At 33.1% G+C, this 57671-nt stretch carries 45 protein-coding genes (2 of these 45 only partly in view); 21 read left to right on the forward strand and 24 right to left on the reverse strand.

The window, feature by feature from the left end; all coding sequences use genetic code 11:
• Positions 1-614, forward strand: partial view of a cysteine desulfurase family protein gene (locus EDB96_RS11805; protein WP_134140952.1) — the 3' portion only. 511 nt of this gene lie to the left of the window's left edge; 614 of the gene's 1125 nt are visible here — the last part of the coding sequence; its start codon lies off the left edge, out of view; it ends in the stop codon at positions 612-614.
• A gap of 55 nt (positions 615-669) precedes the next feature.
• Here EDB96_RS11805 and EDB96_RS11810 read toward each other — a convergent pair whose 3' ends face one another.
• The 4 genes from EDB96_RS11810 to EDB96_RS11825 form a co-directional block, all read right to left on the reverse strand.
• Positions 670-1230, reverse strand: a complete 561-nt coding sequence (locus EDB96_RS11810; protein WP_134140954.1) for an L-threonylcarbamoyladenylate synthase — start codon at positions 1228-1230, stop codon at positions 670-672.
• A gap of 104 nt (positions 1231-1334) precedes the next feature.
• Entirely contained in the window at positions 1335-2012 is a 678-nt protein-coding gene (locus EDB96_RS11815) for an acyltransferase family protein (protein WP_134140956.1), read from the reverse strand.
• A gap of 188 nt (positions 2013-2200) precedes the next feature.
• Positions 2201-3172: a hypothetical protein gene (locus tag EDB96_RS11820; protein WP_134140958.1), complete on the reverse strand. Its 972-nt coding sequence runs from the start codon at positions 3170-3172 to the stop codon at positions 2201-2203.
• A 68-nt stretch (positions 3173-3240) separates the two neighbouring features.
• Positions 3241-4317 (reverse strand): glycosyltransferase family 4 protein, encoded by a 1077-nt coding sequence (locus EDB96_RS11825; RefSeq protein WP_057118648.1) that lies wholly within the window; start codon positions 4315-4317, stop codon positions 3241-3243.
• An 83-nt stretch (positions 4318-4400) separates the two neighbouring features.
• Here EDB96_RS11825 and EDB96_RS11830 point away from each other — a divergent pair, with 83 nt between their 5' ends.
• Positions 4401-5168: a hypothetical protein gene (locus tag EDB96_RS11830; RefSeq protein ID WP_057118647.1), complete on the forward strand. Its 768-nt coding sequence runs from the start codon at positions 4401-4403 to the stop codon at positions 5166-5168.
• Here the strand turns inward: EDB96_RS11830 and EDB96_RS11835 are convergent.
• The 3 genes from EDB96_RS11835 to EDB96_RS11845 all read right to left on the reverse strand — a co-directional run bounded on the left by EDB96_RS11835 (position 5165) and on the right by EDB96_RS11845 (position 7933).
• Positions 5165-5938: a glycosyltransferase family 2 protein gene (locus EDB96_RS11835; protein WP_057118646.1), complete on the reverse strand. Its 774-nt coding sequence runs from the start codon at positions 5936-5938 to the stop codon at positions 5165-5167. The two genes, EDB96_RS11830 and EDB96_RS11835, sit on opposite strands and share 4 nt — an antisense overlap.
• Positions 5935-7011, reverse strand: a complete 1077-nt coding sequence (locus EDB96_RS11840) for a glycosyltransferase family 9 protein (protein WP_057118645.1) — start codon at positions 7009-7011, stop codon at positions 5935-5937. Before EDB96_RS11840 ends, EDB96_RS11835 begins: the two co-directional genes overlap by 4 nt.
• Positions 7012-7117: 106 nt before the next feature.
• Positions 7118-7933, reverse strand: coding sequence for a 2,3,4,5-tetrahydropyridine-2,6-dicarboxylate N-succinyltransferase (locus EDB96_RS11845; RefSeq protein ID WP_057118644.1), 816 nt, complete (start codon positions 7931-7933; stop codon positions 7118-7120).
• Between the two features lie 262 nt (positions 7934-8195).
• On the opposite strand from EDB96_RS11845, the gene EDB96_RS11850 reads away from it, so the two are divergent.
• From EDB96_RS11850 to EDB96_RS11860, 3 genes are all read left to right on the forward strand, one after another.
• Complete coding sequence (locus tag EDB96_RS11850; RefSeq protein ID WP_134140960.1) at positions 8196-8825, forward strand: PAS domain-containing protein; 630 nt, start codon at positions 8196-8198, stop codon at positions 8823-8825.
• 144 nt (positions 8826-8969) lie between these two features.
• Positions 8970-9383, forward strand: a complete 414-nt coding sequence (gene ruvX / locus EDB96_RS11855; RefSeq protein ID WP_057118641.1) for a Holliday junction resolvase RuvX — start codon at positions 8970-8972, stop codon at positions 9381-9383.
• 126 nt (positions 9384-9509) lie between these two features.
• Positions 9510-11003: a malate:quinone oxidoreductase gene (locus EDB96_RS11860; RefSeq protein WP_134140963.1), complete on the forward strand. Its 1494-nt coding sequence runs from the start codon at positions 9510-9512 to the stop codon at positions 11001-11003.
• A gap of 44 nt (positions 11004-11047) precedes the next feature.
• Here the strand turns inward: EDB96_RS11860 and EDB96_RS11865 are convergent, their stop codons facing one another.
• On the reverse strand, positions 11048-13270 hold the full coding sequence (locus EDB96_RS11865) for an FUSC family protein (RefSeq protein WP_057118639.1): 2223 nt from the start codon (positions 13268-13270) through the stop codon (positions 11048-11050).
• 201 nt (positions 13271-13471) lie between these two features.
• Between EDB96_RS11865 and def the strand changes: the two genes are divergently transcribed.
• The 3 genes from def (at position 13472) to mazG (ending at position 15481) form a co-directional block, all read left to right on the forward strand.
• Entirely contained in the window at positions 13472-14062 is a 591-nt protein-coding gene (def, locus tag EDB96_RS11870; RefSeq protein WP_057118638.1) for a peptide deformylase, read from the forward strand.
• A gap of 60 nt (positions 14063-14122) precedes the next feature.
• Positions 14123-14608: a DUF5606 domain-containing protein gene (locus EDB96_RS11875; RefSeq protein ID WP_134140965.1), complete on the forward strand. Its 486-nt coding sequence runs from the start codon at positions 14123-14125 to the stop codon at positions 14606-14608.
• 102 nt (positions 14609-14710) lie between these two features.
• Complete coding sequence (gene mazG, locus EDB96_RS11880; protein ID WP_134140967.1) at positions 14711-15481, forward strand: nucleoside triphosphate pyrophosphohydrolase; 771 nt, start codon at positions 14711-14713, stop codon at positions 15479-15481.
• Here the strand turns inward: mazG and EDB96_RS11885 are convergent.
• Positions 15478-16161, reverse strand: a complete 684-nt coding sequence (locus EDB96_RS11885) for a Crp/Fnr family transcriptional regulator (protein WP_057118635.1) — start codon at positions 16159-16161, stop codon at positions 15478-15480. The genes mazG and EDB96_RS11885 overlap by 4 nt on opposite strands.
• Before the next feature lie 202 nt (positions 16162-16363).
• Between EDB96_RS11885 and EDB96_RS11890 the strand changes: the two genes are divergently transcribed.
• The 8 genes from EDB96_RS11890 (at position 16364) to EDB96_RS11925 (ending at position 25090) form a co-directional block, all read left to right on the forward strand.
• Positions 16364-18751, forward strand: coding sequence for a heavy metal translocating P-type ATPase (locus EDB96_RS11890; protein ID WP_134140970.1), 2388 nt, complete (start codon positions 16364-16366; stop codon positions 18749-18751).
• Between the two features lie 115 nt (positions 18752-18866).
• Complete coding sequence (gene ccoS, locus EDB96_RS11895; protein ID WP_057118633.1) at positions 18867-19058, forward strand: cbb3-type cytochrome oxidase assembly protein CcoS; 192 nt, start codon at positions 18867-18869, stop codon at positions 19056-19058.
• Positions 19059-19060: 2 nt separating this feature from the next.
• On the forward strand, positions 19061-21244 hold the full coding sequence (ccoN, locus tag EDB96_RS11900) for a cytochrome-c oxidase, cbb3-type subunit I (RefSeq protein WP_134140973.1): 2184 nt from the start codon (positions 19061-19063) through the stop codon (positions 21242-21244).
• 7 nt (positions 21245-21251) lie between these two features.
• Positions 21252-21446 (forward strand): cytochrome c oxidase subunit IV, encoded by a 195-nt coding sequence (locus tag EDB96_RS11905; protein ID WP_057118631.1) that lies wholly within the window; start codon positions 21252-21254, stop codon positions 21444-21446.
• A gap of 2 nt (positions 21447-21448) precedes the next feature.
• On the forward strand, positions 21449-22387 hold the full coding sequence (locus tag EDB96_RS11910; RefSeq protein ID WP_134140975.1) for a cbb3-type cytochrome c oxidase N-terminal domain-containing protein: 939 nt from the start codon (positions 21449-21451) through the stop codon (positions 22385-22387).
• 11 nt (positions 22388-22398) lie between these two features.
• The gene (gene ccoG / locus EDB96_RS11915) at positions 22399-23817 is read left to right on the forward strand and encodes a cytochrome c oxidase accessory protein CcoG (protein WP_134140977.1); all 1419 of its coding nucleotides are present in this window, start codon (positions 22399-22401) and stop codon (positions 23815-23817) included.
• 14 nt (positions 23818-23831) lie between these two features.
• Positions 23832-24281 carry a FixH family protein gene (locus tag EDB96_RS11920; protein WP_134140979.1) on the forward strand — a complete coding sequence of 150 codons (450 nt, stop codon included), beginning with the start codon at positions 23832-23834 and terminating at the stop codon, positions 24279-24281.
• A gap of 107 nt (positions 24282-24388) precedes the next feature.
• Positions 24389-25090 (forward strand): sulfite exporter TauE/SafE family protein, encoded by a 702-nt coding sequence (locus EDB96_RS11925; RefSeq protein WP_057118627.1) that lies wholly within the window; start codon positions 24389-24391, stop codon positions 25088-25090.
• Between the two features lie 134 nt (positions 25091-25224).
• On the opposite strand, the gene hemN is transcribed toward EDB96_RS11925, so the two are convergent.
• The 8 genes from hemN to prfB all read right to left on the reverse strand — a co-directional run bounded on the left by hemN (position 25225) and on the right by prfB (position 33286).
• The gene (gene hemN, locus EDB96_RS11930; RefSeq protein WP_134140982.1) at positions 25225-26589 is read right to left on the reverse strand and encodes an oxygen-independent coproporphyrinogen III oxidase; all 1365 of its coding nucleotides are present in this window, start codon (positions 26587-26589) and stop codon (positions 25225-25227) included.
• A 120-nt stretch (positions 26590-26709) separates the two neighbouring features.
• Positions 26710-27186, reverse strand: a complete 477-nt coding sequence (locus EDB96_RS11935) for a hypothetical protein (RefSeq protein WP_134140984.1) — start codon at positions 27184-27186, stop codon at positions 26710-26712.
• Between the two features lie 104 nt (positions 27187-27290).
• The gene (locus EDB96_RS11940) at positions 27291-27638 is read right to left on the reverse strand and encodes a hypothetical protein (RefSeq protein WP_134140985.1); all 348 of its coding nucleotides are present in this window, start codon (positions 27636-27638) and stop codon (positions 27291-27293) included.
• Positions 27639-27743: 105 nt separating this feature from the next.
• Positions 27744-28166 carry a DoxX family protein gene (locus tag EDB96_RS11945; RefSeq protein WP_057118623.1) on the reverse strand — a complete coding sequence of 141 codons (423 nt, stop codon included), beginning with the start codon at positions 28164-28166 and terminating at the stop codon, positions 27744-27746.
• A 121-nt stretch (positions 28167-28287) separates the two neighbouring features.
• Positions 28288-29916: an acyl-CoA carboxylase subunit beta gene (locus EDB96_RS11950; protein WP_057118622.1), complete on the reverse strand. Its 1629-nt coding sequence runs from the start codon at positions 29914-29916 to the stop codon at positions 28288-28290.
• A gap of 418 nt (positions 29917-30334) precedes the next feature.
• Complete coding sequence (gene lpxD, locus EDB96_RS11955; RefSeq protein WP_134140987.1) at positions 30335-31333, reverse strand: UDP-3-O-(3-hydroxymyristoyl)glucosamine N-acyltransferase; 999 nt, start codon at positions 31331-31333, stop codon at positions 30335-30337.
• Between the two features lie 330 nt (positions 31334-31663).
• Positions 31664-32110: a peptide-methionine (R)-S-oxide reductase MsrB gene (gene msrB, locus EDB96_RS11960; protein WP_134140989.1), complete on the reverse strand. Its 447-nt coding sequence runs from the start codon at positions 32108-32110 to the stop codon at positions 31664-31666.
• A gap of 77 nt (positions 32111-32187) precedes the next feature.
• A protein-coding gene (gene prfB, locus EDB96_RS11965) for a peptide chain release factor 2 (RefSeq protein ID WP_128414998.1) occupies positions 32188-33286 on the reverse strand; the annotation gives its coding sequence in 2 pieces (ribosomal slippage) (positions 32188-33222 and positions 33224-33286; 1098 coding nt in all).
• Between the two features lie 151 nt (positions 33287-33437).
• On the opposite strand from prfB, the gene EDB96_RS11970 reads away from it, so the two are divergent.
• Positions 33438-34457, forward strand: coding sequence for a threonine aldolase family protein (locus tag EDB96_RS11970; RefSeq protein WP_057118618.1), 1020 nt, complete (start codon positions 33438-33440; stop codon positions 34455-34457).
• Between the two features lie 87 nt (positions 34458-34544).
• On the opposite strand, the gene EDB96_RS11975 is transcribed toward EDB96_RS11970, so the two are convergent.
• The gene (locus EDB96_RS11975; protein WP_134140991.1) at positions 34545-34865 is read right to left on the reverse strand and encodes a YbaB/EbfC family nucleoid-associated protein; all 321 of its coding nucleotides are present in this window, start codon (positions 34863-34865) and stop codon (positions 34545-34547) included.
• Positions 34866-35008: 143 nt separating this feature from the next.
• Between EDB96_RS11975 and EDB96_RS11980 the strand changes: the two genes are divergently transcribed.
• From EDB96_RS11980 to EDB96_RS11990, 3 genes are all read left to right on the forward strand, one after another.
• Complete coding sequence (locus EDB96_RS11980) at positions 35009-37069, forward strand: S9 family peptidase (RefSeq protein ID WP_134140993.1); 2061 nt, start codon at positions 35009-35011, stop codon at positions 37067-37069.
• 71 nt (positions 37070-37140) lie between these two features.
• Positions 37141-38181 (forward strand): PLP-dependent cysteine synthase family protein, encoded by a 1041-nt coding sequence (locus EDB96_RS11985; protein ID WP_057118614.1) that lies wholly within the window; start codon positions 37141-37143, stop codon positions 38179-38181.
• A gap of 322 nt (positions 38182-38503) precedes the next feature.
• Positions 38504-39421 carry a LamG-like jellyroll fold domain-containing protein gene (locus tag EDB96_RS11990; RefSeq protein WP_134140996.1) on the forward strand — a complete coding sequence of 306 codons (918 nt, stop codon included), beginning with the start codon at positions 38504-38506 and terminating at the stop codon, positions 39419-39421.
• Between the two features lie 111 nt (positions 39422-39532).
• On the opposite strand, the gene EDB96_RS11995 is transcribed toward EDB96_RS11990, so the two are convergent.
• Positions 39533-39736, reverse strand: a complete 204-nt coding sequence (locus EDB96_RS11995) for a hypothetical protein (RefSeq protein ID WP_134140998.1) — start codon at positions 39734-39736, stop codon at positions 39533-39535.
• Between the two features lie 270 nt (positions 39737-40006).
• Here EDB96_RS11995 and EDB96_RS12000 point away from each other — a divergent pair, with 270 nt between their 5' ends.
• The gene (locus tag EDB96_RS12000; RefSeq protein ID WP_166669296.1) at positions 40007-40915 is read left to right on the forward strand and encodes a LamG domain-containing protein; all 909 of its coding nucleotides are present in this window, start codon (positions 40007-40009) and stop codon (positions 40913-40915) included.
• Positions 40916-41062: 147 nt separating this feature from the next.
• On the opposite strand, the gene EDB96_RS12005 is transcribed toward EDB96_RS12000, so the two are convergent.
• The 5 genes from EDB96_RS12005 to EDB96_RS12025 all read right to left on the reverse strand — a co-directional run.
• On the reverse strand, positions 41063-42088 hold the full coding sequence (locus EDB96_RS12005; protein WP_057118610.1) for a hypothetical protein: 1026 nt from the start codon (positions 42086-42088) through the stop codon (positions 41063-41065).
• A complete protein-coding gene (locus tag EDB96_RS12010; RefSeq protein WP_134141000.1) occupies positions 42089-47662 on the reverse strand; it encodes a fibronectin type III domain-containing protein in 5574 nt (1857 codons plus the stop codon). It abuts the gene before it with no gap.
• 39 nt (positions 47663-47701) lie between these two features.
• Positions 47702-50149 (reverse strand): hypothetical protein, encoded by a 2448-nt coding sequence (locus tag EDB96_RS12015; protein ID WP_134141003.1) that lies wholly within the window; start codon positions 50147-50149, stop codon positions 47702-47704.
• 93 nt (positions 50150-50242) lie between these two features.
• Positions 50243-56617 (reverse strand): T9SS type A sorting domain-containing protein, encoded by a 6375-nt coding sequence (locus EDB96_RS12020; protein ID WP_134141005.1) that lies wholly within the window; start codon positions 56615-56617, stop codon positions 50243-50245.
• Positions 56614-57671, reverse strand: the 3' portion of a protein-coding gene (locus EDB96_RS12025) for a hypothetical protein (protein ID WP_134141007.1). 193 nt of this gene lie beyond the right edge of the window; 1058 of the gene's 1251 nt are visible here — the last part of the coding sequence; its start codon lies beyond the right edge, outside the window; the stop codon is at positions 56614-56616. Before EDB96_RS12025 ends, EDB96_RS12020 begins: the two co-directional genes overlap by 4 nt.

A 57671-nucleotide genomic window follows, 5' to 3' on the forward strand; every position in this document is an offset into this window, starting at 1 on the left:
CCTTGTTTCATTCTGATACAGTCCAGTCTGTCGGAAAAACTGAAATCGACTTGCAAAAGACCCCCATTGACTTCATTTTGGCTAGTGCGCATAAATTTCACGGACCAAAAGGAATCGGATTTGCCTTTGTTAGAAAAAACTCAGGTTTGCAGCCGTTACTTTTTGGCGGAGAACAAGAAAAAGGTCTTCGCGCAGGAACCGAAGCAGTACACCAAATTGCCGGAATGGCAAAAGCTTTGTCTATTTCGTATGAAAAACTAGATGAGGAAAGAAACTATATTTTAGAATTGAAAAAATATCTTATTGATCAGCTTGAAAGTCATTTTCCTGATTTTAGAATTAATGGAAAAAAAGATGATTTTTATAATATCATTAATATCATTTTACCTTTTTCATCAGATAAAACTTCAATGCTTCTTTTTAGTTTAGATATGAAAGGAATTGCAGTTTCGAGAGGAAGTGCCTGCCAGTCTGGAAGTATTAAACCTTCGCATGTTTTAAAAGAAATGCTTTCTGAAGAAGATCTAAAATTGCCCAATCTTCGAATTTCATTTAGCCATTACAACACCAAAGAAGATGTCGATTGGCTGATTGAGAGTTTGAAAAATATTTAAGATTTTAGAATTCAGATTTTAAAATAATCTACAATCTGAATTCTAAAATCTAAATTTATTTACGGATTACTTTTACCTGAGAATCGTTTGTTAATTTGATAATTGTAGAAGATTTTCCGTTGATTTTGTCTTGGTTTAATTTTACCACATAATCAACACCATTTATAATTTCTGGACTAATGTCTTTAAAGGCAAGAGGTGTAGGCTGTCCAGAAATATTTGCAGAAGTTGAAACCAAAGGTTTTTTCATTCTCTCCAGCAATTTATAGCAGAAAGGTTCTTTTATCAAACGAACTCCTAATGATTTATCGGCTGCAATAATATTTGGTGCCACATTTCTGGCATCGTCCAGAATTAAAGTCGTTGGTTTGTCTGATAAATCCCAGATTTGCCAAGCAACTTCAGGAATGTTTTTAAACACGTTGTAAATCATCTTTTCGCCATTCATCAAAACTATCATGCTTTGTGTCTCTGCACGCTGTTTTAATTTGTAGATTTTGGCAACAGCTTCAGGATTTGTGGCGTCACAGCCAATGCCCCACACAGTATCTGTTGGATATAAAATTATACCGCCTTCTTTGATTACTTCGTATGCGTTGATTATTTCTTCGTTCATTATAAAAAATCTAGACTGGTTTTGAATGTATAATACAGCTGCAAAGTTATAAATAAAAAGATTATTTATTTGAATAGGCAGGATAATCAAGTATTTTGCTTTTTTTACTTTTTTGTCTTAGAAAATGACATCAAAGGCGATTCAATATATTTAAAAGTCAGTTGACAAATAAAAAGCAGTGGTAAAATTGAAACTGTTACAATCATCCAAAATTCAAGATCAGTTAAAGTTTTTGCTCTTTCAAGTCCCACAACAAAATGAAATAGTATAAATAGAAAAATACCATGAAGCAAGTATAAACTGTATGTTATTTGACCAAATTTACGTGAAAATGCACTCGACAGAATTCCGAAAAAGCTATTTCCAGATGCGATAATTAAAAATACAAGTGATGAAATTATAATTTGAATTGGCTTTTTTCCACCGTTAAAAAAATATACTGAAACTCCTAACAGCAGTAAGGCTAGAATTGTATATTTCTTTTGCTTAAAAATCGCTTCGGTCTTTTTCATGTTCATTATTAAGGCAACTATAATTCCACCAAGAAAAGGAGTAAAGTGTCTCAATGAAGATTTATTTAAAACCATAATTATTGCAGCAGCAAACGTAAAACTTAATACCGCTTTTAGGTCTATCTTTATTATTTTGTTTACTGTAAAAACGCTTAAAATTAAAACAACTAGAATTGGAATCAGGAATATAAAAACGGAAAAATTCATACTTAGTAATGTGACTGTGGCACTACTAAATAAATGAGTAGATGCTATTTTATTTTTTTGCAAACATACTCAAACTTATAAAATTAATGAAAGAATAGTATTGTAAAACATGTAATAATTGTAAGTAAATATTCGCTTTAATTTAAATACGAATTAAAACATAATAAATTAGATAGATAATTCGAGTTAAGTGTTGGTGAAAATTAAAAACAATGATTTCGACAAAGAGGTCTAGATTTTTTAAGATATATTTATAAGGTGCTGTTTTTGAAAATTACATTTTCAATCCAGCCCTCTACCGTGTATTTTTTATAAATTGACTCTGGAATTTTTTCATATTCATTTTCGAAAAAAGAAACAGGAATATCAGGTTTATTTTCGTCAATTACTAAAATATTGTTTGGGTTATAAAAATCGTAGTTTTTAATATCTGGATTTGTTGTGATAAGTTTCTTTTCTAATCCGAGACTTTCAAAAGTTCTAAAAGTTAGCCCTATTTGACCATTTCGATGAATATCTAGCAATACTTTAGAACGGTCTGCATATTCATGCACTTTCGACAAAGGAACATGTTTGGTGACATATGTAATACCGTCATCTCCCGATTTATGTTTGTTTTTTTTATCGTAAACAATGAATTTAAAATTTACTTTTTTAGACTTCAATTCGTTAGCTATTCGAATTAATGTTGATAGTCTTTTATCTATTGTACTAATATTGAAAACGCCATATTCTAAAGGAATTTCATTATTTGAAGAGGTCTTATTACTGTAAATCCAGTTAGGAGCGAAATTTAAATTAAAATTTACGCAGTCTTCTTTTTCGAACGAATATGCTTCATCAAAACTAGGAATAACTCGTTTGATTTTAGGACAGCGATAGATATTATCATTAAAAAATCCAATCGATTTTTTGGTGTATTTTTTGAATTTTAAAACGCTATCGGGATCAATAAAATCGCCTTTTATTGTCAAAATTACATCCTGAATTTGATTGTTTTTTTTTAATTCTTTCAGTATTTCTTTTCCGTGATGGAGTGTTTTGAGATTCTTTTTAAAAAAAGCTTTCAAAACAAAATTATATACCCTGTGAAAAACTGTAGGATATTTGTATTTATAATCTCTAAAATTAATATGATGGACATTGTGTCCTTGTTTTTCTAAAGCAGACGAAATACATTCATTCATGCCTAAATTATCTAAACTTATTAGAGTTATATTCATTATTTTATTTCTAATGCGGTTTGTAGTCTTTACTATTTAATCTTGGTTACGAGGCTTATGTATATATATTACAGTAAAATTTTGTTATAGACTTTTACGTATTCTGCAGCAGCTGTTTTCCAATTGAAACTTGCAGCTCTTTGTTTGAAAAGTAATTCATTTTCAGGTTTATTATTTTCAAAATTATTTAAACCATCAAACAATACGTTTTTCATATATTCAGGATCAAAATCAGACCAATATTTGGCGGCGTTTCCTCCTATTTCGGGCAGTGAAGTTTTATCAGACAAAAATGTAGGTTTTCCAAAACTCATTGCTTCAATTGGTGGTAAGCCAAAACCTTCCCTTATTGAAGGAAAAAGAAATGCTGTGCAATTTTTCATAAAAAACTGTTTACCTTCATCGCTCACTTTTCCAGTTAAATAAACTTGATTTGATAAGCCATTATCTTTTATTAACTGTTTTATTTTTTCTCCGTACTTTCTATCATGATTTCCAGAAATTATCAAATTGTAATCTTTTATTAATCTCATCATATTAATAATAGATTCAAAGTTTTTTCTTTCTATAAAATCGCCAATACTGTAAAAAAAAGGTTTGTCAACAAGGACATTAGGTACATATGAAGATGTATCTAGAAATTTAGTGATTGGATTTCCATTATGGATAACATATTCAGGAACGTCTGGAACATCAAAATATTGATGGGTTTGCTTTTTTGCAAACTCCGATATGTAGGTAACGGCAGTTGCTTTATTTAATTTTTCTAAAAAAAGTTTATTTCTTCTGTGATTAATATCTGAAGATATTTCCTCAGCAAAATTCACATCGTGAATTGTAAGCAAATATTTGGTTTTTATTAAAGGTTCAACTTTTATATTCTGATTTACAGAATGCCATAGGTCGTATTTTTTGCGAACTCTAAAGAATTTCATCCTTGATAAATTACTGTATTTGTTGTAATCGAATTTGTTTCCAAATTCACTTTCAAGAAGCTTTATATCTGTAGCATTTAATGTTAGCTTTAAGTTTTCAAGTTCTAGTTGAGATAATCCTTTGATTAACTCGTAATTGAAAGTTCCTAAACCAGTAGCTCTATTATTTATGTTATGAGTTTCTAAAAAAACAGTCTTTTGTTGCTGCATCTTTTATTTTTTTTACGAAAATACAATATTAATTTGAAGTGTTAGATTGTATATGTACTTTTGTACTTAATAAAAATATACTGATGAATTTTAAAGTAAATCCACTTTTCAAGAATAATACGGACTCCATAATCGGAAGTATTAAAGGTTTTAATGATATAGGAATTCTTTTTGGAAACGGCGATCGAAATAAAATTAAATTATTTGAATTAAACGGAAAAACGATTAACATAAAATCATTTAAGGTTCCGAATTTAATCAATAAAGTCGCTTATAAATATTTTAGAAAATCAAAAGCAAGACGTTCGTTTGAATATGCTACTCTTTTGTTGGAAAAAGGAATTGGAACTCCTGAGCCCATTGCGTTTCTTGAAAATTTCAATTTTATTGGTTTAAAGGACAGTTACTACGCCAGTGAACATTTAGTAACCGAATTGACATATAGAGAATTGGTAGAAATTCCGACCTATCCAGATCATGACACTATATTAAGACAATTTACCAAATTTTCTTTTGATCTTCATGAAAAAGGAGTAGAGTTTTTAGATCATTCGCCTGGAAATACCTTAATTAAAAAAGTTTCTGAAAATCTATACGATTTTTTCTTGGTAGATTTGAATAGAATGAATTTTCATGATTTTATGAGTTTTGAACAGCGTATGAATAATTTTAGACGCTTGACGCCTAAAAAAGAGATGGTTGCAGTGATGAGCAATGAATATTCTAAGTATTATACAGATAAAACAGAGTCTGAAATTTTTGAGAAAATGTGGTATGCAACTAATCACTTTCAAGAAGAATTTGCGAGAAAGAAAAGATTAAAAAAGAAATTAAAATTTTGGAAATCTTAGTCGTTTCTAGACCTAATTTTTTTTAGCTCTTGAAATCGAACAGCAACACTCAATGCGTTTAGGTAGCAAATTATAATTCCCTTTTTTCCGTCTAAGATTCCAAGTCGTAGTAAGTATTGATTTATGAATTGATAAGCCGGACGAATGTAAAAATGAAAAAAATTAGGCCTAGTATTTTTTAATAGCTCTTCTTGAGCTTTTAATTTTCCGTAAAAGATCATTTTTTGCTTGTAATTTTCATAATTCGAATACGAATAATGAATCAATTTTGTTTTTAATTGACCAATTTTCCCACTTACAATTAATTTTTCGTGAACAATTTTTTCATGATTATAAATTGCAGTTTCTTTCTTAAAAAGTCGGATAATTTTATCTGTTTGCCAGCCGCTAAAACGCAGTTTTTTATTTTTAAACATAAAGTTTCTGCGAACAAAATAAGCCGAAGCACAATCTTTTTGGCTGGTTATGAAACTGATTTCTTTTTGAAGTTCTGGAGTCAATCTTTCGTCAGCGTCTACAAAAAGAATCCATGAATTTGAAGCAAGACTCAGGGCAAAATTACGCTGAGAAGCAAAATTGTCAAAAGCACGCTGTACTACTTTTACATTAGGAAATGAAGAGGCGATCTCAAAAGTTTTATCTATGCTAAAAGAATCTACGATGATTATTTCATTTGCGAATGCCAAATTATCCAGCACATCTTTTATATTTTGTTCTTCATTATAAGTAATAACCAATGCGGTCATTGCTTGTTTTGCTGTCAAAATCATTTTATTGTAGCGCTTAGGTTTTGACTAAGGAAGGACTCAATTTTTTTCTCAAAAAATTCAGGTTTAAATTCATGGTATAAAGATAAGGCTTCCCTCTTCAGTATTTTTTCGGTTTTTTGCTCAAATAAATCAGCACGATAATCTTTTAAATGAACAGAAAGATGATGAATTCCGTCTTCAAAAGTGGCCCAGATTTTCTTTTCAATCCAAGGCGAGAAAATGATAAACGATGGTTTTTCAAGGGCTTTTGCCATATTTATTGCACCGCCATCGTTACCAATAATCAAATCACATTGATTCATGAGGCCAATAAAGGAGCGCAAATCTCCTCCCAATAAATCAAAATAAATTTTTGCTTGTGTTGAAGGTTTACAGGCATTAAAAACGGTTTTAGCTTCTTCTAACTGTTTTGGGAAATAATTAAAAAGAATATTTACATCTGTGGTATCAGCTATAAAATCAACCACTTTAGACATAAACTCTAAAGGGTAGGTTTTTAATTTTTCGCTGCCTAAAAGACTGATCATAACTGTTTTTCGATCTTTTTGAACATTATATTTTTCAAAAAGAGTAATAGCATCTTGATTTTCTTTTTCAGAAACAAATAATTTCGGAATTGGATTAATTTTAATTTTGAGATCTAAAGGTTCTAATAACGAAAGTCTTCTCTCGATTGCTAAACCTAAATTTGTTTTTGGAAAAGGCTCAAACGGCACATTATCAGTGTATAAAAAGTTTCTTCCTGGTTTTTTGTAAGATATTTTTCGTTTAGCATTGCTTAATAAAACTATTATCCAGCTTTCGAGCTTAGAATACGCATCAATTAATAAATCGTACTTTTCTTTTCTAATCTGAAATCCAAGATTTAATAACTCTTTTTTGCTTTTTCGGTGTTTTTCTTCAAATAAAATAATATTGTCAATACTTGAATTGCTTTGTAAAACTGGAGTTGTTGAGGCATAAACTAAATAATCGATTTGAGCCTCTGGATAAGCAGTACGCAAATTATTGCATATTATACTGCTGATCAAAACATCACCAATCATTTTTTGCTGAATTACAAGTATCTTCATATAGTGAATTAAGTCTTTTAAGAATTTACAAATTGAAGCAAAAAAAATCCAAATTCCAATTGATAAAATTGAAATTTGGATTTTTTTTACTATATTTTCTTAAAATCTATACAGCAACATCGTATTCACGAAGCGCATTATTTAAAGAAGTTTTTAAATCTGTAGATGGTTTACGAGTACCAATAATTAAAGCGCAAGGAACTTGAAATTCTCCTGCGGCGAATTTTTTAGTGTAGCTTCCAGGAATCACTACAGAACGAGCAGGAACAAAACCTTTCATTTCTACTGGCTCATCACCTGTAACATCAATGATTTTTGTTGAAGCAGTCAAACATACGTTAGCGCCAAGAACAGCTTCTTTTCCTACGTGAACACCTTCAACAACAATACAACGAGAACCAATAAAAGCACCATCTTCGATAATAACTGGAGCAGCTTGTAATGGCTCAAGAACACCACCAATACCTACACCACCGCTTAAGTGCACATTTTTACCAATTTGTGCACAGCTTCCAACTGTTGCCCAAGTATCAACCATTGTTCCTTCGTCAACATAAGCACCAATGTTTACATAACTTGGCATTAAGATAACACCGCTAGAAATGTAAGCTCCATAACGAGCCACAGCGTTTGGTACTACACGAATTCCTTTTGCAGCATAATCTCTTTTAAGTAACATTTTATCGTGATATTCGAAAATACCAGATTCCCATGTTTCCATTTTTTGAATTGGGAAGTACATTACAACAGCTTTTTTAACCCATTCGTTAACCTGCCATTTATCACCAACTGGTTCAGCAACGCGTAATTTTCCTGCGTCTACCAATTCTATTACTTCTCTAATAGCATCAGTTGTTGTAGTTTCTTGTAATAAAGCTCTGTTTTCCCAAGCTTGTTCAATTATAGTCTGTAAAGAATTCATACGTTTAAATTTTTGGCAAAGATAGCGTATTTGTAGAAATGCAAAAAAGCAAAACGACTTGAAAATGTTACAAATTTAACTTTTTGTTTCTTATTTGTAAAACTTAGAAACTATATGAATTAGATGTTTTCTAAAACTACCTCTAGAAGTTTTTTTTATGTCAAAATATGACAAAAATCAGATTTTGTGTTTTTTCTTCTCTCTAATTTCGCATCATTGAAAAACATTCCATTCAATAAATTAATCATATAAGCAGTAAAATATGGATCAAGAAAATCAACTTAAGAACAGAGTAATTATTGACAAAGAGGTAACTTGGGATAAAACGCAAGTTATTATGAGTAAAACAAATGCCTTTGGTATTATCGAATATGCTAACGAAGTATTTGTAGATGTTTGTGGTTACGAAGATTATGAATTAATGGGACAGCCGCACAATATTATACGCCACCCAGACATGCCAAAAGTTATTTTTAAAGTGCTTTGGGAGAATCTTAAAAACGGTAAAAACTTTCATGCCATTGTAAAAAATCTGGCCAAATCCGGAAGATACTATTGGGTAATTACCGACTTTGAAATCGCTCGTGACGAAAATGATGTAATTGTAAATTATTTTGGACGAAGACAATCTGTACCGCAGGAAGTAATTGCCATGCATATTGAACCTTTGTATAAAAAATTATTGCAAATCGAAGCAGCGAGCGGAGTGGAATTTAGCGAAAAATACCTAATCGGATTTTTAGAAGAGAAAAAAAGATCTTATGTTGAATATATTAAGGAGTTGATTTACGAACATGAAAAAGCACAAGCTAAGTTTGCTAATTATGTTGAAGAAGAAGATGGAGAAGAGGAAGAACATAGAGGCTTTTTTGGCCGATTGTTTGGTAGATAATTTGAGTTATTTTTTAGGTTTAAATATTTGGATAGGTCCGTCTTGAGTTTTCGAGGCGGATTTTTTTTTTATTTTTAATCTCTTTTATTTGAGTGAAATAAAACTTGGAAAAATATTTTGAAGTAAATTTGTCAAAAAAAATAAATGCCTAGAATCCTTTCTATAGATTACGGACAAAAACGTACAGGAATCGCTGTTACAGACGAAATGCAGATTATTGCATCAGGTCTTACAACGATTCCAACTCATACTTTAATTGATTTTTTAAAAGATTATTTTGCAAAAGAAAAAGTCGAAGCAGTATTAATTGGTGAGCCTAAGCAAATGAATGGGCAACCTTCAGAAAGTGCTTCTATAATTAATGGTTTTGCGACTCATTTTTCAAATATTTTTCCGGATATGAAAGTGATTCGAGTAGATGAGCGTTTTACTTCAAAAATGGCATTCCAAACAATGATCGACAGTGGTTTAAGTAAAAAACAGCGTCAAAATAAAGGTTTAATAGACGAGATATCTGCTACAATTTTACTTCAAGATTATCTTTCCGCAAAAAAATAACGCTCTTCGTCTTATTTATTGTTTATAATTTAAAGGTTTTTAGAAAATCCTAACTTTTATCATCTAAAAATTAGTTTTTTTTTGCAATTAAAAAAGTACCTTTGCACTTTAAATAAAAATACTGTTATGCCTGACGAAACCATACGTTCAAATAGTGATGTAGTACTCATTGGAGCTGGAATTATGAGTGCCACTCTAGGAGTAATTTTGAAAGAATTACAACCGGATATAAAAATTGAAATTTACGAAAGATTAGATGTTGCTGCTGCAGAAAGCTCTGATGCTTGGAACAATGCAGGAACTGGACATTCTGCCTTTTGTGAACTAAATTATACTCCAGAAAAGGCAGACGGCAGTATCGATCCTAAAAAAGCAATAAGTATTGCAGAATCTTTTGAGATTTCAAGACAGTTTTGGTCTTACTTAGTGCAGGAAAAAAAAGTGCCTTCTCCTGAAAATTTTATTAAAAGCGTACCTCATATGAGTTTTGTATGGGGAGATAAAAACGTAAATTATTTAAAAAAGAGATTTGAAGCTCTGCAGAGCAATCCAATTTTTTCTGAAATGACTTTCAGTACCGATGTCGAGCAGCTAAAAAAATGGATGCCGCTGGTAATGGAAGGACGAAATGCTGATGAAAAATTAGCAGCCACACATATGGAAATTGGTACCGATGTAAATTTTGGTGCCTTAACCAGAAGTATGTTCAATTATTTAGAAAAATTAGATGGCGTTTCTTTATTTTTTAATCACGAAGTTAAAAAACTAAGACAGCGTGAAGATAAATCTTGGAGAATAAAGATTAAAGATTTGTCTACAGGAAAAATTCGTAAAGCTTACACTAAATTCGTATTTATTGGTGCAGGCGGCGGTTCTTTACCTTTGCTAGAAAAAGCAAATGTACCAGAAGGACATGGTTACGGCGGTTTTCCAGTAAGTGGACAATGGCTGAAATGTACTAATCCAGAGGTTATTGCTAAACATCAGGCAAAAGTTTACGGAAAAGCAAGTGTTGGAGCTCCACCAATGTCTGTTCCTCACATTGACACCCGTGTAATCGATGGCGAAAAAGCACTTCTTTTTGGACCATTTGCTGGGTTCTCAACTCGTTTCTTAAAAAACGGTTCTTATTTAGATTTGCCTTTGTCAATTAAAGCTAATAACTTAATTCCAATGCTTGCGGCAGGTTATCATAATATCCCGCTGACAAAATATTTGATTGAGCAGGTTCGCCAGTCTCCAAAAGATAGAATGAAAGCTTTACGTGAATATTTACCAACTGCACGTTCTAAAGATTGGAAATTAGAAAAAGCAGGACAACGTGTTCAGGTTATTAAGAAAGATGAAAAAGAAGGCGGTATTTTAGAATTTGGTACCGAAGTAATTAATACACATGACGGAACTTTAGCAGTCTTATTGGGTGCTTCTCCAGGTGCTTCTACAGCCGTAGCGATTATGGTTGATTTGATTAGCAGATGTTTTACCAATCAAGTTAAAACACCAGAATGGGAAGCTAAATTAAAGAAAATGATTCCTTCCTATGGTCAGACTTTAAATGATAAACCGGACCTTTTAGCAGAACTTAGAAAACATACAGCAGAAGTTTTAAAAATAAAATAAGCTTCTTTAAATTAATAGAATAAAAAAAAACAAATCCAGATGAATTAATCTGGATTTGTTGCTTTTAGGTCGGTTGTGTTTTTTAGAATTTTTTCGGCAAGATTGCTCATCCAGATTAATTGTTCGATAACCATTGAAGCTTCCTGCATTTTGGCTTGACGTGTTTCTTTGTCTAAACCATCATCTTCTGCCAAACGTGTAAAGTTCTTTCTTTTTAATTCTTCAAATTGTAACGTTACATCTTCTTTTTCAAAAAATGTATCTTTTAAAATAACTTCGTTTCTTAAAATAGAAATAGAGTGATCAAGATTGGCTAAAATCGTTTTAATGATATAATTGAAAGACTCAGAAGCAGATGTAGTTTGATGCGATTGAATATAAGTTGACAGCGATGCTAAAGCAGATAATAATGAGTGATTTAAAACCACTAGTTTGTTTACCAAAGGCATTGTTTTCTGTTTCGATTTTGGTTCCTGCATCATACGTTGAAATGAAGTCATTAGATTTCCTATTTCAACAAAAGCATTCTTTCTGGCTAATCTATAAGAAGTCGGAACTTCTCCTTTTTTATTATAAAAATCAGCAATTTCCTTGAGATAGTTTCGGTTGGCACGAATTGCGTTTTCAATATGAATTGGAGTATTAATAAATTCCCATGCGGGCCACAAAAATTGATTGGCAATAAAAGCTAAAACTGCGCCTGCGAGTGAATCTAAGATTCGGTATTGAATAACTTCATTGATATCCGGAGTTAAAATTCCGTATATAAAAACCACATACATCGTAACAAATGTTGCGCTGATCTTATAGTTGATTTGTGTAAACGAAATCCCCAAAAGCATACAAATAATAGAGAAAATACTTAAAGCAACGTGATTTTGAATAATAGATACAATTCCGAAAGCTATGATACCTCCCAAAACAGTTCCGAACATTCTATGGTAAGATCGCTCTTTTGTTAAGCCATAACCAGGACGCATTATTACAACAATAGTCAGCAAAATCCAGTAAACGTTTTGAAATGGAAGAATCTGACCTAGAAAAAAACCAATCAGAATTGTAATTGTTAAGCGTAGCGAATGCCTGAAAATAGAAGAAGAATAACTTAAATTTTCGATCAAAGTTCGAAGCGGATAATATTGCGGCGTCAGGAATTTTTCAAGCTCCTTATCCTTGTCTTTTAATTTATAAGACTGCATTGCCAATGAAAATGCACGTTGAATAATCTTGATTTTTCCAACCTGATTTTTCGCATATTTCAGCATATTGGTCAGCATCAAAACGCCTTCGGCTGCTTCGTCTTTTCCTAGAGTTTTTTCGTAATCAAAAATTGCAAATTCAAGGGCATCAAGCTCGTTCTTTAAATCATTTTTGTCTACATACACGCTGATGTGGCGAACATTTTTTGAAAGTTTTTTTAATGTTGAAGCCAATTTATAAGCCACATTTTGATATGTTCTTAAAACCTCTGGATGCTTTGCAAATTTGATGTGAAGTTTACTATGATCAAAAGACGTATAAAGTGCAAGTTCTTGAATTTCGACCAATGTGATAAAAACCAAAAGCATTTTTCTGTTCTGGCTCGTAATTCCAGATGCGTTCTGATTTCCGATCAGCATTTTTCTCAAATCTTCGTGAATAAGATTTAATTCTACCTGAACGGCCAATTGTTTTTCGATAATTGCTTTTCTATTCGCTTCGGGACTCCATAAATCGCCTCTTAATTTTAAATATTTGGCAGTTAGTTTTATGCCTTCGGCAATTTGTAATTCTACATATTTATAAGGCTGTACTAAATGAAAAATAAGCGAAACAATTAAGTATAAAATTCCTCCAATAAATATAAAACCAGAGTATTCAAACGCCTGCCAGCCCTCATGTAAGTGGCCAAAAGAAAGAGAAATAGATAATAATGCAGAGAAAGATATTAAAGTTGCACGCTGTCCATAGACAGAAATCATAGAACATAGAAATAATAAAAATCCTAAAAAAGGATAAAATAAAACGGGATAAGGATAAACCAGATTAACCAAAAGGTTAACACCGGAAACAATAAAAGATGCAGCAATTAATCCTTTAATTTTATGACTCAGCGAACTAGGAATATCGCTGGGATAAGTATAAAAAGCTCCTAATGCTATTGTAAAACCAATTTCAAAATGACCTAAAAAATTTAAAACTAAAACAGGAACAACAGAAGCAATGGTTACTTTAGAAGCATTGAAAAAAGAGGTGCTGTTGGTAAATTTCGAAATTTTATCAAACATAAAAAGAGGTTTACTAGCAAAGGTAAGAATTGTACGAGTGATTTTGGCATAATTATAGCTGAGATTTTTAACGGTTTTGAAAAAATATGATATAAAATAGTAATAGAATTATTCATTGACTATTTTTTACTATTTTTGCCAGCTGAAATATGAGAAGTTTAGTTCTGTTTTGCAGCACATAAAAAACATAAATAAAAACAAATGATTTTACCAATTGTAGGATACGGTGATCCTGTTTTGAGAAAAGTAGGGCAGGACATTACACCAGAATATCCAAATCTAAAAGAAACGATCGCAAATATGTACGAGACTATGTATAATGCGTACGGAGTTGGACTTGCGGCACCGCAGGTTGGACTGCCAATCCGTTTGTTTGTTATTGATACAACGCCTTTTAGTGATGATGAGGATCTTCCTTCAGAGGAACAAAAAGATTTAAAAGGTTTTAAAAGAACTTTTATCAATGCTAAAATCGTTAAGGAAGAAGGTGAAGAGTGGGGTTTTAATGAAGGCTGTTTAAGTATTCCAGACGTTCGTGAAGACGTTTACAGAAAACCAATTGTTACAATTGAATATTGTGACGAGGATTTCGTAATGAAAACAGAGGTTTTTGACGGCTTAATTGCAAGAGTAATTCAACACGAATACGATCATATTGAAGGAATTTTATTTACCGATAAAATTTCGTCTCTTAAAAAACGTTTAATTCAAAAGAAACTAAAAAATATTACTGAGGGAAAAACGTCTCAGGAATATAGAATGAAGTTTTTTGCAGCCAAAAAAGGGAGATAAGTTTTCTAGATATTTAGAAACAAAAAATAAATCAAATTCTTAATACTAATTTTAATAAAAATGAATTTAACGAAAATTTTAGCCATTTCAGGGAAACCAGGTTTATACGAATTGAAAGTTCAAACTCGTACAGGTTTTGTGGCGGAATCATTAATTGATGGGAAGAAGATTACTGTAAATCTAAAAAGCAATGTAAGTTTATTGTCTGAAATTTCGATTTATACTTATGAAGGTGAAAAACCATTAACTGAAGTAATGCAGCAAATTGCCGTTAAAGAGAACAAAGGTCAAGCAATTTCTCATAAAGAAGACAACGCTACTTTAGCTGCCTATTTTAAGCAGATTCTTCCAGATTATGATGAAGAAAGAGTTTACCCATCAGACATCAAAAAAGTATTAAACTGGTATAATACGCTTCAAGCAAAAGGTTTAGTTACAGATTTAGCTCCAGCTGTTGAAGAAACTAAAGAAGAAGCTCCAGTTGCTGAAGAAAAACCTAAAAAAGCTCCAGCAGCTAAAAAAGCAAAAGCTAAAAAGGAAGAATAGTAAGTTATTCTTTTAATTATATAATATCCTGTTAAGATAGTTTTCTTGACAGGATTTTTTAATTTTACAAGATCGAGTTTTAAATTTTAAAAGAACTTCAAGATGAATAGAGAAAACCAGTTACAAGCGTTTGAGAGATTATTAAATATCATGGATGAACTTCGTGAACAATGCCCATGGGACAAAAAGCAGACCCTGCAGACATTGAGACATTTGACAATCGAAGAAACTTATGAACTCGGCGATGCTATACTGGACAATGATTTAAATGAAGTTAAAAAGGAATTGGGAGATTTGCTTCTGCACATTGTTTTTTACGCTAAAATCGGAAGTGAAACAAACGATTTTGATATTGCGGATGTCTGCAATGAAATCTGTGAAAAACTAATTCACCGTCATCCTCATATTTATGGAGATGTTAAAGTGGAGAATGAAGAAGAAGTCAAACAAAACTGGGAAAAATTAAAGCTTAAAGAAGGCAAAAAATCTGTTTTAGAAGGTGTTCCTAGAAGTCTTCCAGCTTTAGTTAAAGCAAGTAGAATTCAGGATAAAGTAAAAGGTGTAGGATTTGATTGGGAAGAACCGCATCAAGTCTGGGACAAAGTACAGGAGGAATTACAAGAATTACAAGACGAGGTAAAATCTGGAAACCAAGACAAAATTGAAGACGAATTTGGTGATGTACTGTTTTCAATGATCAATTATGCCCGTTTTTTAAATGTTAATCCAGAAGACGCTTTAGAAAGAACTAATAAAAAGTTCATCAAACGCTTTCAATACTTAGAAAGTAATGCAAACGAATTAGGGAAACCTTTGATGGATATGACGCTTACCGAAATGGATGTTTTTTGGAACGAAGCTAAAAAACTTTAATTATCGGCCAATTTTTTTAAGGCGCGAACATTTTTAAGCATAATCTTTTTACCAACCAATTCGATCAATTCTGATTTATTAAAATCAGATAATAAACGAATACAGCTTTCTGTTGCAGTGCCAATAATTCCAGCAAGTTCTTCTCTTGTAAGTTGAACTTTTAGGGTTTTATCGGTGTCTTCGCCAAACGCTTCGTGTAAATGAAGTAAGGTTTCTGCTAGTCTTTGCTTCACTGTTTTTTGAACCAAAGCAATTTTTTCATTTTCAGATTCCTTTAAATCTTCGCACACAGACTGCATCATATTTAAAGAAAACTGATTGTTGCTGTTAAAGAAATTAATGATTTCAGTTTTAGGAATAAAACAAACTTCCATGTCTGCAATAGCTTTAGCAGTTAAGTTTGCCGGCTCATTACTGATCATAGAACGCTGTCCAAGAAGTTCGCCAGATTTTACCAATTTTACAATTTGGTCCTTTCCGTTTGCACTCAATTTGGATAGTTTACCAACGCCATCTTTCACGCAAAAAACACCATTGGTTACTTCACCTTCTTCAAAAATGGCTTCACCTTTTTTAATTTTATAAGTGGTTTTGCTGTTTGCTAGTTTTATAACTTCCTCTTTATTAAGAGCTTTTAAAGAGCTTAGCTGGCGTACAATGCATTGATCACATTTATTCATGACAATATTTGTTTGCTGCAAAATTAAGGATAATTAAAGTTTTTAGGCACTTTTATCAGGTAAAATTATTATAAATAAGGATTCGTAATGATTTGATAATTATAATTTTATTTCAGTAAAAGTGAATTCGAATATAATATGATAATTATCATCTTAATGACTGGTGTTTAATCGGAAATTTGTACCCTATAAAAACTAGTTTATGAGGGAGCAAAGTTGTTTTCATTGTGGTTTAACTATTGAACAAAATGAAGAAATTGATTTTGATGATAAGAAGTTTTGTTGCACAGGCTGTAAAACAGTTTACGAAATTTTCAGCAGTAATGACTTAACCTCTTATTATGATTTCGAAAAATCGCCTGGTGCTACTCCGCAGGACATTGCAGGCAAATATGATTTTTTAGAAAACGATGCTATACTTTCAAAGATTCTAGAATTTCAAGAAGGAAATACCGCCATTGTTTCTTTGAACATTCCTCATATTCACTGTAGTTCATGTATTTGGATTTTAGAAAATCTAAACCGCTTACAGCCTGGAATTAATATTTCACAAGTTAATTTCCACGAAAAGAAAGTTAGAACTACCTTCAATTCAGATCTTGTTTCTTTAAAAGAAATAGTTAACCTTTTATGTTCAATTGGTTACGAACCTTATATAAGTTTAGAAAATTACGAAACAGCAAAAGCAAAAGTAGACAGAAGTTTAACTTATAAACTTGGTGTAGCCTTTTTTTGTTTCGGAAATATTATGCTCCTTTCTTTTCCCGAATATTTCGAAATGAAAGAATTCTGGCTAGATAGTTACAAACCTTTTTTCAGATTGCTGATTTTTCTTTTAGCTCTTCCAAGTTTTTTATATTCTGCCAGTGGTTATTATGTTTCTGCTTATCACAGCATTAAAACGAGAATGTTGAATATTGATATTCCTATTGCTTTAGGGATTATTGTAATGTTTATTCGCAGCTCATACGATATGTTAATGGATCACGGTCCAGGTTTTTTTGACAGTTTGGCAAGTTTAGTATTCTTTATGCTTCTTGGTAAAATGTTTCAAATTAAAACCTATAGTTTTTTAAGTTTCGAAAGAGATTTTAAATCTTATTTTCCAATTGCGGTTACCAAAATTAACAAAGATTCTTCTGAAGAAAATGTGGCAATCTATGATGTTTTAAAGGGAGATCGATTATTAATTAGAAATCAAGAACTTATTCCAGTTGATGGAATCTTAATCAGCGAAAGCGCAGAAATTGATTATAGTTTTGTAACTGGAGAAGCCGTTCCGATTACTAAAAAGTCGGGAGACAAAGTATTTGCAGGCGGCAAACAGATTGGAAAAGTGATTGAAATGGAAGTACTGCATTCTGTTTCTCAAAGTTATTTGACGCAATTATGGAGCAATGAAATATTTCAGAAAAAAGTAGACCAAAAACACAAAACCATAACAGATGCAATAAGCCGGTATTTTACCCCAATCTTACTGCTGATTGCATTTGCTGGTTTTGGTTATTGGATATTTATAGATGCTAATACAGCTTTTAATGTTTTTACAGCGGTATTAATAGTGGCTTGCCCTTGCGCACTCGCTCTTACAGCTCCATTTACTTTTGGAAATATTTTGAGAATTTTAGGTAAAAAGAAATTCTATTTAAAAAATGCTGTAGTGATTGAACAGCTTTCTAAAGTTGATACAATTGTTTTTGATAAAACGGGAACAATTACAACCAATAAAAAATCGAATATAGTATACGAGGGAAATACAATCTCTGATTCTAATAATATATTGATTAAAAATGTGCTTCGCGGTTCAAACCATCCTTTAAGCCGTATGCTTTATAATTTTCTTCCAGAAACAAAACGGATACAAGTCGATAATTTTCAAGAAATTACAGGAAAAGGAATTTTAGCCGTTGCTGCTGATAAAGAAATTAAAATAGGGTCAGGGCAATTTGTAGATGATATAGTTACAAATAGTTCAGAGATCGAAAAAACAGCTTTACATATTAAAATTGATGGAGTTTATTTTGGAAAGTTTGTTTTTCAAAATCAATATCGAGAAGGCTTAGAAGATCTTTTTTCAAAATTGAGCAGAGAATATGAAATTAAAGTACTTTCTGGTGATAATGATGGAGAAAGAGGAAATTTAGAAGCTATCCTTCCAAAAGATACCGAATTAATCTTCAATCAAAAACCAGAACAAAAGCTCGAATACATCAAAAAACTTCAAGAAAAAGGAAAGAATGTTATGATGGTGGGTGATGGGCTAAACGATGCTGGAGCATTGGCACAAAGTAATGTTGGAATATCAATTTCAGAGAACGTAAATGTCTTTTCACCAGCATGTGATGCTATTTTGGATGCATCTGAATTTTCACGTCTAAATTACTTTTTAAAGCTCTCACACAAAGCAATATTGGTAATCAAAATGAGTTTTGCTTTGTCATTGCTTTACAACGTTGTTGGGCTTGCATTTGCAGTTACAGGAAATCTCCTTCCTATCGTAGCAGCTATCATTATGCCTTTGAGTACAATTACTATAGTGAGCTTCGTGACTTTAATGTCTAACTATTTTAGCAACAGGGATTTAAAATGACTTTCATTGGTGAGATAGAATAGTCTATATTATTTTAGTATTCTTCTCTGATCATGATAATTATCATATTTTAAACGCCAATCACCTAGTAATTTTGTTAACATAAATTTACGGTATGAGTGTTATTTATCTATTAATTTCAGTGAGTATTTTCGTGGCAATTTGCTTCTTTATTGCCTTCATTGCAGCTGTCAAATCCGGCCAGTACGACGACGATTATACACCCTCAGTCAGAATTCTTTTTGACGACGAGACCAAAATTATTTCCCCAAATAATAATTCACCAATCGAAGAAAAACAAGTATAATTATGGAAATGGAACAGTTTTATTACGACAACAAAATTGTAAAAAAATTCATTTACGCCACAATCCTCTTTGGAGTTGTGGGTATGTTAGTGGGACTTACCCTGGCGGTAATGTACCTTTTTCCCAACATGACAGATGGGATTTCGTGGCTGAGTTATGGCCGTTTAAGACCATTACACACCAATGCAGTAATTTTTGCCTTTGTAGGTAATGCCTTTTTTGCTGGTATGTACTACTCCCTGCAAAGATTGCTAAAAGCCAGAATGTTTAGTGATTTTTTAAGTAATCTTCATTTCTGGGGATGGCAGCTTATTATTGTTGCTGCAGCCATTACACTTCCATTAGGTTATACTTCTTCTAAAGAATATGCAGAATTAGAATGGCCAATTGATATTGCAATCGCGTTGATTTGGGTAGTAATGGGAATCAATATGATTGGAACCATGTTGCGTCGTAGAGAACGTCACTTATATGTTGCAATTTGGTTTTATTTAGCAACATTTGTAACGGTAGCAGTACTTCATATCTTTAATAATATTGAAATTCCAGTTTCTGGTCTAAAAAGTTATTCTGTTTATGCAGGAGTTCAAGATGCACTTGTACAATGGTGGTACGGACATAATGCAGTAGCATTTTTCCTTACAACACCGTTCTTAGGATTAATGTATTATTTTATTCCTAAAGTAGCAAACAGACCTGTTTACTCATATAGATTATCTATTATACACTTCTGGTCTTTAATCTTTATTTATATCTGGGCAGGACCACACCACTTATTATATTCTGCATTGCCAAACTGGGCACAGAATTTAGGAGTTGCATTTTCAGTAATGTTAATTGCACCATCTTGGGGAGGTATGATCAATGGACTTTTAACTTTAAGAGGAGCTTGGGACAAAGTTCGTGAAGAACCAGTTTTAAAATTCTTCGTTGTAGCAATTACAGGTTACGGAATGGCAACTTTTGAAGGCCCGATGCTTTCTTTGAAAAACGTAAATGCTATTGCGCATTATACAGACTGGATCGTTGCACACGTGCACGTTGGAGCTTTAGCTTGGAATGGTTTCATGTCATTTGGTATTATTTATTGGTTAATTCCTCGAATGACAAAATCGAATCTGTTCTCTAAGAAATTAGCAAACTTCCATTTCTGGATTGGTACTTTGGGTATTATTGTCTATACAATTCCTTTGTATGTAGCTGGTTTTCAACAAGCTTCTATGTGGAAACAATTTAATCCAGACGGTACTTTAACTTACGGAAACTTCCTTGAAACGGTAACTGCTATTATGCCAATGTATTGGATGAGAGCTATTGGTGGTACTTTGTACTTAATAGGAATGTTGACATTGGTTTACAATATCATAATGACAGTTAAAGCTGGAAATCCTGTAGAAGATGAGCTGGCTCAAGCACCTGCTTTACAAAGAATCAGCAGCGGACGTGTAAGAGGTGAGAAATTCCACTCTTGGTTAGAGAGAAAACCAATTCAATTAACAATTTTAGCTACAATCGCTATTTTAATTGGAGGTATTATTCAAATTGTACCAACAATCATGGTAAAATCAAATATTCCGACAATTTCGAGTGTAAAACCCTATACACCGCTGGAACTAGAAGGACGTGATTTATACATTAGAGAAGGTTGTGTGGGATGTCACTCTCAATCAGTTCGTCCTTTCAGAAGTGAAGTTGAGCGTTATGGAGTACAGTCTAAAGCGGGTGAATTCGTATATGATCATCCATTTTTATGGGGATCAAAACGTACAGGTCCAGATTTATTACGAGTAGGAGGTAAGTACAATGATAACTGGCACTTTAACCACTTCTGGAATCCGCAAAGTATCTCAGCCGGATCAATTATGCCAGGATATAAATGGTTATTTGATAATAAAGCAATGGATATCTCATTAACGCAGAAAAAAATGCAGGCTATGATTTCGCTTGGAGTTCCTTATAGTGAAGCAGATGTAGCTAACGCACAAAAAACTTTAAGAGAGCAGGCTGTAAAAATTGAGAAAAGCTTAGAAAACGATCCTGACTTTGTAAAAAGTTATGAAGACAGCAAGAAAAAAGCTGCTGCAAAAGGAGAAAAGTTCATTCCTATGAACGAAAGGGAAATCGTTGCTTTGATTGCTTATATTCAAAGACTTGGTACTGATATTAAAGTAAAAGAAACTAAATAACAGCATTATGTTCGAACAAATAAAACACAATATGGAAACAATATCGGGTATAGAAATTTACCCGATTCTTTCCCTCTTGATTTTTTTCTTCTTTTTCGTAGGATTAGGCTTTTGGGTGTTCTCTTATAGAAAAGACAAAATTCAGGAAATGAGTAGTATACCTTTAGATGAAGGACTTGTTGTAATTACAAAAGATAGATAAAAATGAAAAAGTTTTTCCCAGTATATGTTAGAGTACCGCTGATTTTCTTCATCGTATTTGCTTTGATGGAATATTTTATAGACTCAGGTGATAGACCTGCTTTTATAAAATATCCGATGGTATCACTCTTTTTGTTTGTATTCTTATTTATTTTAATTGCAATTGAAATAACATTAAGTGCTGTTAACCGAGTGATGTATCAATTATTATCACCAGAAGAAAAAGCAAAATTAGATCATGAAGAAAGTTTAAGTTTAAAAGAAAGCACTTGGTTTAAAAACCTAATGCAAAAATTGACTAAAACTTCACCAATTGAAAAAGAAGGTGAGCTGCTAATGGATCATGATTATGATGGAATCAAGGAACTTGATAATAATTTACCGCCATGGTGGGTGTATTTATTCTACATCTGTATCATTTTTGGAGTAATCTATGTCGTTCGTTACGAAGTTCTAGGAGCCGACAATCAAGAAATGGAGTTGAAGAAAGAAATGGCTCAGGCAAAAATTGATGTCGAAGAATATTTAAAAACAGCACCAGATTTAATGGATGAAAAAACAGTTGTTTTACTTACTGATGAGCCAAGTTTAGCTGCTGGAAAAGAAATCTTTACAACCAATTGTGCAGCGTGCCACAGAGCAGATGCAGGAGGACAGATTGGTCCAAACTTAACAGATAATCACTGGATTTTAGGAGGCGGAATTAAAAACTTATTCCACACGATTACAAATGGCGGCCGAGACGGAAAAGGAATGATTGCCTGGAAAGGAACTCTGAAACCAAAAGAAATTCAAAAAGTAGCGAGTTATATCTTGTCTCTTCAAGGAAGTAATCCTAAAGATCCAAAAGCTCCCGATGGAGAAATTTGGGTTGATGATAGTGCTCCAGCTAAAGATGCTGCAGTAAATGCATCAACAGAAACTGCAGAAGTTAAAAAATAAAAAATAATACCATGTCAAATTTACCAGACGAAGCTTTTAGAGATACCATTGGAACTATAGATGAAGGTGGTAAACGGAAATTTATTTTCCCAAAGAAACCGTCTGGTAAATTTTACAATTACAGAAAAATTGTCAGCTATATTTTATTGGCAATTTTAGTCATAAATCCGTTTATTAAGGTAAATGGGAATCAGTTTATGATGTTCAATATAATGGAGCGTCGTTTTAATATTTTTGGATTCCCTTTTTGGCCTCAGGATTTTTACCTCTTCGTAATATCAATGCTTGTCGGCGTTGTATTTGTAATTTTATTTACAGTTGTTTTTGGACGGATATTTTGTGGCTGGATTTGCCCGCAGACCATTTTTCTTGAAATGGTTTTCCGTCGTATCGAATATTGGATAGATGGAGACCGAGGCTCGCAGTCACGTTTAGCAAGACAGGAATGGAATGCGGAAAAAATTAGAAAAAGATTGACCAAGTGGACAATTTTCTTTTTGATTTCTTTTGGTATCGCGAATGTTTTCCTAGCATATTTGGTTGGAAGTGACGCTCTTTTTTTGATGATTGAGCAAGGTCCAATTCAGCAGGCGAGTAATTTTATTGCACTTCTTATTTTTACTGGGGTTTTCTATTTTGTTTTTGTCTGGTTTCGCGAACAAGTATGCATTATTGCTTGTCCTTACGGAAGACTGCAAGGTGTTCTTTTAGATAATAAATCAATCAATGTGGCGTATGATTTTGTTCGAGGTGAAAAAGAAAAAGGAAGAGCAAAATTTAATAAAAAAGAGGATAGGGTTTTAACTGGAAAAGGAGACTGTATCGACTGTCTTCAATGTGTTCACGTCTGTCCAATGGGAATAGACATTAGAAATGGAACGCAGTTAGAATGTACAAATTGTACAGCCTGTATTGATGAATGTGATCACATCATGGATTCAGTAGGTTTGCCAAAAGGCCTTATTCGTTATGCTTCTGAAGATGAAATTGCTAAAAAAGAGCCTTTCAAGTTTACAGCAAGAATGAAAGGTTATACAGCAGTTCTGTTTATTTTGTTGAGCATTTTTGTTGGGATGTTGTTCTTAAGAACCGATGTTCAGGCAGTTGTTTTGCGTTTACCAGGACAGCTCTTTCAACATAAAGGAGATAAAATCAGTAATGTTTACACCTACAAAATTGTAAACAAAACTATGAAAGATTACAAGGATATCCATTTCGAATTAATCGATCAAAAAGGAGAAATTAAAAATGTTGGAAAACAGCATTTTAAAGTTGCTAAAGAAGGAATTTCTCAAGGAACATTATTCATCGAAATAAATGAAGTTTTATTGGAAAGCGATAAAACAAAAGTAAAAATAGGAGTTTATAATGGTTCTGAACTCATAGAAACAACAACTACAAATTTCTTAGGACCACGCAGTTTTAATTAAAAAAATTAAATAGTATGAAAATTAATTGGGGTACCGGAATTGTCATAGCATTTGGATTGTTTATGACGTTTATTTTATATTTTGTTTTTGAAGTACAATCAAATTCTAAATACGATAACGATTTGGTTGTCGAGGAATATTACAAACATGATACGCATTTTCAGGAGGAAATGGCCCGAATTCAAAATGCGCATGACTTGCAGCATAAGCCATCAATCAAATACACAGATAGTGGTGTAGCAGTAACCTTTCCTGCAGGATTTGAAAGTGATAAAGTAAAAGGCAATATTCTACTATACAGACCTTCAAACAAAAAATTTGATTTTAATACTCAGATTGCCTTAACCAATTCAGAATTAATTATTCCGCAGAAAAAATTAATAAAAGGCCGCTGGGATGTCAATATGGAATGGCAGTACGAAGGCAAAAAATATTTAAGCAAAGAAGTTATCTACGTAAATTAATAATGCTCCGCAAGGAGCATTTAATTGGTAGAAAAGATATATCATATAAAAAAGTGTCCCATCGGGATACATGAAAATTAATAATTGCGCCATAAAATTCAATAAAGATGTTATTCTCAGCTTTCTTTTTAGGTCTCATCAGTAGTCTGCATTGCGTTGGAATGTGCGGACCCATTGCTATGATGCTTCCTGTAGACAGACAAAATGAAGCAAAAAAAGTGACTCAGATTATGACCTATCATTTAGGTCGTTTAACAGCTTATGCCACGATCGGACTGATTTTTGGACTATTAGGAAGAGGTTTTTTTCTAGCTGGATTACAGCAAAAAATGTCGATTATTATAGGTGTAATTATGATTATCGTTGTTTTAATTCCAGAGAAAAAATTTGCCGAGTATAATTTTTCTAAACCAGTCTATAAAATCATCTCTAAAATTAAAACGAACTTAGGAAGTCAATTTAAAAACAAAAGTTACAAATCTCTTTTTACAATTGGTCTCTTAAATGGTTTCTTACCATGCGGAATGGTTTATGTTGCCTTATTTGGAGCAATTGCGATGCAAAGCGCTTCTTATGGAGTTTTTTACATGTTGTTATTCGGCATAGGAACTATACCGCTAATGACGATCGTAGTATTTGTAAATACATTGTTGAAATTACCATTTAGAAATAAAATTCAAAAAGCAATTCCGTATGTTGCGGTGATAATTGGAGTTTTATTTATCCTTAGAGGTTTAGGATTGGGAATTCCGTATATTTCTCCCTCAAATATGAATTTATTTGTACAGCAGACTCCAAATTGCCATTAAGAAAATCAACGTTGGATGTAATTTTAGGGACATAAAAATTTCAATGTCACATTAGTTATGGCTAGAAATAAATTTCTATTTATTTTCTTTCTAGCATTAAAAACTATGTTCCTTTGTGTTTAATATTTATTTAATTACACAGTCATTGAAAACAAATTAGTTTCTGGTGATTTTCTTTTTAAATGTAAATCAAAAGCCATACAAATATTACGAACAAAAGGTCTTCCTTCTTCGGTGATTTTTATTTTATTATCTTCGATAACAATCAAACCATCATTTTCTATTTCTTTCAAAGCAGTTAAAACTTCAGGAAGTTCGGCAAAATTTAAAAAATCCTTTGTCCACGCAGTCTGTAATTCACAAGTTAAATTTAGAATGTGTTTTCTAATAATTAGATCTTCATCATTTAAAATATGACCTTTTACAACAGGTAATTTATCCCATTCTAATAATTGATAATAGTCTTCTAGATTTTTAGTGTTCTGTGCAAAACTATACCAGCTGTCGCTAATAGAAGAAACTCCCAAACCAATCATAACCTGCGTTTTAGAAGCGCCATAACCCATAAAATTACGATGCAGATTTCCACTGTGGGCTGCTTTGTACAAACTGTCACTTTCTAATGCAAAATGATCCATCCCAATTTCGTGATAACCATTTTTAGTTAAAAGCTGTTTTCCAATTTCATACAGTTTTCTTTTTTCGGCATCTTTAGGAAGATTTTCATCATTAAAACCGCGTTGTCCATTTCCTTTTATCCAAGGCACATGAGCGTAGCTGTAAAAAGCTAAGCGGTCTGGTTTTAAAGAATTTGTTTTTTCAACTGTATCAATTACATCTTCAATAGTTTGAAAAGGAAGACCAAATATTATATCATGACCAATTGAGTTGTAACCAATTTCTTTTGCCCAAAATGTTACTTTGGCAACATTATGAAAAGGCTGAATTCTATTTATAGCCTTTTGCACTTTAGCAGAATAATCCTGAACCCCAAAACTTACTCGGCGAAAGCCTAAATCATATAATTTTTTAAGCTGTTCATAAGTGGTATTGTTGGGATGTCCTTCAAAACTAAATTCATGATTTTCTGCTTTTACAGCATAACTAAAAATTCCGTTTATAAGATGCTCTAGATTTTCTTTTGAAAAAAAGGTGGGTGTTCCGCCGCCTAAATGTATTTCTTTAATAACAGGTCTCTCTGGGAGTACTTTACAATATAAACTCCATTCTTTTAAAAGTGCTTTTATATAAGTTTCTTCAACAGAATGATTTTTTGTAATACGCTTGTTGCATCCGCAGAAAGTGCACATGCTTTCGCAAAAAGGTAAGTGAATGTATAAACTAATTCCGTTCTTTGAATTACTTTCCGAAAAGGATTTTTGTAAAGAAGTGATCCATTTCTCTGTTGTAAACTCAGCTTCATTCCAATACGGAACTGTCGGATAGCTGGTATATCTTGGACCTGGGACATTGTACTTTTGAGTCAAAGAGATTTTCATAATGACGGATTTAGTTTACATCAAAATTAAAACATCACTGATAGACATAAAATGACAAATATCATGTAACAAACAAAAAAAAGAGACTCAAAATTTGAGCCTCTTTACTGAATTAAATAACTAACGTGAAATAGAATCTTGGATGATTTTATGCCATTTTTTTGCAAACTGATGATCTTGATAAACGCTTATCTGTTTGATGCGGTCATCATCAAAATCATAGAATGGAATTATTGTTTTCTTGGATGTTTCTTTATCTTGAAATTCAAAATCAATTTTAATAATGGTGTCTGAATTTCCATCTGTTGTTGGAACCAGCTTGCAGGAAGCAATTGTGTTTAAATCGACAAAAGTTGATTCTTGCTGATTCGGATTGAAATTCATTAGAATGAATTTGTTGTTTTTTTGATCCAGCGTTAATGTTTTATTGTTGATCGATTCTGTCAAATCAAAACTTTCCGGATTTGATGGATTAAAACGCTTTTTAATATTCAAAATTCTTGATTTACTCGCAGCACTTGTGCGGGCAGAAAAATATACTGGAATTGCGACAATAATTAAAATCACAATACCCATTATTGTTGTAGTAGTTTCCATAATGTTTTAATGAAATAAATAAATGATGTACGAAACAGTTTTCAAATAGAAAACGGTCTAGTTGTAATTGAAGAATAAATCTTCAGGTGAAATCAAGTATTTATTTACCAGAAAAAATGGAAAGCATAGAGTATAACTAAGACTTTTTTACTTTGAGTTGTAAAAATTTTAGTATATACGGTAGTATTTGTAACAGTTTGATGCTGTGGGATAAGCGGTAATAGAGAATCAAAACATTTTAGAATTCCAGAAGGATTTGTTTTGATGTTTGCTGCAAATTGATAACTTCCCTGAGGCTGAATAAATGCAGACGAATCTGTGATGTCTTTGCAGAAATTTGAATCTGTTTTTTGCGTTTCAATTATATGCACAGAAGCTGTGTCCGCCTGATAAGCAAACAAACCTGCAATCAAAAGTGCAATACAAATAACGGCTTTACGAATCCAATTCATGTCGGCGAATTTAAGTCATAAAACACAATTAAAGAAATTTTATAGAATTAATTAACACTCAAAAATAATCCTCAACCTTTTTGTGTAAAAAGCTGAGGAGTTAAGTTATTGCTGCATTTTAAAATAATAATCTGCAGAATGTTTGCCGCTTCCGTAAAATAAGAAGAAGATGCAGATTAATAAAACGACAACAGCTAAAATTAAACTTTCAGAGTGCATTTGTCCCATGAAATTGATGAGAACTGCACCAAATAATATTGGTAATTGAGCTGCAATTGCCCAACGCGTTAGTAATCCAAAAATAATCATGATACCGCCAATCATGTGGGCAGGAGCAATGTAATGCAGCATAAACATACCTCCGCCAAATTTATCTATAGGAGAAATTAAATCATGCAGGTATTGAATATTGGTGACAAATGATACACCTTTCATAAATAAAAATCCACCCAAAACAATACGTACTAAATCAACTGGCAAATAAGTGTGCGAATTCGCCCATTTATTTAAACTTTTTACATTTTCCATGATGCTGTGTGATTAAAAATTATATACTAAGTTACTAAATTTTAATAAGATATATATTTTTAACAGCTTGAAATTGAGTTTTTTACTATTTTTTTAACGTGTTTTGAGAATTCTTAAATTACTATACCTGAATTACACCTAAATTAAATGGTTTTTGAATAGGGGCATGGTTTGCTGCTTCGATACCTAAAGAAATCCAATTACGAGTTTCTAAAGGATCAATTATGGCATCTGTCCAAAGTCTTGCTGCTGCATAGTAAGGCGAAGTCTGTTCGTCGTAGCGTGCTTTTATTTTATTGAATAATTCTGTTTCTTTTTGTTCGTCTACCAATTCTCCTTTTGCTTTTAGCGAAGAAGCTTCAATTTGTGCCAATACTTTTGCCGCTTGTGTTCCGCCCATTACGGCAAGTTCTGCACTTGGCCAGGCAAATATTAATCGAGGGTCATACGCTTTTCCGCACATGGCATAATTTCCTGCGCCATAAGAATTTCCGACAATAACTGTAAATTTAGGAACAACAGAATTACTTACGGCGTTTACCATCTTGGCTCCGTCTTTAATAATTCCGCCATGCTCTGATTTAGAACCGACCATAAAACCTGTTACATCTTGAAGGAAAACTAAAGGAATTTTTTTCTGGTTGCAATTGGCTATAAATCGGGTTGCTTTATCAGCACTGTCTGAGTAGATCACGCCGCCAAACTGCATTTCGCCTTTTTTAGTTTTTACCACTTTTCGCTGATTAGCAACAATACCGACTGCCCAGCCGTCTATTCTGGCGTAGCCTGTAATAAGCGATTGACCGTAGCCATCTTTATAAGCTTCAAATTCCGAATTGTCGACCAAACGTTTGATGATTTCCATCATATCATATTGTTCAGATCTTGCTTTCGGAAGGATTCCATAAATTTCATTTGGATCTAAAGCAGGTTTTTCAGCTTTAATTCGGCTGAAACCAGCTTTATCATAATCACCAATTTTGTCTACTATATTTTTGATTTTATCTAAAGCATCTTTGTCATCTTTAGCCTTATAATCGGTTACTCCAGAAATTTCACAATGCGTAGTTGCTCCGCCTAAAGTCTCGTTGTCAATAGTTTCTCCAATTGCCGCTTTTACCAAATAACTTCCGGCAAGGAAAATACTTCCGGTTTTATCTACAATTAATGCCTCATCGCTCATGATAGGAAGATAGGCACCTCCCGCAACACAGCTTCCCATTACGGCGGCAATCTGCGTGATACCCATACTGCTCATTTGAGCATTATTTCTAAAAATGCGGCCGAAGTGTTCTTTGTCTGGAAAAATTTCATCCTGCATTGGAAGATAAACGCCCGCGCTGTCTACCAAATAAATAATAGGAAGTCTGTTTTCCATTGCAATTTCCTGTGCGCGTAGGTTTTTCTTTCCTGTAATCGGAAACCATGCTCCAGCTTTTACTGTCGCATCATTGGCAACCACAATACATTGTTTTCCTTTGATGTATCCAATTTTTACGACAACGCCTCCCGAAGGGCATCCGCCATGTTCTGCATACATTCCTTCGCCTGCAAAACCGCCAATTTCAATACTTTTTGCATTTTCATCCAATAAATATGCAATCCTTTCACGGGCTGTCATTTTGCCTTCAGAATGCAATTTTTCGATTCTTTTTTCGCCTCCGCCTAATTTTACTTTGGCAAATTTTTGTTTTAATTCAGAAAGGAGCAGTTTATTGTGATCTTCGTTTTTATTGAAGTTTAAATCCATAATATAGTATTGATTTTGTAAAATAGTGTTGGCTAATTTACAAAATCAATTGAAATAAAAGGGTTGCTTTATGAATTAAGAAAGGGCATTTAACTTTCATTTCGCATACAAGTAAAGATTAACTCTAAATGTTATGGAGAAAAATTAAAAGCAGCATAGCCGTAAAATATTTTAACGCAGAGGGTACAAAGGTTTTCGCAGTGTTCACTAAGATTTGAGTTGTTTTACACTATCTAAGTCCGCAAAGTTTTGTGGACTTTATGTTTATATTATGCCTAAGTATTTAAAAAACTTTGCGTTCTCTGTGGTAAATTTTTCTTTTAAGATTAATTCAAAAATATTGGTTTTAAATGTGAAGCTTTATAAAATGAAAAAACATCCGTTGTAGCGGATGTTTTTTATATATGTAATGTTTAATTTATTTTTTAATAGCACAAGCCATTCTCTTTAGTGTTGCCCATTGTTTTAAAGCATCACGCGCTTCAACAGCTGGATAACCAAGCATTGTTTTTCCTGCTGGGACATCACCTATAACGCCAGATCCAGCACCAACGATAGCTCCGTCTCCAATAGTTGTATGGTCTTTTATGGAAGCGCTTCCGCCAATAATAACGCCATTTCCTAAAGTTACAGAACCCGCCAAACCGCTGTTTCCTGCCATTATACAGAACTTACCTAACTTGCTGTTATGTCCAATCTGCACTAAATTATCAATTTTGCAGCCATCTCCCAGAACTGTAGAACTAAATTTACCGCGGTCAACGCAAGAATTTGCTCCAATTTCAACTCCGTTGCCAATAATAACATTTCCAATTTGTGGAATTTTCACTAAACCTTTTTCAGTACAAGGGCGAAATCCAAAACCATCTGCGCCAATTGTTGCATTTGGATGAATGATACAGTCGCTTCCAATATGGCAGCGTTCACGTACAACTGTTCCAGACCAAATAATGGTGTTTTTTCCGATAGTACATTCGTCCAAAATAGTCACATTTGGATAAATAGTTGTATGTGCACCAATTTCTACTTTTGGTCCAATATAACATCCGGCACCAATTTTAGCGCCTTCTCCAATTATAGCTGTGTCGTCAATAGTCGCAGTTCTGTGAATATTGTTATGGAAAATAGGAGTAGGAGGGGCAAAAAGGGCAAGAATTTGTGACATGGCCAAATCGGCATTTTTTACTTTAATAAAAGCGCGATTTTCACCAGGTTCGATCGAAATGTCTTCATTAACTACCGCAATTGATGCATTTGATGTCGACCAGTATTTTTCGTATTTTTTATTTCCTATAAAAGAAATTTCTGAAGTTGTAGCTTTTTCTAATTGTTCTGTTGCGGTTATGCTTTGTGAAGTAGTGCCGTAAATTACGCCATTAATTACTTCATTAATTTCTTGAATTGAATACGATCTCATTGACAGTTTAATAGACTAGGGGATTAATTTTTGCCAAATAAACTGAATTACATTTTAATTACCTAATAAAATTTTTAAGTTTCTTAATAAATATTTAAAATAGAAGTCTAAATATTACAAAATTAACATTTTAACTATTAAATTACTGAATGTTTTTTAATGTTTAAGTAAACTGTAGCTATGTTTTTAGATTGAATTGATCATAAATAGCCTATTCAGAAAAAAAATATTTAATTGATAAGTACTCACTTACATTTAATCTGTTAATTGTTTAACTGAGTGATGATTAAAAAAAAGCGATTCACTCTAAAAAGGAATCGCTTTTTTAATTTATTCTTTGATTTTTGATAGTGAAACGGCATTAATGCAGTATCGTAAACCACTTGGAGGCGGTCCGTCTGGAAAAACGTGTCCTAAATGCGCATCACACACATTACACGTCACTTCAACACGAATCATACCGTATGATTTATCGGCGTGGTAACCAACGACACTTTCTTTTACAGGCTGTGTAAAAGAAGGCCATCCTGTTCCAGATTCGAATTTTTCGCTGGCATCAAAAAGAACCGTTCCACAGCATTTACACTCGTAAATTCCAGGATCAAACAAACTGCATAATTCAGAACTAAAAGATCTTTCGGTTCCTTTTAAACGTGTCACCTGAAATTCTTCTGGAGTTAAAATTTGTTTCCATTCTTCCTCCGTTTTCTCAACTCTTTTATCAGGAGTTGGATTTCCTTTATTTGTAAAATGAATTACATCTGCCCATTTTATCATAATTTGTTTTTTTAGTTTCACGTTTAAAGTTTCAGGTTTCAGGTTTCAAGTTTCAAGTTTACTGCGACTGAAAAACTTTACTCTTCCTCTTTCTGTCCCATCATCATTAGATAGGCCTTAAGAAACGCATCAATATTTCCGTTCATTACACCGTCAACATCGCTGGTTTCGTAACCAGTACGAACGTCTTTTACTAATTTATAAGGCTGCATGACATAGTTACGAATCTGCGAACCCCATTCAATTTTCATTTTTCCAGCTTCTATATCGGCACGCTGTGCTTGTTGTTTCTTCAATTCGATTTCATACAATTGAGAACGAAGCATCTGCATAGCTCGCTGTCTGTTATCCTGTTGAGATCTCGTTTCAGAACACTGAATCTGAATTCCAGTTGGTTTGTGAACCAATTGAACTTTCGTTTCTACCTTATTTACGTTCTGTCCTCCAGCACCACTTGAGCGAGAAGTTGTGATTTCAATATCGGCAGGATTAATGTCAATTTCGATACTATCATCAACAAGCGGATAAACATATACAGATACAAATGAAGTGTGACGTTTAGCGTTACTGTCAAAAGGAGAAATTCGAACCAATCGGTGAACACCATTTTCGCCTTTTAGATACCCAAAAGAATAATCTCCCTCAAATTCTAACGTTACTGTTTTAATTCCAGCAACATCACCTTCTTGAAAGTTAAGTTCTTTTATTTTGTAACCATAACTTTCTCCCCACATCATGTACATACGCATCAGCATTCCTGCCCAGTCACAGCTTTCAGTTCCGCCGGCTCCTGCAGTAATTTGTACTACAGCACTTAAGCTGTCACCTTCATCAGAAAGCATATTTTTAAATTCGATGTTTTCAATATGCGATTGTGCAGTATTGTATTGTTCATCTAATTCTTCGACAGAAAGTTCGCCTTCTTTGTAAAAGTCATAAGCCAGCTGTAATTCATCTGTAAGCGATACGGCTTTGTCATAATCTTCAATCCATTTTTTCTTGTTTCGAAGATTTTTTACAATGTTTTCGGCTTCCTTTGGGTTGTTCCAGAAATCTGGTGCAAAAGTTTTTTCTTCTTCGTTTGCAATTTCGATTAGTTTGGCATCAACGTCAAAGATACCTCCTCAACGCACCAAGGCGCTCCACAATACCTTTTACTTGTTCGGCTGTTGTCATAAATTAATTAATTGGTTTTATATGTTTTTTAGAATTATTACGTTAATTTGGTCTATAGAAACTAGCAAGTTAAATTTTACTGAAACTTGCTCAGAATAACTATTTGTAATACGTAATTTTGCATACAAAAATAAGATATAGTTTTTAGAATATGGAAATAAATTTAATCAGCGATACCATAACAAAGCCTACTTATGAAATGCTGCAGTATATGTTTAACGCTCATGTTGGCGATGATGTATACAAACAGGACCCTACGGTGATTGAATTGGAAAATAGAACTGCAGAATTTTTTGGTATGGAAGCTGGACTTTTCTTTCCGTCTGGAACTATGGCAAATCAAACTGCTATTAAACTGCATACACAACCAGGAGAGCAGTTAATTGCTGATAAATATGCGCACGTTTACCATTATGAAGGTGGAGGTGTGTCTTTTAATAGTGGTGTTTCTTGTTGCTTATTGGATGGAAACCGCGGTATGATTACAGCAGCACAAGTTAAAGCAGCAATAAACGATCCTGAGTTTTATCATAGTCCTTTAACAAGTTTGGTTTGTGTTGAAAACACTACGAACAAAGGAGGCGGAGCTTGTTACGAATTAGAAGATTTAAGAGAGATTAAAAAGGTTTGTGATGCCAATAATTTGAAATTTCACATGGACGGCGCCAGAATCTGGAATGCATTGGTTGCCAAAAGACAAAATCCTAGGGAATTTGGGGCTATTTTTGATACTATTTCAGTTTGTTTATCTAAAGGTTTAGGCGCTCCGATAGGTTCAGTTTTATTGGGTAGTAAAGCTGATATTCATAGAGCGTTGAGAATCAGAAAGATATTAGGAGGCGGAATGCGTCAGGTAGGATATTTAGCGGCAGCTGGATTATATGCTTTGGCTCATAATATCGAAAGACTGGCAGAAGATCATCGCAGAGCTAAAGAAATTGCGAAAATCCTAAGTACTAAACCTTGGATTGCTTCAATTGAACCCGTTGAAACTAATATTTTGATTTTTTCGTTAGCCGAAGGTTACAGCGATCAATTATTAATTGAAAAACTAAAACAAAAAAATATACTAATAAGTTCATTAGGACATAATAAACTTAGAATTGTTACGCATTTAGATTACAAAGAAGTAATGCATACTTATGTGTTGGAAACGCTTTCGAAGTTTTAAAGGAAGTTACTGAGGAACTAAGGTTCTAAGTTTCTAAGACTCCAATAGGAAAAACTTAGAAACTTAGAACCTTAGCATCTTAGCACCTTATTTAAAAAGATTATCCATTCCAGGAATAGAAGGCATATCCATTCTGGCAACAGCATCTAATTCTCTTTCGTTTACACTTGTTGCTTTTTCTATAGCTTTATTTAACGTTACAATTAAGTAATCTTCTAGTTGTTCTTTATCTTCAAACAAAGAATCGTCAATAGAGATCGATTTTATTTTTCTGCTAGCTGTAATAGTAATTTTCAATAATCCGTCAGCGCTTTGTTCATCAATCAAAACAGTATCTAAACGCTTTTTTGTATCTTCAATTTTTTGCTGGGTTTCTTTAAGTTTACCCATCATTCCCATTAAATCCATTTTTGTTGATTTTTTAAATTATTTCAGACAAAATTAGTATATTGCTGTGTTAATTCAATAGAATATTTTATGAAAAAATTAATTTTGTTCTGTTGTGTTTGTAGTATTTTTGCGTCTTCATATTAAAAATTAATGCTAATTCAATGCTAAATGATATATCGGCTCCAAAGGCCAAAATAATTCCAAAAACATTAAAAAAACATAAAGAATCTAGAATTGACAACTATTTCTGGCTTAACGACAGAGAAAATTCAGAGGTAATTGATTACTTAAATCAAGAGAATTCTTATTACGAGAGTATGACTTCTCATACTCAAAACTTAAGAGATAGTCTATTTGAAGAAATGAAAGGAAGAATTAAAGAAGATGATTCTTCAGTTCCGTACTTCTATAATGGATATTTCTACATTACCCGTTTTGAAACAGGGCAGGATTATCCAATTTTTGCTAGAAAAAAAGGAAGTCTTTCTGCAGAGGAAGAAATTCTGTTCAATTGCAACGAAATGGCAAAAGGACATGCGTATTTCAAATTAGGAGGTTTAAGTATTAGTCCCGACAATAAATTTGCCAGTTTTGGAGTAGATATTGTTGGAAGAAGAATTTATACCATTCAAATTAAAAACTTAGAAACAGGTGAAATTTTAGCAGATAAAATAGAAAATGTTACTGGGGCTTCTGTTTGGGCAAACGACAACAATACCATTTTTTACGTAAGACAAGATCAAGTAACGCTAAGGGCAGATAAAGTTTTTAAACATAAATTAAATACAGAATCTGAAAATGATGTTTTGGTTTTTGATGAAGTTGATGATACTTTTAATGTGTCGATCAGTAAAGAAAAATCAAGAAAATACATTGTTATTGGTTCTGGGAGTACTTTAACGACAGAATATAGAATCCTTAATTCGAATAATCCAGATGGAGAATTTACTGTTTTCCAACCTCGTGTTCGCGGATTAGAGTACAGTATTTCTCATTACGAGGATTCGTTTTATATTTTGACCAACAAGGATAAAGCGACCAATTTTAAATTGATGAAAACGCCTGAAAACAAGACAGGAAAGAAAAATTGGGTAGATCTTATTCCGCATAGAGAAGATGTATTGTTGGAAGATATCGAGATCTTTAAAAACTATTTAGTTGTAGAAGAACGTTCGAATGGATTAAATCATATTCGAATTATGCCGTGGAATGATGAGCCTGATTATTATCTTCCTTTTGGCAGCGAAACATACAATGCGTATACAACAACCAATGTTGATTTTGATACTGATATTTTACGTTACAGTTATCAGTCATTGGCAACGCCGTCTTCTGTAATTGATTTTAACATGAAGACTAAAACCAAGGAAGTCTTAAAAGAACAAGAGGTTCTAGGAGAAAAATTTGATAAAAATAATTACATAGAAGAAAGAGTTTGGGCAACGGCTAGAGATGGTGTAAAAGTGCCAATTTCGATGGTTTACAGAAAAGGACTGGAGAAAAATGGTAAAAATCCTTTATTACTGTATGCTTATGGTTCATACGGAATTACAATGGATACTTATTTTTCTTCTACAAGATTGTCGCTTCTAGACCGCGGATTTATTTACGCTATTGCGCACATTAGAGGAGGAGAGGACTTGGGAAGGCAATGGTATGAGGACGGAAAACTGTTAAAAAAGAAAAATACCTTTACAGATTTCATCGATTGCTCTAAATTTGTAATAGACCAAAAGTATACTTCTCCTGAACATTTATATGCGGAGGGAGGATCTGCCGGCGGATTATTAATGGGAGTTATTGTAAATGAAGCTCCTGAATTGTACAATGGAGTAATAGCTCAGGTGCCTTTTGTAGATGTAATTACAACGATGCTTGACGACAGTATTCCGCTTACAACTGGAGAGTATGATGAATGGGGTAACCCAAACAACAAAAAATATTACGATTATATGTTATCGTATTCACCATACGATAATGTAAAAGCGCAAGAATATCCTAACATGTATGTTTCTACCGGCTTACACGATTCGCAGGTACAATATTGGGAGCCAGCTAAATGGGTTGCAAAATTGAGAGATTTAAAAACAAATGATAAACTTTTGTTCTTAGATACCAATATGGATGCAGGTCATGGCGGGGCTTCGGGACGTTTTGAGGCTTTAAAAGACTTAGCAAAAGAATTTAGTTTTTTATTAGATTTAGAAAAAATTAAAAGCTAATTAGAAATTTTTTGTTAAATTTGCAACCTATCAAGGTTAATTTAAAAAGGCCTTTGATTAACTATTTTTTTATGAAAGAAGAAATAACCGCTTATAATAATGTTTTAGAGTTAATAGGTAACACCCCGCTTATTAAGCTAAATAAAATCACCGAAGAGTTAGAAGGAAATTTCTACGCAAAGGTAGAAGCTTTCAACCCAGGTCATTCCTCAAAAGATAGAATAGCATTATATATTATTGAAGAAGCCGAGAAAAAAGGAATTCTTTCTCCGGGAGATACCATTATAGAGACAACATCTGGTAATACAGGATTTAGTTTAGCGATGGTAAGCATTATTAAAGGTTACAATTGTATATTAGCAGTAAGCTCAAAATCATCTAAAGATAAAATTGACATGCTGCGAAGTTTAGGAGCTAAAGTGTATGTCTGTCCGGCCCACGTTTCTGCAGATGATGAAAGATCATATTATAATGTAGCAAAGCGTTTACATGAAGAAACAAAGGGATCAGTCTACATTAATCAATATTTTAACCAATTGAATATTGATGCACACTACAACACTACAGGTCCAGAAATCTGGGAACAGACAAAAGGACAAATAACGCACTTAGTTGCTTGCAGCGGAACAGGAGGAACTATCTCAGGAACTGCTAAATTCTTAAAAGAAAAAAATCCAAATATTAGAATTCTAGGAGTTGATGCTTTTGGTTCAGTATTAAAAAAATACCATGAAACAGGAGAATTTGACAGCAAAGAGATTTACCCTTATCGTATTGAAGGTTTAGGTAAAAACTTAATTCCATCGGCAACAGATTTTGATATTATTGATAAATTCATGAAAGTAACCGACGAAGAAAGTGCTCACTCTGCAAGAGAGATCACTAGAAAAGAAGGTTTATTTGTTGGATATACTTCTGGAGCAGTAATGCAGGCTATTAAGCAATATGCAGAAGAGGGTGAGTTTACAAAAGAAAGCAACATTATTGCAATTTTCCCAGATCACGGTTCACGTTACATGAGTAAAGTATTTAGTGATGACTGGATGAACGAACAAGGTTTCTTTGATAGTGTTAACGAAGAAGAAGCTCAAAAAATTGAATTCGTAAAGTAATTAATTACTTTTTTAAATATCAGACTCCATTCGTATTGCGAATGGAGTTTTTTTGTGGTTTCTAATTAAGAAGTAAAAAAGATTATTTGTTAAAATACCGTATTTATACGTAAGAAATTATTAAGTTGATTAAATAATGAGTGTTATTTTGATAATCTTATTGAAAACTTAATAATGCATTTCGACGGTTAAAATGTTCAGATTTGGTTATTTTAACGAGTATTTAGGTAAGTTGTCGGAAAAATTTTCGCTCACATTTGTAATAATCTAGTTTAGTGGTGTTAAAATGACATAAGTTATTTAATCCCTAAAATCTATTATTATGAAAAAATTTCTACTAACATTCTTGTTTGTAAGTTATTTGAATGTAAATGCGCAAACACCAATTCAGGAATTTAGCTTTAATGGTACTTTGAATAATACGGCAAATACAACTTCTTTTATGGGAATTGATAATTTTGTTGCCGATAGAGCAGGAGATGTCAAAGGCGCCCAAAGATTAACTAATAAAGCTTTAGAAGCTGTAATCGATAATCTGCCACAAGGTAAGAGTGCAAGAACAATTAGCATTTGGATTAAATTTAACGATATTTCAAATGCTAATTATATTTGGGGCTATGGTAATGCTTATAATGCGCAATATTGTGGTTTATTACAGCAAGGAACAGCTTCTTCTAACTCGGATTTAAGTTTAGCAGCTTGGGGAGCTTCTAATGATGTTATAGTTTCTACTCCACTAGAAAAATATGTCTGGTACAATTATACAATTACGTATGAAGGAGCAACATCGAAAATATACCGCGATGGAAAGTTATTAAAATATTTAGAAGGCATGACACGATCTACAAAAGGAAATATTTTTAGATTGGGCGAAATTAATACTACTATCGGAATCAATGCAGATGTAGACGATTTAAAGATTTATGATGTTGCTTTGACGCCAGAACAGGTTAGTGAATTGTATGAAAAAGAAAAACCAGTTATTGTAATTGCTTCAGAACCAGCATTGGAAATGAAAACTTCAAAAACTGTTGCAACAAAAGGGAAGACGTCAGGTAAATTGTCAGGCGGAACAATTATAACATCGAGTGATGTTAATGGAACAACTAAAAATATTGAGGTTTATTCGCAAGGTCAAAAAATAGTGGGAAGCAATGCAATGAATATTAATGATTTGCCTGAGGGAACTTATTTATTAAAAATTACAAATGCTCCATCCAAAAAAATCACTTCAAAATAATAGTCTTTACTTAGTTTTTAATATTAGTTATTTTTTACATTGCGCAAGCAATTAATTTTTTGAAATAGTACGGAAAAAGCCTTTTGAGGTATCTCAAAAGGCTTTTATCATTTAATACTTTTTTTGCTGGCCTGGAGCATACGCTTTTGCACTTTTGCTTCCTGAAGCTTTTTTGGCTTGTCCTGGTGGTATTTTTTTACTTGTTGGTGCTTGCGAAGTAGTGTGGACATGAGTACTACAACTGATAACGCTTAAGGCTAAAAATAGAAGTACTAAAACTATTACTGCAATTTTAGTGTATTTTGATGTCTGCATAATGAATTATTGATAATTAGTTCTATTATCGGCAAATATAATTTTTTAAAATAGAATATAGGAATAATGTTTATCAATGTTTGTTCTTTTATTTTGTGAGAATTCTTTATTTGTATGTAGGAATTGTTTGGTGATGCTGAATTAAATTTATAGTTTTAACAAAATTTATAAAAAAAATAAATGAAACTTGAAATTGCACAATCTGGTCATTTAGATAGCTGTCATCCAAGTTTTGTCTCAAATTAAATATTCTGAAAAAAATATATACATATGAAAAAAATATTACTCACTTTAATGTTTGTAAGTTTTTTAAATACCAACGCGCAAAACCCGGTTCAGGAATTTAATTTCAACGGAAATTTAAATAGTGCAGATAATTCAGTTTCGTTTTTAGGTTCCCCTGTTTTTGTAAATGACAGAATGGGTAGTCCTAAAAGTGCTTTACGTCTTACCAACAAAGCTTATCAGGCTGTGGTAGGTGATCTTCCGCAGGATAATAAGCCAAAGACGATATCTGTATGGGTGAAATTTAATGCTGTAACTGCAGCCAATTATATTTTAGGATATGGGGCTGCAGCAAATGGACAGTATTTCGGATTGATACAACAGCCAGCAGTTTCAGGTAATTCTGATCTAAGTTTGGTTGGCTGGGGAGATGCCAATAATGTTGTAGTTTCTGTACCGCTTGTAAAAGAAACTTGGTATTTCTATAGCATAACCTATGATGGAAATGTCTCTAAAATTTACCGTAATGGAGAATTATTAAAATCTGTTGAAGGAATTCAGCGTTCGGCAAAGGGTTATATTTTAAATATAGGAAAATTAAATACCGCAACAAGTATCAATGCAGATATTGACGATCTTAGATTATATACTGTTGCTATGACAGATGAGCAGGTTAGGGAAGCCTATAACAGCTCTAAAGCAACTGCTGCTATTGCTGCTCCAGCACAAGCCTCGCCTGTTGCTAACACAGTAAAGAAAACAACACCTACACCTGTAAAGTCACCAGCTCCTATTGTTGTTGCTTCTTCTTCAAATGAAACCAATAGAGGTGGAAAAAATATTGAGGTTTTCTCACAAGGCAAAAAAATAATGGACTCCAACGGATCTAATATTGCCGATCTACCCGAAGGAACTTATTTGATTAAGGTTACAAATGGTTCTCCAAAAAAATAAGTTACATATTCAAAAAAATAAAGCCTTCTGAATTTCAAAAGGCGTTATTTTTAGCTTAATACGCTAATTACTACGAATAAAACTACTAGTAATATTATGGCGTATCTTGTTATTTTTGAGGTTTGCATGATTTGAATTATAATAAAATTAAATTTTTAGAGTAAACACTTCATTATTATCAGTTTTTACATATATTAAATCGTTTTTGCTTATAATTTGATTTATTGAAAAACCTTCTGCTTCTTTTAATTCTTCAAAAAAGTCTATTTGCTTTGTTTCTACATTAAAACAACCAATTTTTGGAGACTTTTTCTTTTGTTCTTCGTAAGAATATACATTATCCACAAAATATAATTTATTGTTGTCAATGTATTGGACTGCCGTACCTACTGAAAACATTTCTTCATTGAATTTGAAATTATCCCTTTGAATTACGCCATTATTGATATTTAAAATTTCATAACTTTTTACTATTTTATTGTTTTGATTTGTTGCTTGTATGGAGACAAATTGCCCTTTTTTGTAATTAAAATTAGCTCCATAATGCTCAACAAGAATTTTATAAATTATTTGCCGTGTTTTAATATCCAGTACATTAATCCAATACTTAGAATCATATAACTCTTTTTCAATCTCTCTTGTATAAAAAGTTAAAATTCCTTTATATTTAATTATATCTCCCGCAATCTCTTCATGTGGTTCACATTTATATTCAAAATATGTATTAGTATTTAATAAATTAGAAAGTACAAATGAGCTTCGTTCTTTTCTTTTTTTAAATCTATAACTATAACTAATATCTAAAAATTTTCCAAAAAAAGAATCTGCAGTTCCCTCTGCATTATTTTCCTTATAAAAACTATAGTATTCATCACCATCTTCATTTTCAAACCAAATCACATAATTATTCTCATCGAAAATACTTAAACCTGTTGCATTACTTTGATTTATTGTATTTACAATGGTGAAATCAACATTTAACAGGACTAACTCATTTTTTTTTATAAAATATATATAGTTATTGCTGTAAAAACATCTAATAACATCGTTTTTATAATTTAATTCTCTTTTAGTATCTAGATTAATTAATGTGTTATCTTTTAGGATAATTATATTATTATCTATATTCCAAATGTTGTTTTTAACATTATCTATTTTAGCTAATATTTTCATTTATTTCAATTTAAATATTTCATCAAAATCCTCCTTTAAATATTTTTTTAGTTTAGAAGCGGTTGGATTTTCAACATCTTTCAAGAATTTTTTAGCCATATCATCTGTAATTTCTAAGTTATCTATTGCTTTTTTCATGTTAGAAGCAAAATCGGGAGGGTTTTTGCCTGCATCGAATAGCCATTGCAACTGTTTTAAATCAACTATATCCCCATTACTTAAATCCCCCAAAAATTGTTTTGCAAAATCAGTCGGAGGTACTTTGCTATATGATTTAAATTCAAAATATTTTGCTGATTTATTACCAGTTTCACCAACTATTGCATCATATCTTCGAGTATTTGCTAATGCAGAGACTTCAAAATTAGTTCTAGATGGTACAAAAACATTATCACCTTCTTTGCGTATGACAGCAATTACCCAATTAGCACCATCTGCCCCAGCACCATTAAACCAATGTGCCTTCAGGCCAGAAATAATTGATCCAAAACCATCTTGTCTCGCATATAATGCAAAATGATCTAAATCATTTAAAAAGTTTGTTAAATCAGTAGCCCTTTTACCTAATCCTTTATTCACCGTTAAGATAGTTGTTAGATCATCTACACTAACATGTCCCTTAGCTAAAATAGAACTTATTTTGTCAATATGTACACCTAGTTTTCTAAAACTAGGATATGCTTCTAAAATTAACCATTCTTTTGTAAAATCTTTACCTTGTTTTACAAAATCTTGTAGATCAGTACTTGCAGTTATATCTTTAAGAAGATCTTTTAATTTAGAAAGATCATCTTTAAATGGAGCTTTTTCAAGAATTTCTAATAATTTACTGCTATCTGTAGGCGAACTACCTATTTTTTCTAGTGCATTTTTTATATCATCTTCAACTAAACCTAATTTTTTTAGACGTGCTACAATAGCTTCACCTGCATCTTCAACAATTTCGCTTGCACTTTTCCTTAATTTATCCTCACTTTCATTTAATAAAATTTTGATTTTTTCTCCATTCTCAACAATTTCCGCAATTACGTTTCCATCTACATCTGGTTCAGTTAATATTGTCACTGCTTTCTCAAAATCTGCTGGACTTTTCTTAAGTAATTCTTTGGCTTTACTAACAGCATTATCAACGTTTTCTGTTAAATCTATTGCAATAGGAAATAATGCACAGTATGTTTTATTTAATTTTGCGAATTTTAAACCAGGAGCAATAAAAGCTTTAGAAACAGCAAAGCTAAATCTGGCGGCTGTACCAGTTCCTTTAACAGTAATCTTGATAAGTTTTCCTGCAAGTTTCATAGTTTGGCTTACCATATCTAAAGACTCTATAACTTTTGCTATTTGTGCAACTTTACCAACTTTAGCAAATGAAATAGCAATTGTGATAATATTAGCGACATCGTAGCCAACAGTTTCTGCGATTTGACATGTTTGTCCTGTGTGCGATTTTTTAACAAGACTCCATATGCAGACATTTCCATCTTTACTCTCTGTACACCAAATGTCTAATTTCTTAATTCCTTCCCACATTTCTCCAGCACGATCACCTCCATCAATAAGATTGGTAACTATTGCAGTCATTTCTGCGAGTCCTTTTACTTGATCTACTAAACCATTCCATACACCACATTTAAAAGCAAAATGGACATGACTAATTTTTACCAACTTTGAATTGGTAATTGTAATATTATTTTGTTGCAACATTTGATCGCCAAGTAGTGCAGACCATGCAAACGGGTCTACCAAGCCTGCATAATACAAAATAGGATTATAATCATTAGTAGTAATTTCAGGATTATAAAAACGCTCTGGAATTTTGGCTTTAGTAACTATACTAGCAATACCATCTAAAATTGCTGTTAGTGGATTGAAATAATTGTAAGTACCATCGAATTTTGGAATTACAGCACTTACAATAGCCAAAAATTTGTTCACATCTCCATTTCCACTACCATTAACTGCAGATCCTATAATGGTTTTTACCGTAGCTTCTCCATTAGCGTTAAAATCTATCCAAACTGCTACTTGAGAACCTGATAAATTTGCTAAATAATCGCTAACTTCTTTTTTCTTTTCTGGAAGAGTTTTGACATCAGTAATGAAAATTTTAGCAATCAGACCAGATTCAGTGCTGATATTCTTCATTTGAGAAATTATTTTTAATTTCTCTTTCTCTGAAATAACACCGGAATAATCATATGTATGATTTTCTTGTGCATTAACATTTGTTGCGTCTGGTTTATATCCTTTATTTGATTGTTTACCTAAGCCACCCAAGTAATCTTTATACGCTATATCAGTACCAGTTCCACCTGTAGTACCTTTATCAGATGTACAATTTAAAATACCCCATACTTGATCTCTAAAATCGTTTACTCCTTCTTTTTTAAATTTGTCATCAAGTATTGATTTTATATATCTTTGTAAACCAGCAGTATTTCCAGAACTAATGAAAGATTTTATGTTTTCGTATTTAGTCCTAATGTATTTTTTATCTACATTGCATTCACCTTTATTATTCGCAAATAACCAGATCCAAGGATTACCCGTTACAGTTTTTGTTACTGCGTGAATTTCTCTTTTTTCAATACCATTTAGTTCATGAATATAGACATACTCATGTTTTTTATCATCCCAAACATAATTTACGATCTCTTTATCTAATAAGTCACTAAAACCAGATGTAAAACCATCATCTGCAATATAATCTCCTGAATAGACACTTGTCAATTGAGTTTTGACAAATTCAAACATTGGAGATATTCCATATCCACCAGCCAAAGCCCCAGAAGAACTTTTCTGGAAACCATAGAATTTCCATCCACCGCTATGAATGATGTCCCAATCGTTGTGAGATAAAACAGTACCATTTCCATAATCCATTAAAAGATTAGTTTTACCTGATTCTGCTTCTGTTGAAAATGGATGTTTTAGTCCAAAAATACCGTGTCCTAATTCGTGTGCAGCAGTTTTTAGATTTCCGTTATTAAATACAAAGGCGTACTGACCGCCTAAAGGCATAAAACCATCGTAACCATTTTGGCCCGATTTTCCAGTGTATAGAACATAGTACGTTTTATCGTTGTATTTAAAATCTGTGTTAGCTTCTATCTGACTTATTATGTCTATCTGGCCGTCTGTGTAAACATTTAAAAGATCACTGTTGCCACTTTCTATTTCAGATGGCAGATCGTTAATTTTTACATTTTGAGATATTACTGTAAACTCAATACCAGCTTTGTTATAAACATCATTAAGGAATTTTGCTGCATCAGCATTATCTGGAGTTTTCGCTCCATTTATTCCTAATAAGGTTACACTAATTGGGGTTTTCTTGGTTAAATGCCAAACATTTAATTTACCTGCAACATCAGATTTTCCTTCAACAGTTTTAGTTGTGTCTTGTACCGATTTTACTGGTGCTCCTTTTACTGTTGCAATAATGGCATCTTTACCAAAATTCAGCGTTTTCTTCAGTAAAATTTTTGCGGTATTGTCTGATGTGTTCCATTCAGCATCAACTTTTCCTCCGGAGCTTGTTTTAAAGACAATATCAGAGCTTTTTTTGCCATTAGAGAATTCTGCTCTTGCGATAACATAATCGTCTCCTTTTAAGTCTGATACTGCTTTGTAATTAACTTTATAAACTTTTCCGTCACCTGTTGGAATAAGTTCGTAACTGCTTTTAAGTTTTGCAGATCCATTTTCAGGCTGTGGGTCAAAAGCATATTTGGCTTCTTTACTATCTTCAAAAGTAATTTTTACATCTGGAGATGAAATTTGAGCAACTTCTCCGCTAGATGACATTCCATTTGTATTAGAAGCTGTTGCTTTTCCGCCAGGGGCAGGAGCACCAATAGTTGGCGCAGCACTTCCGTTAGCAGGAATTGTAACAGTAGTTCCGTTTTTATCCGTATAAACCTGATCGTATGGAGATTTTGGAAGCGTTGTTTTAGCTCCATTTTCTCCAATGATAGTTGTACTTCCATCAGGATTTAAAGTCGCCGATTTTACAACATAATCTAGTTTTCCTTCAATTGGTTTTCCGTCACTTCCTAAAATATCGGTAAGGATTTTATCACCATCAGCCATGTTGCTCCATGTAGGATCATAACTCGCGATAATTTCTCCTGAAATCAGTTTAAAATCGGTATTGACACCAATGTTATCAAAAGTGATTCTGATACGAGAATATTTTCCAATATCTGGGCCACCTGCCGCATTTGCAGCATCTATAAGGGTTCTGAATTTTTCTAAGAATGGTAAAGTAACATAACCGTCTCCGCTAAATTTACCGTTGCTTCCGCTTGAATGTAATACTACAATTGGGAAATCTCCCGCTTTTACTACATCATTGGCAAATAATTCTGGAAGCGGATTTTTGTTGGCTAAATCTGCCGGATCTGGTTTAATACCACAGCCTACAAAAGCAATTTCGTCTTTTGCCATTGTGGTAAATTCCTGAATTGTACTGTGGGTATATTTACCAACTTCGCAAGATGCACCAACTGTATATTCGTAAGTTGCATTTGGTTTTAAATTGCTGATAGTTGCAAATTCTCTTGGTGTAACTATTTTATACCAATCTGAATCTGCATTTTTTTCGCGGTAATTTACCTGATAGTCAAAGTTATCAATGTCACCGCTCCACGTTATTTTGGCTTGATCTTGGCTGATATTTGTGGTAGTGATTGCCAGCGGCGCCGTACAATAGGTTTCGTAAGTAAAAGAGAAAATTTCGCTGTATCCGTTATTTTTAAAAACACCAACTTCTTCAGCTCCCAAGAGAGCTTTTGCTTTTACTCTCCAAGCATATTTTTTGCCAGGAAGTAATTGCGGTTCTGAAACGCCATATTGCAGTGTAGTCGAACGTGTTGTGGTTGTATAAAGAGGAGGTGAGTAAGCAAATGCATTTTGAACTGGAGTATATTTATCCCAGATTTCAACTAATGAAAATTCGTATTCTACATTGCTGACATTGATTTGTCGCGGTGTCCAGCTGAAAATAATGTTTTGAATGTTCTGCTGCATTATTGAAGCATTGTTCAATGGCAGATTCAAGAAAGGTGGATCATTTTGAAAAATGATCGTTGTTACACTGGTTTTTTTAGACAGTTTTTTGTTGGTCGCAAAATCATAAACCTCAACAGAAAAAGTATAAATGCCTTCTGGAAGTGCCTGAGCATATTGATTTGGGTTAACTCCAAGAAGATTTTGATATTCAAAGTATGGTGCTAAATCTACGTTGGTCAACTGAAGCGGAACTCCACCTTCTAGAAAAAGATCTCTCGATCCAACTACAAAATCATTTGTCATCAGCGAAATCGACTGTCCTTGGAAATAACATTTTAATCGAATCTGGCGATTAGAAATCGTTAAATCGTTTAAGGCAATCTGCACTTTAATAGGACTATTTATGGTAGTCGCATCGGCATAATTGTTTAAGTAGATTGGAGATGGCTGTGTAATCTGCGTACTTATAGTAACTGGAAAAGTCTGTGCTATACCAGAAACCATTGCCGAAAGCCAAAACCCAAGGGTTAGAAATAGTTGAAATTGTAGTTTTTTTAGCATTTGGGTGTTTTTATAACTATTATACTTTAAAATCTTCTTTTAATGTTTTAATTCGATTGAATCGTTTACTGCTTTTTCTACCGCCAATTGATGGTAAAATGGAATCATTTTTTCTTCTAATTCTTTACTGATTTCTGCAGCAGGTTTTTTGTCATTATTTAAATCAAAAAATGTATTGACTTCCTGTTTACTGAAAGCAGCGAATGATTCGTTATTCTGCAGTTCGCTCTGAGGTAACTTAGCAAGAAGCGCAAACTCTTTCATCATCCATCTATGATGGATTAGCTGTTCTTCACTTTTTTTACTTCTTTCTACTAATTTTAAATATCTGTTGTAAGCGGCTTTATCTTTTGCATCTTCGCTGTTAACTCCGTGCATTTTATCTGTATTGACACGGCCAATTGCGGCCACATAAACCTGTTCGATATTTTGATCTTTTGCTGTTATTTCGCGATTTAATTGCTGCACAATATCAAAAAGTATAGCGTTATATTGAGCAGCGGTTTCTTTGTCTAAATTATAGGCATCTAGATAATCCAATACTTTTTCTTTGAATTCTTTGTCGTCTAATGTCATTCGAACAACATTAAGAAGCTGATTCAGTTTTTCTGATTCTGATTCAGGAACTGGTTTTAAATCATTTTGAAGCTGTTCCAGTTTTGTGATAATTTCACTTTTTGTTCCTTCCAAAACAACATCTTTGGATGAAATTTTGAGAATATTATCTGGTATTTCATTTGCTGTAATTGCTGGTTTTTCTTCTACTCTTTTTGGACGAAGTTTTATTTTATCAAAAGAATACGTGTATGATAAAGTTGCTGTTATATCATTATTTCTTACAGTTTGAGAGCTGCTAAAAAGTGTTATGCAGTTCAATCCGAAATTATGCTTTTGCAGATAGATATAAGATCCATTTAAGCGGATATTAAAAACGTCATTTACTTTTTCACCATCATTAAAACTGGTGTTGTAACTAGTAGAAAACGAGGTGTTTAGTTTTTTGTCATAAAATAATTTAGTAGCTCCAATTGTTGGTCCTAAAATTAAATTATCACCAGCATCAAGTTTTCCAATAGTACTGTTAAAAGAAGCGGTTAGATTTAGGTCTTTTTTGGGGTAACCAATAATGTATGAAAGACCTGTATTGTAATAAGTACTTGCACCGCCTGCAATTGTTTTTCCTTCTTGCTGGTTTACTGCATCTTGCATGCTGAATGTCGCATTGAAAGCTTGTTTTTGCTTTTTATCATTTTTAAGAAGGTAATTAATTGTAAGGGCTGCGTTTTGATTGACTTGTCTAAAATTTAAGGTGTCTAAAAATTCATATTCTGAGGTTTGATTGATGTAATCAAATTGATTTCGGCTGTTGGTATACGATTGAAAATTAGAGTAATTAAGGTTGAAGTTTAATTTTTGGTTGGCTCTAAAATCGGCGCTGATAGACGAAACCAGTCTTTTCATCTGACTTTGTTTCTGTTTGTCCAAATTGTCTTTTTGTAAACCTAAATTCAGGTTTAAACTCAATTTATCTTTGTATAAAGTCTGAGAAGCATTTACGGTAACATTTTCTAAGTCATTATTAAAATAATAACCTCCTAATGTTCTGTAGTTTGGATCAATGCGTTCGTAGCCTAAGCCTAAAGTTCCTTTGCCGGCAGGATAAACTAACTGTCCTTTTAAGGCTTTATAACTCGCTGTTGTTGAGTTAGAGTTTAAAAATATAGAAGCAACATTTTCGGCTTTTCTATTATCGAGTACTCTTGTATCTTCGGTAATACTGCTATTCGCAAATTCCGTTAAAACTTGTAATTTTTTGAATAGTTTAAAAGAAGTTTCAAAACTAATTGCCGCATTTTCTTTTGGAGAAACACCTAATTCATAAGGAATTGGAATTGATAGCGAATTCATCTCGTCTTTAGCCTTAAAAAAGGTAAGTCCAAGATTTATTTTTTCTAAAGAATATTGAGTTTTAAATCCGTAACCAAATCTTTTGTACGTAGGAACAAGTTCGGTGTTTAAAACATCGTATTCACTGCTTCGAACTAAACGTCCGTACATTGCACTAATCTTAAATTTTCCCTGCGGCGTTAAATCAACACCTAAACCTGTGAACTGATGTCCTGCTAAAGTATAAGGAGAAAAAGTCATGCTCACATCTCCAATATGCCCTGTAATCCATTTATAAGAAGGATGAATACTTAAGCGATTCATAAGAACAGGCTTATTGTACCCAAATTTTTGACTGGTATACGAAAATGAAAAAGGTATATTATATAAACCTGCGACGTTCACATTAATATTTCCGTTTAAGAAATAGGTAAAAGGCTCTCTGGCTGCATTTCCAGAATAGAATACTCCGCTGGCAGAAGCACCACCGGAGACATTTATTAGTTTGGCTTTTCCTAATTCTTCAACATTGAAATTTTGCGCAAATCCTAAGGCATTACACAATACGATGCTAAAAAATAATATTCTTTTTAAATTCATTATGATAAATTCAGGGCAATGAAATAGGGAAGGGCTAACCTTATATTTCCAACTATTTTATTAAAAATTGACTTTTTGTTTTAATGACTGGGCTTATTGTATAATTAATTTTCTCAGCTTAGTTCCTTGCTGCGATTCAAACAATACAAAGTAAATCCCTGATGAAAGTCCGCTTAAATTAAAATTGAACGAATATGCATCTTTTCCATTTTCACTTTTAGAAGCAATTACTACATTATTATTTAGGTTATACACTTTTATGCTTGCCGGCATTACTTTATCTAATGTGACGTCTACGGTAAATACTCCGTTAGAAGGATTTGGATAAATTTTCAAGTCGAATTTTTTCTGTAAATCTGTTTCATCCGGATCAACATATTCTCCTTCTGTAACCAAAATTGTTTTGGTTTGATTGGCCGTACATCTTCCTTTTTCTGTATTTATAGTAATATCGTATTCGCCTGCTTTTGTAAAACTCATTTCGGCATAATCTCCGTTATTGGTAGTTACAACTGCTTCTGAAGGTAATATCCATTCGATTTTATCTGCTTTTGGATTACTGATATCAACGATAATGAATTTTTCATTTACAAATACTTGAGAAGACATGGCAAACTCAGCGCTAATATCAGATTCCTGACTTGAAATATTAATGGTATCTGTTGCCTGACAGCCTAATTTGTTTGTTACCACAACAGTATAATTAGCAGGTTCAGAAACAGTAATCATTGCATTCGTGCTTTTGAAACCTTTATCAGAAGTCCACAAATAAGTTGCTTTATCATCATCTATTGTTGCATTGATTGTCAGACTTTGTTTGTAGCAGAGCGTAACATCTTCTCCAAGATAAATCACATCTTTTGGAGGATCAACAACAGTGTAATTTCTTGTGATTTTACAACCTCTGAAATCTGTAATTTCTATCGAATATTCGCCCGCAGATGCATTGCTAAGTGTATTTGTTTTTTCGCCTGTATTCCATAAATAAGTGTATGGAGCAGTACCAGCAATTGGAGTTACGACAATTTTCGCATCAGAACCAAAATAACATGTTGGCATTTTGATGGTTTCTGAAGCATCAAGATGCGCTGGAGCAACAAACGAAATAGATTTAGTAAAGCTGCAGCCGTTAAAATCGGTAACTGTTACAGAATAAGTTCCTGGTGCAACATTTTTTAGAATTTCTGTTGTTGCTCCAGTATTCCATAAATAATTATATGGTTTGGTTCCGCCAACTGGAGTTTGAGCAATTGTCCAATCATTTCCGTCACCACACAATGTGTAATCTGCAGAAAGTGTATTGTCTAGTTTTTGAGGTTCATTAATGATAAACGAATCACTTTTAGAAACGTTGTTTTTGGTATCGGTTACCTCAACATAATACGTTCCGATTCCTAGATTTCCTAAAGTTACATTTGTTCCTAAAACTCCTGTATCTGGAACAGCATGCCATTTATATGTGTAACCAGCAAGACCACCAGCTGCGTTTGCTCTAAGACTTGAATTTTTATCTCCGTTACATAAAACTGCATTTACTGGCGTAATATTTACTACTAATAATGCAGGTTGTGATATTTCGTAAAGTTCTGAAGTTACAGAACATCCTTTAGCATCTGTTACAATTGCATAATATTTACCTGCTGCTAGATTTGATACTGTTGAGGTTGTCCCAGTTACTTGAGCATTTGAACTTGTAAACCATTTATAGTTATAAGCAGTTGTTCCGCCTTGAACAGTAATGCTGATGCTTCCGTTAGAAAGTCCAAAACCTGTAGCAGGAGTAACTGTGTTTTGAATTATTACAAGTTGTTTAGGTTCTGTAATTTCAACATTTACAATCGAAGTGTAATTACAACCTTTACTGTCTTGTACTTGTATGTCGTAAGTGTTTGCTTTTAAATTAGGAATTACTGCTGTTAAATTATCAAAAGCTACCCAATTACTGTATCCAGAATCTTGCGATTTGTAACGGTATTGAAATATATTGCTTCCGCCCGCAGCAGTAAGAGTAATTGTACCATCATTGTAACCTAGACAGCTCACATTTTTTTGTGTATTTGTTACTACTATAGCATCTGGCTGTGTAATTACAATTGATTTACTAGTAACTTCTACTTTATTAAAATCTTTTACAATTGCATAATAAGTTCCAATTTCCAGATTGTTTAATAGTGCACTAGATTCATTTGGAATTTTTATTCCGTTCTTGTACCAAGAAATAGTTCTTATACCAAATCCGCCATTAACCACTGCAGTTATAGAAGCATTCTGACCATTGTTACAAGTAATTTCTGCCGATTGACTAATGCTGATTTCTAATACATTATTGTTAAAATCAAATTCTGTTGATTTTGTACATCCAGTTGCATCTGTTGCAGAAACTGTATATATGCTTGAAGCAAGATTTGTAAAATCAATTTGTTTTAATGTCGAATTTGGAACATCTTTAATAATAGTTCCGTTGCTGTCTTTGCATACATATCTGTAAGGAGCAACTCCACCTACGATTTCGATATGCAGTGCACCGTCACTATTTCCAGCAGTTGGAATAGTTGGTACAATTTTGTCTAAATCAAATCCGAAATCTTGCGGCTGATCAATTATAATATTGCTTAAAGTTCCCACACATAAATTTCCGTCATAAACCGAAACAGAATAAGTGCCTTTTCTTAAACTGTATTGGTTTTTTGCTGTGCTTCCGTTACTCCATAAATAAGTATATACAGGGGCTCCCGCAACGATATCTGGAGTTCCTCCGATAACATTAATTTCTACGACTCCATCAAATCCGTCATAACAAGTAACATCTTGTTTGTTTGCTGTTGTAACAATAATTTGAGTTGGCTGCTTAATTTCAAATAGAGGAGAAGTCACTTGATTGTTGTTTGAATCTATAACAGTCACATAATATTTACCTGTTACAATGTTTCCTGTTGCTGCTTCAGCATCTAAAGTTGTATTGATTAAGGTACCATTTTCTTTATACCATTTGTAAGTATAAAATCCTTGTGCGTTTGGAACACCAGTTCCTGCAGCAGCTTTTGCTTTTAAAATACCTGTTGCGCCAAAACAATCAATCGTTTTTGCGATTGAGATATTTACTTTAAGTTCTAATGGTTCAATAATAGTGTAAGGTTTTTCAATAGAACAATTTTTACTATCAGTTACCACTAATTTGTATGATCCAGCTAATTGATTGTCTAAAACAGCTGTAGTTTGACCAATGATTTCTACATTATTTTTAAACCATTTATAAGAATAAGCAGGAGTTCCGCCAGAAATTTGAACGGTGACTTTTCCGTTGCTCAAGCCAAATCCAGAAGCATTTTTAACATTCTCGCTTGCTATGGCTAATGCATCTGTTGGTTCTGTAATAACAATAGTTTTACTAATTGAACAGTTGACAGCATTTTTATCTGATACCGTTACAGTGTAAGTTCCAGCAGGAAGACCAGTAATATTGGTTTTTCCGTTATTATTTGCGGAATCGTAATTCCATATAATACTATAATCAGAAGAACCTCCAGTTATGGTTAAATTAATTGTTCCATCATTTCCGCCATTACAAGAAACCTCTGTTTTTGTGTTGGTAATAGCCAACGAATTAGGCTGCGTAATTGTATATTCGTTAATTCCGTACAAGATGTTGTTTTCTTGATCTGTAACAGCAACGATATATTTTCCTGCTCCTAAATTAGAAACCGTTTTTGTGGTTGATAAGATAGTGGCTGGGGCTAACACGTTGTACCATTTATAAATATAAGCAGGAACACCTCCAATAACGGTTGCAGTTAATTCGGCAGTTTTATCGCCATAACATTTTACCTGCGTATTCGGCGTCATTTGAATTCCCGTAATATCTAATCTTGGCGGCTGTATTAATGTATATTCTTTGCTTGTTGAACAATTATTTTGGTCAATAACAGTTAGAACATAAGTGCCGGCATCTAATTGATTTAGGAGTTTTGCAGAGCCAATAATAGTTGTATTTCCTTTAACTCTCCACTCATAAGTGTAGGCAGCAGTTCCTCCAGTTACATTAACTTCTATGATTCCGTTTTTAGTTTCAAATCCAGTTAAATCTTTTACCTGAACATCGTTTATTGTTAATGGTGCTGCTGGCTGAGTTATTTCAATATTATTTAATGGAATTGTACATCCATTGTCATCTGTCACTAAAACACTATAGGATCCTGATGAAAGTCCTGTTAAATCTTGAGTAGAAGCGTAAGTAGCTGCTAAACCATCTTTTTTCCACACATAAGTATAAGGCAAAGTTCCTCCCGCAGTCGTAATGTCTATTGTCCCAGTACTATTTCCATAGCACAGAACAGGTAGTTTTGAAGTTAATGAAACACTTAGCAGGTCAGGCTGTTTAAGATCGAGTTCTGCTGTTTCTTTAATAGCATTAACATTATCAGTAACAATTAGTTTGTATTTTCCGACTCCTAAGCTTGTAATTATATTGGTAGTTCCAGCAATTAAGCTGCCGTTTTTGTACCAATTGTATGTATAGTTTAAAACGCCTCCGCTTACATTAGCTGTTATTTCTCCGTTCGTATTTCCAAAACATTTAATCGATTTAGATTCGTTTAGAGTCACAATCAATTCAGGATTTTCTGCAATAGTGAATGTTTGTGTTGCAGTACAAGAATTCTTGTCTGTAACCACCAGAGTATATTTTCCAGCTTTAAGGCCAGAAATATTTAGTGTATTTTTTAAAAATGTATTGTCTTTATCGTATGTCCATTTGTATGTGTAAGTTCCATTATTTGGAGTTCCACCGCTAATAGGATTAAGCGTTATTGCACCAGTACTTTGTCCATAAATAGCAACGTTTGTTATTGTTGGTGTTGGAATGGTAATAGCATCAGGCTGACCGATAATAATTCCGCTTATCGTTTGAGGGCAATCGTTTGCATCTTTTACAGTTACAGAATAAGTTCCCGCAGTTAGATTAGTTTGATCTTTTGCAGTACTTCCGTTGCTCCAAGAATAGGTGTACCCGCTTCCCACGGTTCCGCCAGAAACAGTAAGGATTATGCTGCCGTTATTTCCCCCATAACAGCTTGGTTCAGCTTTAGTATGAGTTACTTGCAATGGCTGATTTGGCTGTATAAGAGTATAATCAATAAACGCTGAAGGGGTTTGTCCTTCATTGACTCTCACTCTATAAGTACCAAAAGGAATAGCGTTAATTTGAGGTGTTGTTATTGAAAGATTAGTCTCAACACCATTATTAATTTTATACCATTTGTAAGTATAACCAGAACCAAGACCACCAAAAGCTCTTGCAGTTATACTTCCTGTTGATTCATCGTAACATTTAATATCAGTATGAGCATCAATTGTTACAGCTAATGCATTTAGTACCATGTCTGCACTTGTGATCGGACAGCCATTAGCATCTGTTACAACAGCATGGTAAGTTCCATTGTCAAGGCCAACGGCTTCACCATCATTGTCAGGATCTGGATTAATTTGTGTGGTTCCTTTATACCAAGCATAAGTATAGCCTGGAGTTCCTCCAGTTCCTGATATTTTGATTTTTCCGTCAAAAGCAGTAGGAGTTGAGGGTTGTGTCTGAATTATTGTTGGATTAATTGATACCTTTGTACTAGGTTCATTTACAAAAGCAGATCCTGATATAGAGCATGTTGGTACATTTGTATCGGTGATAGTAAAGTCATAATTTCCCGTTTTTAAGCCGCTTCTATTAGGGCCAGTTGCACCATCTAACCAAGTTACATTATAGCTTCCTGTTCCTCCTGTAATAGATAAATTTACACTTCCAGTAAATTCTCCTTTACATTTTACATCTACAATGTTTTTGTTTGTTACTGTTATTTTAGTATTTTCTCCCAGGAAAATATCAGCTGATGTAACAGTATTGGCAGGAGTTGCACTATCTGTAATAACCACTCTATAGGTACCTGTTAACAGACCTGAAGGATTATAAGTATATTGTCCAGATACGGTAGTATAAGTTGGATTTTGGACAGTTCCTCCTTTTTTCTGCCACTCATAGACGTAACCAGCAGTCCCACCTGAGACAGACGCAATTAAACTCCCAGTACCGCCAGAGCACGCAATAGTGGTATTGCCAGAAAGAGTAACTTGTAGTGGATCTGGTCGACCTACGATAAAAGTTCTGGAAGTAGAACAGCTTTTAGAATCTGTAACTGTTACAACATAGCTTCCGCCCAAAAGTGCATTTAAATTAGTTGGAGTAAAATCTGATCCATCCTTTTTCCATGATACGATATAATCTGCATTATTTAGTAATGTTCCGCCAGATATACCAAAATTTTCGATGCGACCATTATATTGCTCAAAACCTGAAGCATCTTTTGGTGTACCGTCGATAACAATTGCTGGAGGATTACCAATAGTCACTTTCCTGATTCCCGTTTGAGAATAAGTTAGTAAGGACGTTAATAGTAAAAAAAAGAGTAGAATTTTCTTCATATTTTTTGATCGTTTGCGTTTATATCTATGCAATTTTTTGAATCTCTAACTGTTATATAGTGGTCGCCATCAGGCAGTATAATATCATTCGTAATAGATGAGAACTCCACTTCTGGACCCTCGTCAATTGAATAAAAATAAGTTCCCGTTCCATTAGAAGCACTTATTTTTATTATACCAGATTGATTGTGGCATGCTGGTTGAGTTGTTATTATTTGATAACTAAATTGACTTGGTGGACCAACTGTAAAAGTTTTAGTCAAAGCCTGACTTAAACTTGTGCCATTTCCAGTGGTTAATCTTGTTTGATAAGTTAAAATATAGGATTGTATTCCGAGTCCTGTCCATGTATAGCTTTTTGGATTGGCTGCCATCATAGATTTTGTTATAATTTTATTAGTTAAACCAGAACCATCCGTATGTTTCAGAGCCATTTCATATTGTTCATTATTTTGAAGTTCTCTGTCAAAGTTTAATGTTACCTGGCCATCAGAATTATATACACAAGATGTTTGATTGTTTGAAGAAACTGACTCTAAAACAGGAGGACACGGATTGACATAATATGATATAATATTTGAGTAAACTTCTTCTCCAGTAATGGTAGTGTCAGAATCAATAAGGACACGAAAATCAATGTTTCCTATATAAGTTGAAGAAACATATGTTAATCTATTAAATTGAAATGTTTGATTAAAAGATGTACTCACATTAGTTGGTTGAAAATTTCCGCCTTCGATTCTATATTCCCATATAAAACGCTGCGTGCCGGTACAACCCGTAGTTTGTAAGTTTACTTTGTCACAGAAACTATTATCTGTGGGAGGCTGTACTAGGACTTGGTTGCTTATTATGCTAAATTCAGGTACAATTTCAACAGGACCATAACCAGTAGCCCCACCTGTTGCTGAATAACAATTTACATTGAAATTATCTGCTGATAGTGCTGAATTCCACTCTTCACCGCAAGGACCACTACAGCCATAAGATTCTGGCCTATAGGCAGAAAAAAAATAAGAAGTAGGTTTTTGATCAAAAATTAAATATCCATCAG

It is taken from the genome of Flavobacterium sp. S87F.05.LMB.W.Kidney.N (genome assembly GCF_004366435.1).
Taxonomy (GTDB): Bacteria; Bacteroidota; Bacteroidia; order Flavobacteriales; family Flavobacteriaceae; genus Flavobacterium.

Coding starts and splice junctions, on each gene's coding strand:
- EDB96_RS11810 (WP_134140954.1), bottom strand. CDS start 1,230: ATGAACGAAGAAATAATCAACGCATACGAAGTAATCAAAGAAGGCGGT.
- EDB96_RS11820 (WP_134140958.1), bottom strand. CDS start 3,172: ATGAATATAACTCTAATAAGTTTAGATAATTTAGGCATGAATGAATGT.
- EDB96_RS11825 (WP_057118648.1), bottom strand. CDS start 4,317: ATGCAGCAACAAAAGACTGTTTTTTTAGAAACTCATAACATAAATAAT.
- EDB96_RS11830 (WP_057118647.1), top strand. CDS start 4,401: ATGAATTTTAAAGTAAATCCACTTTTCAAGAATAATACGGACTCCATA.
- EDB96_RS11835 (WP_057118646.1), bottom strand. CDS start 5,938: ATGATTTTGACAGCAAAACAAGCAATGACCGCATTGGTTATTACTTAT.
- EDB96_RS11840 (WP_057118645.1), bottom strand. CDS start 7,011: ATGAAGATACTTGTAATTCAGCAAAAAATGATTGGTGATGTTTTGATC.
- EDB96_RS11845 (WP_057118644.1), bottom strand. CDS start 7,933: ATGAATTCTTTACAGACTATAATTGAACAAGCTTGGGAAAACAGAGCT.
- EDB96_RS11850 (WP_134140960.1), top strand. CDS start 8,196: ATGGATCAAGAAAATCAACTTAAGAACAGAGTAATTATTGACAAAGAG.
- ruvX (WP_057118641.1), top strand. CDS start 8,970: ATGCCTAGAATCCTTTCTATAGATTACGGACAAAAACGTACAGGAATC.
- EDB96_RS11860 (WP_134140963.1), top strand. CDS start 9,510: ATGCCTGACGAAACCATACGTTCAAATAGTGATGTAGTACTCATTGGA.
- EDB96_RS11865 (WP_057118639.1), bottom strand. CDS start 13,270: ATGTTTGATAAAATTTCGAAATTTACCAACAGCACCTCTTTTTTCAAT.
- def (WP_057118638.1), top strand. CDS start 13,472: ATGATTTTACCAATTGTAGGATACGGTGATCCTGTTTTGAGAAAAGTA.
- EDB96_RS11875 (WP_134140965.1), top strand. CDS start 14,123: ATGAATTTAACGAAAATTTTAGCCATTTCAGGGAAACCAGGTTTATAC.
- mazG (WP_134140967.1), top strand. CDS start 14,711: ATGAATAGAGAAAACCAGTTACAAGCGTTTGAGAGATTATTAAATATC.
- EDB96_RS11885 (WP_057118635.1), bottom strand. CDS start 16,161: ATGAATAAATGTGATCAATGCATTGTACGCCAGCTAAGCTCTTTAAAA.
- EDB96_RS11890 (WP_134140970.1), top strand. CDS start 16,364: ATGAGGGAGCAAAGTTGTTTTCATTGTGGTTTAACTATTGAACAAAAT.
- ccoS (WP_057118633.1), top strand. CDS start 18,867: ATGAGTGTTATTTATCTATTAATTTCAGTGAGTATTTTCGTGGCAATT.
- ccoN (WP_134140973.1), top strand. CDS start 19,061: ATGGAAATGGAACAGTTTTATTACGACAACAAAATTGTAAAAAAATTC.
- EDB96_RS11905 (WP_057118631.1), top strand. CDS start 21,252: ATGTTCGAACAAATAAAACACAATATGGAAACAATATCGGGTATAGAA.
- EDB96_RS11910 (WP_134140975.1), top strand. CDS start 21,449: ATGAAAAAGTTTTTCCCAGTATATGTTAGAGTACCGCTGATTTTCTTC.
- ccoG (WP_134140977.1), top strand. CDS start 22,399: ATGTCAAATTTACCAGACGAAGCTTTTAGAGATACCATTGGAACTATA.
- EDB96_RS11920 (WP_134140979.1), top strand. CDS start 23,832: ATGAAAATTAATTGGGGTACCGGAATTGTCATAGCATTTGGATTGTTT.
- EDB96_RS11925 (WP_057118627.1), top strand. CDS start 24,389: ATGTTATTCTCAGCTTTCTTTTTAGGTCTCATCAGTAGTCTGCATTGC.
- hemN (WP_134140982.1), bottom strand. CDS start 26,589: ATGAAAATCTCTTTGACTCAAAAGTACAATGTCCCAGGTCCAAGATAT.
- EDB96_RS11935 (WP_134140984.1), bottom strand. CDS start 27,186: ATGGAAACTACTACAACAATAATGGGTATTGTGATTTTAATTATTGTC.
- EDB96_RS11940 (WP_134140985.1), bottom strand. CDS start 27,638: ATGAATTGGATTCGTAAAGCCGTTATTTGTATTGCACTTTTGATTGCA.
- EDB96_RS11945 (WP_057118623.1), bottom strand. CDS start 28,166: ATGGAAAATGTAAAAAGTTTAAATAAATGGGCGAATTCGCACACTTAT.
- EDB96_RS11950 (WP_057118622.1), bottom strand. CDS start 29,916: ATGGATTTAAACTTCAATAAAAACGAAGATCACAATAAACTGCTCCTT.
- lpxD (WP_134140987.1), bottom strand. CDS start 31,333: ATGAGATCGTATTCAATTCAAGAAATTAATGAAGTAATTAATGGCGTA.
- msrB (WP_134140989.1), bottom strand. CDS start 32,110: ATGATAAAATGGGCAGATGTAATTCATTTTACAAATAAAGGAAATCCA.
- EDB96_RS11970 (WP_057118618.1), top strand. CDS start 33,438: ATGGAAATAAATTTAATCAGCGATACCATAACAAAGCCTACTTATGAA.
- EDB96_RS11975 (WP_134140991.1), bottom strand. CDS start 34,865: ATGGATTTAATGGGAATGATGGGTAAACTTAAAGAAACCCAGCAAAAA.
- EDB96_RS11980 (WP_134140993.1), top strand. CDS start 35,009: ATGCTAAATGATATATCGGCTCCAAAGGCCAAAATAATTCCAAAAACA.
- EDB96_RS11985 (WP_057118614.1), top strand. CDS start 37,141: ATGAAAGAAGAAATAACCGCTTATAATAATGTTTTAGAGTTAATAGGT.
- EDB96_RS11990 (WP_134140996.1), top strand. CDS start 38,504: ATGAAAAAATTTCTACTAACATTCTTGTTTGTAAGTTATTTGAATGTA.
- EDB96_RS11995 (WP_134140998.1), bottom strand. CDS start 39,736: ATGCAGACATCAAAATACACTAAAATTGCAGTAATAGTTTTAGTACTT.
- EDB96_RS12000 (WP_166669296.1), top strand. CDS start 40,007: ATGAAAAAAATATTACTCACTTTAATGTTTGTAAGTTTTTTAAATACC.
- EDB96_RS12005 (WP_057118610.1), bottom strand. CDS start 42,088: ATGAAAATATTAGCTAAAATAGATAATGTTAAAAACAACATTTGGAAT.
- EDB96_RS12010 (WP_134141000.1), bottom strand. CDS start 47,662: ATGCTAAAAAAACTACAATTTCAACTATTTCTAACCCTTGGGTTTTGG.
- EDB96_RS12015 (WP_134141003.1), bottom strand. CDS start 50,149: ATGAATTTAAAAAGAATATTATTTTTTAGCATCGTATTGTGTAATGCC.
- EDB96_RS12020 (WP_134141005.1), bottom strand. CDS start 56,617: ATGAAGAAAATTCTACTCTTTTTTTTACTATTAACGTCCTTACTAACT.